At 56.2% G+C, this 56,893-nt stretch carries 54 protein-coding genes (2 of these 54 only partly in view); 16 read left to right on the top strand and 38 right to left on the bottom strand.

The genetic code is table 11. The annotated features are described in order from the left end of the window. From QRN24_RS11495 to hycA, 6 genes are all read right to left on the bottom strand, one after another. A protein-coding gene (locus tag QRN24_RS11495; protein ID WP_014171363.1) for a formate hydrogenlyase complex iron-sulfur subunit crosses the window boundary here: on the bottom strand, positions 1-60 show its beginning. Its footprint begins 483 nt before the window's first position; only the first 60 of its 543 coding nucleotides appear in the window; its start codon is at positions 58-60; the stop codon falls past the left edge of the window. A gap of 94 nt (positions 61-154) precedes the next feature. Then, entirely contained in the window at positions 155-1,864 is a 1,710-nt protein-coding gene (locus QRN24_RS11490; RefSeq protein ID WP_126488063.1) for a hydrogenase large subunit, read from the bottom strand. Positions 1,865-1,879: 15 nt separating this feature from the next. Beyond that, the gene (locus tag QRN24_RS11485; protein ID WP_284942725.1) at positions 1,880-2,803 is read right to left on the bottom strand and encodes a respiratory chain complex I subunit 1 family protein; all 924 of its coding nucleotides are present in this window, start codon (positions 2,801-2,803) and stop codon (positions 1,880-1,882) included. Between the two features lies 1 nt (position 2,804). Continuing rightward, positions 2,805-4,619 (bottom strand): formate hydrogenlyase subunit 3, encoded by a 1,815-nt coding sequence (hycC, locus tag QRN24_RS11480; protein WP_284942724.1) that lies wholly within the window; start codon positions 4,617-4,619, stop codon positions 2,805-2,807. Continuing rightward, complete coding sequence (locus QRN24_RS11475; protein ID WP_014171368.1) at positions 4,616-5,224, bottom strand: 4Fe-4S dicluster domain-containing protein; 609 nt, start codon at positions 5,222-5,224, stop codon at positions 4,616-4,618. The genes hycC and QRN24_RS11475 overlap by 4 nt, the downstream gene beginning before the upstream one ends. 70 nt (positions 5,225-5,294) lie before the next feature. Continuing rightward, positions 5,295-5,759 (bottom strand): formate hydrogenlyase regulator HycA, encoded by a 465-nt coding sequence (gene hycA, locus QRN24_RS11470; protein ID WP_032680403.1) that lies wholly within the window; start codon positions 5,757-5,759, stop codon positions 5,295-5,297. Positions 5,760-5,969: 210 nt separating this feature from the next. On the opposite strand from hycA, the gene hypA reads away from it, so the two are divergent. The 6 genes from hypA (at position 5,970) to flhA (ending at position 11,718) form a co-directional block, all read left to right on the top strand. Further along, a complete protein-coding gene (gene hypA / locus QRN24_RS11465) occupies positions 5,970-6,320 on the top strand; it encodes a hydrogenase maturation nickel metallochaperone HypA (RefSeq protein WP_014171370.1) in 351 nt (116 codons plus the stop codon). A gap of 3 nt (positions 6,321-6,323) precedes the next feature. After that, positions 6,324-7,187, top strand: coding sequence for a hydrogenase nickel incorporation protein HypB (gene hypB / locus QRN24_RS11460; protein WP_063925532.1), 864 nt, complete (start codon positions 6,324-6,326; stop codon positions 7,185-7,187). After that, on the top strand, positions 7,178-7,450 hold the full coding sequence (locus QRN24_RS11455; RefSeq protein ID WP_014171373.1) for a HypC/HybG/HupF family hydrogenase formation chaperone: 273 nt from the start codon (positions 7,178-7,180) through the stop codon (positions 7,448-7,450). The genes hypB and QRN24_RS11455 overlap by 10 nt, the downstream gene beginning before the upstream one ends. Positions 7,451-7,453: 3 nt before the next feature. After that, on the top strand, positions 7,454-8,575 hold the full coding sequence (gene hypD, locus QRN24_RS11450) for a hydrogenase formation protein HypD (RefSeq protein WP_020883829.1): 1,122 nt from the start codon (positions 7,454-7,456) through the stop codon (positions 8,573-8,575). Then, positions 8,572-9,582 (top strand): hydrogenase expression/formation protein HypE, encoded by a 1,011-nt coding sequence (hypE, locus tag QRN24_RS11445; protein ID WP_044865615.1) that lies wholly within the window; start codon positions 8,572-8,574, stop codon positions 9,580-9,582. The genes hypD and hypE overlap by 4 nt, the downstream gene beginning before the upstream one ends. A gap of 63 nt (positions 9,583-9,645) precedes the next feature. Further along, positions 9,646-11,718 carry a formate hydrogenlyase transcriptional activator FlhA gene (flhA, locus tag QRN24_RS11440; RefSeq protein WP_020883827.1) on the top strand — a complete coding sequence of 691 codons (2,073 nt, stop codon included), beginning with the start codon at positions 9,646-9,648 and terminating at the stop codon, positions 11,716-11,718. 66 nt (positions 11,719-11,784) lie between these two features. On the opposite strand, the gene QRN24_RS11435 is transcribed toward flhA, so the two are convergent. After that, the gene (locus tag QRN24_RS11435) at positions 11,785-12,129 is read right to left on the bottom strand and encodes a nitrous oxide-stimulated promoter family protein (RefSeq protein ID WP_040018915.1); all 345 of its coding nucleotides are present in this window, start codon (positions 12,127-12,129) and stop codon (positions 11,785-11,787) included. Positions 12,130-12,303: 174 nt separating this feature from the next. Here QRN24_RS11435 and QRN24_RS11430 point away from each other — a divergent pair, with 174 nt between their 5' ends. Together QRN24_RS11430 and mutS are read left to right on the top strand one after the other, a co-directional pair. Beyond that, positions 12,304-12,534, top strand: a complete 231-nt coding sequence (locus QRN24_RS11430; RefSeq protein ID WP_020883826.1) for a SymE family type I addiction module toxin — start codon at positions 12,304-12,306, stop codon at positions 12,532-12,534. 113 nt (positions 12,535-12,647) lie between these two features. After that, on the top strand, positions 12,648-15,209 hold the full coding sequence (gene mutS / locus QRN24_RS11425) for a DNA mismatch repair protein MutS (protein ID WP_121339778.1): 2,562 nt from the start codon (positions 12,648-12,650) through the stop codon (positions 15,207-15,209). A gap of 97 nt (positions 15,210-15,306) precedes the next feature. Here mutS and QRN24_RS11420 read toward each other — a convergent pair whose 3' ends face one another. Genes QRN24_RS11420 through QRN24_RS11410 form a run of 3 tightly spaced genes read right to left on the bottom strand, consistent with a single transcriptional unit; the run spans position 15,307 to position 17,573 of the window. Beyond that, complete coding sequence (locus QRN24_RS11420; protein WP_014171381.1) at positions 15,307-15,543, bottom strand: non-oxidative hydroxyarylic acid decarboxylases subunit D; 237 nt, start codon at positions 15,541-15,543, stop codon at positions 15,307-15,309. Between the two features lie 10 nt (positions 15,544-15,553). Further along, the gene (locus tag QRN24_RS11415; RefSeq protein ID WP_014171382.1) at positions 15,554-16,981 is read right to left on the bottom strand and encodes a non-oxidative hydroxyarylic acid decarboxylases subunit C; all 1,428 of its coding nucleotides are present in this window, start codon (positions 16,979-16,981) and stop codon (positions 15,554-15,556) included. After that, entirely contained in the window at positions 16,971-17,573 is a 603-nt protein-coding gene (locus QRN24_RS11410; protein ID WP_014171383.1) for a non-oxidative hydroxyarylic acid decarboxylases subunit B, read from the bottom strand. Before QRN24_RS11410 ends, QRN24_RS11415 begins: the two co-directional genes overlap by 11 nt. A gap of 171 nt (positions 17,574-17,744) precedes the next feature. On the opposite strand from QRN24_RS11410, the gene QRN24_RS11405 reads away from it, so the two are divergent. Next, positions 17,745-18,152, top strand: a complete 408-nt coding sequence (locus QRN24_RS11405) for a MarR family winged helix-turn-helix transcriptional regulator (RefSeq protein ID WP_020883824.1) — start codon at positions 17,745-17,747, stop codon at positions 18,150-18,152. Here the strand turns inward: QRN24_RS11405 and QRN24_RS11400 are convergent. Continuing rightward, positions 18,149-19,036: a LysR family transcriptional regulator gene (locus tag QRN24_RS11400; RefSeq protein WP_279257798.1), complete on the bottom strand. Its 888-nt coding sequence runs from the start codon at positions 19,034-19,036 to the stop codon at positions 18,149-18,151. The genes QRN24_RS11405 and QRN24_RS11400 overlap by 4 nt on opposite strands. A gap of 107 nt (positions 19,037-19,143) precedes the next feature. On the opposite strand from QRN24_RS11400, the gene QRN24_RS11395 reads away from it, so the two are divergent. Then, positions 19,144-20,352: an MFS transporter gene (locus QRN24_RS11395; RefSeq protein ID WP_284942723.1), complete on the top strand. Its 1,209-nt coding sequence runs from the start codon at positions 19,144-19,146 to the stop codon at positions 20,350-20,352. Continuing rightward, complete coding sequence (locus QRN24_RS11390) at positions 20,349-20,726, top strand: DUF4440 domain-containing protein (RefSeq protein WP_284942722.1); 378 nt, start codon at positions 20,349-20,351, stop codon at positions 20,724-20,726. Before QRN24_RS11395 ends, QRN24_RS11390 begins: the two co-directional genes overlap by 4 nt. A gap of 52 nt (positions 20,727-20,778) precedes the next feature. On the opposite strand, the gene rpoS is transcribed toward QRN24_RS11390, so the two are convergent. From rpoS to cysG, 13 genes are all read right to left on the bottom strand, one after another. Then, complete coding sequence (gene rpoS, locus QRN24_RS11385; protein WP_013098493.1) at positions 20,779-21,771, bottom strand: RNA polymerase sigma factor RpoS; 993 nt, start codon at positions 21,769-21,771, stop codon at positions 20,779-20,781. 59 nt (positions 21,772-21,830) lie between these two features. Then, positions 21,831-22,955 (bottom strand): murein hydrolase activator NlpD, encoded by a 1,125-nt coding sequence (gene nlpD / locus QRN24_RS11380; protein ID WP_020883821.1) that lies wholly within the window; start codon positions 22,953-22,955, stop codon positions 21,831-21,833. Between the two features lie 116 nt (positions 22,956-23,071). Beyond that, the gene (locus QRN24_RS11375; RefSeq protein ID WP_020883820.1) at positions 23,072-23,698 is read right to left on the bottom strand and encodes a protein-L-isoaspartate(D-aspartate) O-methyltransferase; all 627 of its coding nucleotides are present in this window, start codon (positions 23,696-23,698) and stop codon (positions 23,072-23,074) included. After that, complete coding sequence (gene surE / locus QRN24_RS11370; RefSeq protein WP_284942721.1) at positions 23,692-24,453, bottom strand: 5'/3'-nucleotidase SurE; 762 nt, start codon at positions 24,451-24,453, stop codon at positions 23,692-23,694. The genes QRN24_RS11375 and surE overlap by 7 nt, the downstream gene beginning before the upstream one ends. Next, positions 24,434-25,483, bottom strand: a complete 1,050-nt coding sequence (gene truD, locus QRN24_RS11365) for a tRNA pseudouridine(13) synthase TruD (protein ID WP_284942720.1) — start codon at positions 25,481-25,483, stop codon at positions 24,434-24,436. The genes surE and truD overlap by 20 nt, the downstream gene beginning before the upstream one ends. After that, entirely contained in the window at positions 25,480-25,959 is a 480-nt protein-coding gene (gene ispF, locus QRN24_RS11360) for a 2-C-methyl-D-erythritol 2,4-cyclodiphosphate synthase (protein WP_014171394.1), read from the bottom strand. The genes truD and ispF overlap by 4 nt, the downstream gene beginning before the upstream one ends. After that, positions 25,959-26,669, bottom strand: a complete 711-nt coding sequence (gene ispD, locus QRN24_RS11355; protein WP_014171395.1) for a 2-C-methyl-D-erythritol 4-phosphate cytidylyltransferase — start codon at positions 26,667-26,669, stop codon at positions 25,959-25,961. The genes ispF and ispD overlap by 1 nt, the downstream gene beginning before the upstream one ends. A gap of 19 nt (positions 26,670-26,688) precedes the next feature. Continuing rightward, positions 26,689-27,000, bottom strand: coding sequence for a cell division protein FtsB (ftsB, locus tag QRN24_RS11350; RefSeq protein WP_008499609.1), 312 nt, complete (start codon positions 26,998-27,000; stop codon positions 26,689-26,691). 166 nt (positions 27,001-27,166) lie between these two features. After that, on the bottom strand, positions 27,167-27,493 hold the full coding sequence (locus QRN24_RS11345; RefSeq protein ID WP_014171396.1) for a DUF3561 family protein: 327 nt from the start codon (positions 27,491-27,493) through the stop codon (positions 27,167-27,169). 58 nt (positions 27,494-27,551) lie between these two features. Continuing rightward, a complete protein-coding gene (cysC, locus tag QRN24_RS11340) occupies positions 27,552-28,157 on the bottom strand; it encodes an adenylyl-sulfate kinase (RefSeq protein ID WP_014171397.1) in 606 nt (201 codons plus the stop codon). Beyond that, positions 28,157-29,581: a sulfate adenylyltransferase subunit CysN gene (cysN, locus tag QRN24_RS11335; RefSeq protein WP_284942719.1), complete on the bottom strand. Its 1,425-nt coding sequence runs from the start codon at positions 29,579-29,581 to the stop codon at positions 28,157-28,159. The genes cysC and cysN overlap by 1 nt, the downstream gene beginning before the upstream one ends. Before the next feature lie 9 nt (positions 29,582-29,590). After that, positions 29,591-30,499, bottom strand: a complete 909-nt coding sequence (gene cysD, locus QRN24_RS11330; protein WP_006811770.1) for a sulfate adenylyltransferase subunit CysD — start codon at positions 30,497-30,499, stop codon at positions 29,591-29,593. Positions 30,500-30,508: 9 nt separating this feature from the next. Continuing rightward, the gene (gene cysG, locus QRN24_RS11325) at positions 30,509-31,858 is read right to left on the bottom strand and encodes a siroheme synthase CysG (protein WP_284942737.1); all 1,350 of its coding nucleotides are present in this window, start codon (positions 31,856-31,858) and stop codon (positions 30,509-30,511) included. A gap of 246 nt (positions 31,859-32,104) precedes the next feature. Here cysG and QRN24_RS11320 point away from each other — a divergent pair, with 246 nt between their 5' ends. Further along, positions 32,105-33,148, top strand: coding sequence for an aminopeptidase (locus QRN24_RS11320; RefSeq protein WP_020883813.1), 1,044 nt, complete (start codon positions 32,105-32,107; stop codon positions 33,146-33,148). A 54-nt stretch (positions 33,149-33,202) separates the two neighbouring features. Here QRN24_RS11320 and cysH read toward each other — a convergent pair whose 3' ends face one another. The 3 genes from cysH to cysJ are packed head-to-tail and all read right to left on the bottom strand — an operon-like array spanning position 33,203 to position 37,470. Continuing rightward, positions 33,203-33,937 (bottom strand): phosphoadenosine phosphosulfate reductase, encoded by a 735-nt coding sequence (gene cysH, locus QRN24_RS11315; protein WP_014171401.1) that lies wholly within the window; start codon positions 33,935-33,937, stop codon positions 33,203-33,205. Between the two features lie 15 nt (positions 33,938-33,952). Next, positions 33,953-35,665 carry an assimilatory sulfite reductase (NADPH) hemoprotein subunit gene (gene cysI, locus QRN24_RS11310; RefSeq protein ID WP_014171402.1) on the bottom strand — a complete coding sequence of 571 codons (1,713 nt, stop codon included), beginning with the start codon at positions 35,663-35,665 and terminating at the stop codon, positions 33,953-33,955. Then, complete coding sequence (gene cysJ, locus QRN24_RS11305; RefSeq protein ID WP_032678869.1) at positions 35,665-37,470, bottom strand: NADPH-dependent assimilatory sulfite reductase flavoprotein subunit; 1,806 nt, start codon at positions 37,468-37,470, stop codon at positions 35,665-35,667. The genes cysI and cysJ overlap by 1 nt, the downstream gene beginning before the upstream one ends. 306 nt (positions 37,471-37,776) lie before the next feature. On the opposite strand from cysJ, the gene queD reads away from it, so the two are divergent. Further along, positions 37,777-38,139 (top strand): 6-carboxytetrahydropterin synthase QueD, encoded by a 363-nt coding sequence (queD, locus tag QRN24_RS11300; RefSeq protein ID WP_014171404.1) that lies wholly within the window; start codon positions 37,777-37,779, stop codon positions 38,137-38,139. A gap of 28 nt (positions 38,140-38,167) precedes the next feature. Here queD and queE read toward each other — a convergent pair whose 3' ends face one another. From queE to QRN24_RS11285, 3 genes are read right to left on the bottom strand one after another with little or no spacing between them, the layout of a single operon-like run. Next, positions 38,168-38,839: a 7-carboxy-7-deazaguanine synthase QueE gene (queE, locus tag QRN24_RS11295; RefSeq protein ID WP_020883810.1), complete on the bottom strand. Its 672-nt coding sequence runs from the start codon at positions 38,837-38,839 to the stop codon at positions 38,168-38,170. Between the two features lie 54 nt (positions 38,840-38,893). Then, positions 38,894-39,601, bottom strand: a complete 708-nt coding sequence (locus QRN24_RS11290) for an N-acetylmannosamine-6-phosphate 2-epimerase (RefSeq protein ID WP_284942718.1) — start codon at positions 39,599-39,601, stop codon at positions 38,894-38,896. Continuing rightward, the gene (locus QRN24_RS11285) at positions 39,601-41,160 is read right to left on the bottom strand and encodes a maltose/glucose-specific PTS transporter subunit IIC (RefSeq protein ID WP_020883808.1); all 1,560 of its coding nucleotides are present in this window, start codon (positions 41,158-41,160) and stop codon (positions 39,601-39,603) included. The genes QRN24_RS11290 and QRN24_RS11285 overlap by 1 nt, the downstream gene beginning before the upstream one ends. 166 nt (positions 41,161-41,326) lie before the next feature. Between QRN24_RS11285 and QRN24_RS11280 the strand changes: the two genes are divergently transcribed. Both QRN24_RS11280 and QRN24_RS11275 read left to right on the top strand, forming a co-directional pair. Beyond that, the gene (locus QRN24_RS11280; protein WP_020883807.1) at positions 41,327-42,151 is read left to right on the top strand and encodes a MurR/RpiR family transcriptional regulator; all 825 of its coding nucleotides are present in this window, start codon (positions 41,327-41,329) and stop codon (positions 42,149-42,151) included. Between the two features lie 359 nt (positions 42,152-42,510). Continuing rightward, a complete protein-coding gene (locus QRN24_RS11275) occupies positions 42,511-43,620 on the top strand; it encodes an SDR family oxidoreductase (RefSeq protein ID WP_113657009.1) in 1,110 nt (369 codons plus the stop codon). 52 nt (positions 43,621-43,672) lie between these two features. On the opposite strand, the gene eno is transcribed toward QRN24_RS11275, so the two are convergent. The 5 genes from eno to rlmD form a co-directional block, all read right to left on the bottom strand. After that, on the bottom strand, positions 43,673-44,971 hold the full coding sequence (gene eno, locus QRN24_RS11270) for a phosphopyruvate hydratase (RefSeq protein WP_014885045.1): 1,299 nt from the start codon (positions 44,969-44,971) through the stop codon (positions 43,673-43,675). 82 nt (positions 44,972-45,053) lie between these two features. Then, positions 45,054-46,691 carry a glutamine hydrolyzing CTP synthase gene (pyrG, locus tag QRN24_RS11265; RefSeq protein WP_014171412.1) on the bottom strand — a complete coding sequence of 546 codons (1,638 nt, stop codon included), beginning with the start codon at positions 46,689-46,691 and terminating at the stop codon, positions 45,054-45,056. Between the two features lie 223 nt (positions 46,692-46,914). Next, the gene (mazG, locus tag QRN24_RS11260) at positions 46,915-47,706 is read right to left on the bottom strand and encodes a nucleoside triphosphate pyrophosphohydrolase (protein ID WP_032680388.1); all 792 of its coding nucleotides are present in this window, start codon (positions 47,704-47,706) and stop codon (positions 46,915-46,917) included. A gap of 69 nt (positions 47,707-47,775) precedes the next feature. After that, positions 47,776-50,007, bottom strand: coding sequence for a GTP diphosphokinase (relA, locus tag QRN24_RS11255; protein ID WP_014171414.1), 2,232 nt, complete (start codon positions 50,005-50,007; stop codon positions 47,776-47,778). A 51-nt stretch (positions 50,008-50,058) separates the two neighbouring features. Beyond that, positions 50,059-51,357, bottom strand: a complete 1,299-nt coding sequence (gene rlmD / locus QRN24_RS11250; RefSeq protein ID WP_284942717.1) for a 23S rRNA (uracil(1939)-C(5))-methyltransferase RlmD — start codon at positions 51,355-51,357, stop codon at positions 50,059-50,061. 57 nt (positions 51,358-51,414) lie between these two features. On the opposite strand from rlmD, the gene barA reads away from it, so the two are divergent. Then, positions 51,415-54,174: a two-component sensor histidine kinase BarA gene (gene barA, locus QRN24_RS11245; protein ID WP_032678874.1), complete on the top strand. Its 2,760-nt coding sequence runs from the start codon at positions 51,415-51,417 to the stop codon at positions 54,172-54,174. A 46-nt stretch (positions 54,175-54,220) separates the two neighbouring features. Here the strand turns inward: barA and QRN24_RS11240 are convergent, their stop codons facing one another. The 3 genes from QRN24_RS11240 to QRN24_RS11230 form a co-directional block, all read right to left on the bottom strand. Next, positions 54,221-55,366, bottom strand: coding sequence for a glycerate kinase (locus tag QRN24_RS11240; RefSeq protein WP_284942716.1), 1,146 nt, complete (start codon positions 55,364-55,366; stop codon positions 54,221-54,223). Positions 55,367-55,443: 77 nt separating this feature from the next. Continuing rightward, the gene (gudD, locus tag QRN24_RS11235; protein ID WP_284942715.1) at positions 55,444-56,781 is read right to left on the bottom strand and encodes a glucarate dehydratase; all 1,338 of its coding nucleotides are present in this window, start codon (positions 56,779-56,781) and stop codon (positions 55,444-55,446) included. A gap of 15 nt (positions 56,782-56,796) precedes the next feature. Next, positions 56,797-56,893 carry the final stretch of an enolase C-terminal domain-like protein gene (locus tag QRN24_RS11230; protein ID WP_284942714.1) on the bottom strand. 1,244 nt of this gene lie beyond the right edge of the window, so the window shows 97 of its 1,341 coding nt (coding positions 1,245-1,341); its start codon lies off the right edge, out of view; its stop codon occupies positions 56,797-56,799.

Raw genomic sequence — 56,893 nt, 5'->3', positions numbered from 1 at the left:
CAGCGGATAGCGACTGGTCACCGTCCCGGTTTTGATCACTTTTTTGATGAAGGTAAACATGTTGACTCCTGCTTATGTGCTGCCTGTGCTCCGCACCCCGGATCTCTCGTCAAAAAGAGGGTCAGGGTGAGGGCATCAGCCTGCACAAAATCCCCTATTTCAGCGGCGAGTTCTTACGCTCGATGCTGTAGCGCTCCAGCTCTTTGTACGGCACCACCTGGCTTTTCTTCTTGCGCACATCCACCACCGTCATGCGGTCGGTGCAGGAGTAGCACGGATCGAGGCTGCCAATGATCAGCGGCGCATCGGATACCGTATTGCCGCGCAGCATGTAGCGCAGGGTTGGCCAGTTGGCGTAGGTTGCCGCACGGCAGCGCCAGCGGTAGAGCTTCTGGTTGTCACCGGTCATGCTCCAGTGGATATCGTCTCCACGCGGGGCTTCGGCAAACCCCAGCGCGAAGCGGTTTGGAATGTAGGTGAAGCCCTCAACCATCAGCGGACCGCCTGGCAGATTATCCAGACCGAAGTCGATCATGTTCAGCGCGGTGAATACCTCGTTGATACGCACCTTCAGACGCGAAATAACGTCGCAGCCCTGCTCGCTGTGCACGGTCATAGGCAGCAGGCCGTAGCCGACGAACGGATGATCGGCGCGGGTATCGCGGGCGTGGCCGCTGGCACGAACCATGGGGCCAACGTTACTGAAATCGCGGGCGATTTGCGGATCCAGCTGGCCAATACCGACGGTACGCTGCTCAATGTTCGGCGTGCTGAGCAGCATATCCACCAGCTCCTGAACGTCGCGACGCATCTGCTGCGCCAGCTGGCGGGTCTGGATCATGTCATCTTTCAGCAGATCGCGACGAATCCCGCCGATCAGGTTCAGACCGTACGTTTTACGCGCCCCGGTCAGGATTTCCGCCATCTTCATGGAGGCTTCACGTACGCGGAAAAACTGCATAAAGCCGGAGTCAAAACCGACAAAGTGACAGGCCAGACCGAGGTTCAGCAGGTGCGAGTGCAGACGCTCCACTTCCAGCAGGATGGCGCGGATCATCTGCGCGCGTTCCGGCACCACAATCCCCATGCCGTTCTCCACCGAGGTGGTGTAGGCGGTACTGTGGGCAAACCCGCAGATGCCGCACACGCGGTCAGAGAGGAACGTCACTTCGTTATATCCCATCCGGGTTTCCGCCAGTTTTTCCATCCCGCGATGGACGTAGAACAGGCGGTAGTCGGCATCAATAATATTCTCGCCGTCGACAAACAGGCGGAAGTGGCCCGGCTCGTCAGACGTGACGTGCAGCGGGCCTATCGGCACCACGTTGTTCTTTTTGCTGCCAAGCTCATTGATGAACGCGTAAGTCTCACTGTCGGTGGTCGGGGCCGGACGCTGACGGTAATCCATGCTGTCTTTGCGCAGGGGATAGAGTTCGTCTGGCCAGTCGTCCGGCAGCACCAGACGGCGCTCATCCGGAAGCCCAACCGGGACCAGACCATACATATCGCGCACTTCGCGCTCGCCCCAGACGGCGGCGGGCACGCGCGGGGTGACAGACGGGTATTCCGGTTTGTTGGGATCCACTTCGACACGCACGGTGAGCCAGCACTTCTCGCCCTGCTCCATCGACATCACGTAGTAAACCGCATAGTTTCCGCACAGCTGACGCTCGTCGTTGCCGAACAACACCGACAGCCAGCCACCCTGCTGGTAGTAAAGAAACTCCACCACTTCCGGCAGGTAGTTCACTTTCACGGTCACCGTTATCTGGTCTTTGGTTTGCCAGGACTCCTCCAGCACCACGCCCGGGAAGGCCTGGTGCAACGCGGCGAGATACTGCTGACCTTTCTTTTCTTCAGACATAAAAACTCTCTTTAATCACGCCACCAGCATGGAGACGAACGCTAAAAATGCAAAACCAAAACCGGCCCAGGTGATGCGCGACGTCGCCACAAAACGCAGACGCGCCATGCTGTTCTCAAACAGGGCAATCACCAGCACGCCGACAAGTAGCTTGAGCGCGGCAACGACCACCGCCAGCACCAGACCGGCCGCGGAAAAGTGCGTCATCTGCCCCCACGGGAAGAAGACACCGACAAACATCTGCAGCACTACCAGCTGTTTGAGGCTGATGCCCCATTTCAGCACCGCAAAGCCGTAACCGCTGTACTCGGTCAACGGACCTTCCTGCAGCTCCTGCTCCGCTTCCGCGAGGTCGAACGGCAGTTTGCCCATCTCGATAAACGTCGCGAATGCGCAGGCGCAGAGCGCCAAAAGCAACGGAAGGGAACGGTCCACGGGCCAGTGATACACGGTATGAGTGATAAAGCTGATATGGGTTGACCCCGCGACCTGCGCGGCGCCCCACAGGCCGAGCAGCAGGATCGGCTCAACCAGCACGCCGAGCATGGCCTCGCGGCTGGCACCAATCCCGGTAAACGGGCTGCCGGTATCGAGGCCGGCAATCGCGAAGAAGAAGCGCGCGATGGCGAAGAGGTAGATAAGCGTAATGAGATCGCCCAGCACCGGCAGCGGCGATCCGACGGTGACGACCGGTAACGCCGTGGCGATGGTGAGCATGACGCCAGCCAGCACAAACGGTGTCAGGCGAAAGACCCATCCTGCCGCGTCCGGGGAAACGCTCTGACGTCCCATCAGCTTGAACAAATCACGGTACTCCTGGAGTACACCAGGCCCGCGACGGTTATGCATCCGGGCACGCGCCACGCGGCTCACCCCGGAGAGCAACGGCGCCATGGCAAATAGCACCAGCGCCTGAAGTATTGCCAGTAACAGACTCATGTCAGGCTCCTCGTGAAATCACAATCACAACCAGTACCGCCAGCTCGATCAACGCCAGTCGGCGGAACAGCACGGGCACGGCAGCGCTCTGCCAGCCCGGCACCCACCCCACCGGGTTAAGCCAGTCCCGCAGTTTCAGCACCGCGGCAAAGTTCTCTTTGACCGGCATGGCAAAGCCGTGCGCTGTGATCACCATGGATTGCTCGTGTGCGTAACCGCAAGCCCAGGCGGTACCGCGTGCTCGAGAGGAGAGGCGGTCGCGTCTGAAGAACAGCATCAGCACGAACGGCAGCAGCGGCGCGGCAATCAGCAGCAGCGCAATCATCGGCTGGGACACCGTGGTATGCGCCGTGGTGAGCGGCAGAGGAATGGCGTTACCCAACAGCGGAAGAAGCCACGGGGCAGCTACCCCGCCCGCGATGCAGCACAGCGCCAGCGCGACAACGCTCGCCCCCATCAATGCCGGTGCACAGCAGGCGTTTTCGGCCTCACGCGTGCGCGGTGCACCCAGAAAGGTCACGCCGTAGACTTTAGCCATACACATCACCGCCAGCGCACCGGTTATCGCCAGCCCAACCGCCAGCAGCGGGCCGAGCAACCGGGCGATAAACACCTCGCTCTGACCGAGTGCGAAGAAGGACTGATAGATAACCCACTCGCCGGCAAAGCCGTTCAGCGGTGGCAGCGCAGCCATTGCCATCAGCCCCACCAGCATGCACAGAGAGATAACGGGCATTTTTTTGCCGATGCCGCCGAGTTTTTCGATATCGCGATGACCGGTGCGGAACCAGACGCTACCTGCCCCGAGGAACAGGGCGCTTTTAAACAGGCTGTGGTTGATCAGGTGATACAGGCCGCCGATAAAGCCGGCCGCAATCAGCGCCGGTTGATTGAGCGCCAGCCCGGTAACGCCTGCGCCAATACCCAGCAGGATAATGCCGATGTTCTCAAGGGTGTGGTACGCCAGCAGACGCTGAATATTGTGCTCCATCAGGGCGTACAGGCCGCCGATGAAGGCGGTGATCATCCCGGCGACCAGCAGCACAACGCCCCACCACAGCGGCGGCTGCCCACCGGTGAGCGTTATCGTCAGAATGCCGAACAGACCAACCTTCATGACAACCGTCGAGAAGAGCGCTGCGGCAGGCGCGGAGGCATGTGCATGTGCCTGTGGCACCCAGCCGTGCAGCGGGATAATCCCGGCCAGCAGGCCAAAGCCGATCACGCCAAGGAGCCAGACATCATTCCCCAGCGACTGACCGTTAAGGACGGAGAAGTCCAGCGTGCCGAAGCGCTGCCACACCAGCCAGCAGGCCAGTGCCAGCAGCAACGTGCCAAGACGCCCCAGCGCAAACCACAGTTTGCCGGAGGTGCTACAGCCCGTAAGGAATACGCCGCACAGCGCCATGATCTCGGCCATCACCACCAGCGCGCCGAGGTTGCTGGCAGTCACGGTACAGACCGCCGCGGCCATCAGCAGATTGACCAGCAGACCGTTGGGCTGAGTGTGCTGATGGCGGTGCCAGTCAATATTAAACAGGCTGATAAACACGCCGCACAGACCAAAGGTCACCAGCCAAATGGCATTCAGCGGCGTAATTTCAACGGTGTGCCGTATCAGCGGCATCACCGCTTCGACGGATTGTCCGCCTGTTAACACGAGGCCACCGGCCACCAGCGTCATCACGCTGCCAACCGCCCCGCCGATACCGGCTATCCAGCCGCTCAGGGTTTTATGGAAAGAGAAGATCAAGGCCAACACAGCGGCGGCGGCAAAATAGGCCACCGCGCTGGTAATCATCATCACCGCGTTCATTTCGCCCCCTCGTTCAGCGCCTGAAGCAGAGAAAGATCGCCGAAATCACTGTTAATGGTCAGCTCACGCTTACGTTTACTGGTGCGAACGATGTCGCGAATATTGACCAGAATCAGCGCCTTCGTCGGGCAGGTGCGCACACAGGCTGGCCCTTGTTCATCAAAGCTGCACAGGTCGCATTTGACCGCAACGGCACGCACGCCGGGAACCCAGTCAAGCAGCGTGCTCACCTTCGCCGGCGCAGGTGGCGCTGGCGGCGCTTTCGGGGAGTTGGCATTCGCCGGGATATGCAGCGGACGGCTGCCGGAAAATTCAATCGCGCCGAACGGACAGGCAATGCCGCACAGTTTGCAGCTCACGCACAGACTTTCATTCAGCTGCACTGCACCCTCGACACGGGTGATGGCATTAACAGGACAGACTCCCGCGCAGGGGGCATCTTCACAGTGGTGGCAGAGCTGCGGCGCAGACTCTTTTTCATTACGCATGACGCGCAGGCGCGGCATGGACTGTAGCCCGTGCTGACGGTGCGTTTCCGAACAGGCCGCCTCACAGGTTCGACAGCCAATACAGACCGTCGAGTCAGCAATTACAAAACGGTTCACCGGGTCATCCTCTGGTGATAGTCATTTTTGACGAAAAACTGTCTTGTCGACACTTCTCGACACGCAATGGTCAGGCCACGTTCGCTGAGGGATTTCCATCCATCAGCTGTTTCAGGTTGACCGGGAGATCGTGTTCAACAGCGGCGTACAGGCCGTTATAAACCGGCGCGATTTTTTCCAGATAGTGCTCCAGCACCTGCTGGCGATCGCGGTTACTGACGTGACCATCGACCATCCCGTCGGCCATCAACTGCGCCTTCGCAATACACTGTTTTTCACCTTCTTTTGTTTCGACGTAGTACTCGATGGTGTGGCTGTTGAAGGTGTCTGCCAGGGTGACGTTTATCGTGAAATGGCCGAAGAGCACAAAGCGCATATCCCCCTGCGCTGCACAGCTCATGGCGTGGTGAAGACGGGCTTTTGACAGGGTGATGCCCTGAACCAGAGAGTTGCAGTAAAGGTGCCACTGCTCCTGTAACTGCTGATGGCGCTGCGCAATGTAATCCGCTTTTTCGCTAATTTCCCAAATAGTCATAAAAGGTATCCGGTTAATGGAGATAGCGGCTGTTAAGCAGATTCCATGCCAGTTTTTAATATATTGATTTTTAACTATTTTAATCAAAGGAAGCGTGTCAATCACGCCGTGTCGACGTGTCATTTCGACAGCATTGACATCGTCACGCCTTAACAAAAATCAAGCTGGCACCGTTATTGCATTATCGGGGCAATTCATTGAGGAGGCGTCATGCACGAAATCACCCTCTGCCAGCGGGCCGTCGAGTTAATTGAACAGCAGGCGCGGGCAAACAATGCGAAACGCGTCACCGGCGTCTGGCTACAGGTCGGGGCCTTTTCCTGCGTTGAAACCAGCGCCCTGACCTTCTGCTTTGAGCTGGTGTGCCGCGGCACGCTGGCGGAAGGCTGTGAACTGCATATTGAAGAACAGCAGGCGGAGTGCTGGTGCGCGCAGTGTCAGCAATACGTCACTCTGCTTTCATCGAAGGTTCAGCGCTGTCCGCAGTGCCAGAGCAGCGAGCTTCGCATCGTGGCGGATGACGGCATGCAGATCCAACGTCTCGAAATCGAGAAGGAGTAAAATATGTGTAGTACCTGCGGTTGCGCTGAAGGCAACCTGTATATAGAAGGGGATGAACACCGTCCTCACGCCGCGTTTCGCTCCGCACCCTTTTCACCTGCCCCTCGTCCTGCAGCGGCATTAACCGGTATCACCTTCGCCCCCCGACACTCCGCTGCGGGCGACCTGCATTACGGGCATGGCGTCGCCGGTACCCACGCGCCGGGGCTCAGCCAGCGTCAGATGCTGGAGGTGGAAATCAACGTTCTGGATAAAAACAACCAGATTGCAGCACGCAACCGCGCCCGCTTTGCCACGCGTAAACAGCTGGTCCTGAACCTGGTCTCCAGCCCCGGCTCCGGCAAAACCACGCTGCTGACACAAACGCTCCACCGCCTGAACGGGCGCATCTCCTGCGCGGTCATCGAAGGCGATCAGCAGACGGTGAACGACGCCGCGCGTATTCGCGAAACCGGCACGCCCGCCATTCAGGTTAATACGGGTAAAGGCTGCCATCTGGATGCACAAATGATTGCCGACGCCACGCCGCGCTTGCCGCTGGCGGACAACGGCATCCTGTTTATTGAGAACGTGGGCAACCTGGTCTGTCCAGCCAGCTTCGATCTCGGTGAGCGACATAAGGTCGCGGTGCTCTCGGTGACCGAAGGTGAAGACAAGCCGCTTAAATATCCGCATATGTTTGCCGCCGCTTCGCTGATGTTGCTGAACAAAGTTGACCTGCTGCCGTACCTGAATTTCGACGTGGACAAATGCATGGCCTATGCCCGTGAAGTGAACCCGGATATTGACATCATGCTGGTGTCCGCAACCCGCGGTGACGGGATGGACGCCTGGCTGAACTGGCTGGAGAGCGAACGATGTGCATAGGCGTCCCCGGACAAATTCACGCCATTGACGGGAATCAGGCCCGCGTTGAGGTGTGTGGCATATTGCGCGACGTCGACCTGACGCTCGTCGGCAGCACCGACGAAACCGGCGCCTCACGCCTCGGTCAGTGGGTGCTGGTGCACGTGGGGTTTGCCATGAGCATCATCAACGAAGCGGAGGCCCGCGACACGCTCGATGCCCTTCAGAATATGTTCGACGTGGAGCCGGACGTCGGGGCATTGCTGTACGGCGAGGAGCGGTAAACCATGCGCTACGTTGATGAATATCGCGCGCCTGAGCAGGTGATGCAGCTGATTGAACATCTGAAAACACGGGCGGCACGGCTGAGCTATACCGCCGAAAAGCCGCTGCGTATTATGGAAGTCTGTGGCGGGCATACGCATGCCATCTTTAAATTTGGCCTCGACCAGCTTCTGCCGGAAAACATCGAGTTTATCCATGGCCCCGGCTGCCCGGTGTGCGTCCTGCCGATGGGACGCATCGACGCCTGCCTTGAGATAGCCCACCAGCCTGACGTGATTTTCTGTACCTTTGGCGATGCGATGCGCGTGCCGGGCAAAAACGGCTCGCTGCTGCAGGCAAAAGCCCGGGGCGCAGATATCAGGATCGTGTACTCGCCGATGGATGCCCTGACGCTGGCCACCCATAACCCCGGCCGCAAGGTCGTCTTTTTCGGGCTTGGTTTTGAAACCACCATGCCCGCCACGGCCATCACGCTGCAGCAGGCCAAAGCCCGCAACATTGATAACTTTTTCTTTTTTTGCCAGCACATTACGCTCATCCCGACGTTACGCAGCCTGCTTGAAGAGCCGGACAACGGAATTGACGCTTTTCTGGCGCCGGGCCATGTCAGCATGGTTATCGGGACGGCGGCCTACGGCTTTATCGCTGAACAGTTCGAACGGCCTTTAGTGGTGGCTGGTTTCGAACCTCTTGATCTACTGCAAGGCGTGACCATGCTGGTTGAGCAGAAAATAGCAGCCCAGAGTGCAGTAGAAAATCAGTACCGCCGTGTCGTCCCCGACAGTGGAAATGTGGTGGCCCAGCAGGCGATAGCCGAGGTATTTAGCGTCGAGGGCGACAGCGAATGGCGTGGTCTGGGGCTGATTGCAGAGTCCGGCGTGCGCCTGACGCCAGCCTACCGGTCGTTCGACGCCGAAGCCCACTTCCGCCCGCAGCCGCAACAGGTGTGTGACGACCCGCGGGCCCGCTGTGGCGAAGTGCTCACCGGCAAATGCAAACCCCATCACTGCCCGTTATTTGGCAACACCTGTAACCCGCAAACGGCTTTTGGCGCGCTGATGGTCTCTTCCGAAGGGGCGTGTGCCGCGTGGTATCAGTATCGCAATCAGGAGTCTGAAGCATGAATACGGTTGAAATGGCACACGGCAGCGGCGGCCTGGCGATGCAGCAGCTGATTAACCGTCTGTTTATGGACGCGTTTGATAACCCCTGGCTGGCGGAGCAGGAGGATCAGGCCCGCATTGACCTCTCCACCCTGACCGCGCAGGGCGACAGGCTGGCCTTTTCCACCGACAGCTACGTGATTGACCCGCTGTTCTTCCCGGGCGGCGATATCGGCAAGCTCGCGGTCTGCGGTACGGCAAACGACGTGGCCGTCAGCGGTGCTGTTCCGCGCTTTCTCTCCTGCGGCTTTATCCTTGAAGAGGGGCTGCCGATGGAGACGCTCTCTGCGGTCGTCAGCAGCATGGCGCACACGGCACGCGAGGCGGGTATCGCCATCGTCACCGGCGACACCAAAGTGGTCCAGCGTGGCGCAGCCGACAAACTGTTCATCAATACCGCCGGCATGGGGGCGATCCCTGCCGACATTCACTGGGGCGCGCAGCAGCTTGCCGTCGGCGACGTGCTGATCGTCAGCGGATCGCTGGGCTGCCACGGGGCGACGATCCTGAACCTGCGTGAAGGCCTGGGGCTGGACGGAGAATTACGCAGTGATTGCGCGGTACTGACTCCGCTTATCCAGACCCTGCGTTCCCTTCCAGGCGTGAAAGCCCTGCGCGATGCGACCCGCGGCGGGGTTAACGCCGTGGTACATGAGTTCGCGGCGCGCTGCGGTCTGGGTATCGAACTCACTGAACGCGCGCTGCCCGTTAAGCCTGCCGTTCGCGGCTTGTGCGAACTCCTCGGGCTCGACCCGCTAAACTTTGCAAATGAAGGCAAGCTGGTCATTGGCGTGGAGCGCGCGGCGGCCGAATCCGTACTTGAACAGCTGCGGGCACATCCTTTCGGGAAAGAGGCCGCGCTGATTGGTGAAGTGGTTGAGCGCAAAGGGGTGCGCCTGACCGGGTTGTATGGCGTCAAGCGGACGCTGGATCTGCCGCACGCGGAACCTTTACCCCGCATTTGCTAGAACCGCGCCAAAAGCGGTCAGCACTGACTTTCTCTTTTTTGCCAGTTTCTATTGGAAAGCAATATGCCGTATACACCGATGAGCGATCTTGGACAGCAGGGCCTGTTTGACATTACGCGCACACTTTTACAGCAGCCCGATCTTGGCGCGCTGAGCGATGCCCTGACGCGGCTGGTCAGGCAATCAGCGCTGGCAGACAGCGCCGCAATTGTGCTCTGGCATAGCGCAAGCCATCGCGCGAGCTACTATTCAACGCGCGACAATGGCAAAGCGTTTGAGTACGAGGATGAAACCTACCTCGCTCATGGTCCTGTCCGGCGTATTCTTTCCCGCCCGGAGGCGCTGCACTGCAATTTTGAGGAATTCCGCGAAGCGTGGCCGATGCTGGCGCAGAGTCAGTTATACCCGCCTTTCGGCCACTACAGCCTGCTGCCACTGGCGGTGGAAGGGCATATCTTCGGCGGCTGCGAGTTTATTCGTCACACCGACCAGCCGTGGAGCGAGGCGGAATACGAGCGTCTGCACACCTTCACCCAGATTGTGGCCGTGGTCGCAGAGCAAATTCAAAGCCGCGTCACCAATAATGTGGATTACGACCTGCTGAGCCGCGAACGTGACAATTTCCGGATCCTGGTGGCCATCACCAACGCGGTGCTTTCGCGCCTCGATATGGATGAGCTGGTCAGCGAAGTCTCAAAAGAGATCCACCACTATTTCAAAATCGACGCCATCAGTATTGCGCTCCGGGGGCACCGGAAAGGCAAGCTGAACATCTACTCCACCCACTATCTTGATGAGGCAAACCCCGCCCACGAACAGAGTGAAGTGGATGAGGCGGGCACGCTCTCTGAGCGGGTATTTAAAAGCAAAGAGATCCTGCTGCTCAACCTCAACGAGCAGGATGCGCTCGCGCCTTATGAGCGGATGCTGTTTAACACCTGGGGGAATAAAATCCAGACGCTGTGCCTGCTGCCGCTGATGTCCGGCAATACTATGCTTGGTGTCCTGAAGCTGGCGCAGTGTGAAGAGGGCGTCTTTACCACCGCCAACCTGAAACTGTTGCGCCAGATTGCCGAGCGTATCTCCATCGCACTGGATAACGCGCTGGCCTATCAGGAGATCCACCGTCTGAAAGAACGGCTGGTGGATGAAAACCTGGCGCTGACGGAACAGCTTAACAACGTGGACAGCGAGTTTGGCGAAATCATCGGCCGCAGCGATGCCATGTACAGCGTGCTGAAACAGGTGGAGATGGTGGCGCAAAGTGACAGTACGGTGCTGATCCTCGGTGAAACCGGCACCGGTAAAGAGCTGATTGCCCGTGCGATCCACAACCTCAGCAACCGTAACAGCCGCCGCATGGTGAAGATGAACTGCGCCGCTATGCCCGCAGGCCTGCTGGAAAGCGATCTCTTTGGCCACGAACGCGGCGCGTTTACCGGTGCCAGCAGCCAGCGCCTGGGCCGTTTCGAGCTGGCGGACAAAAGCTCGTTGTTCCTTGATGAAGTGGGCGACATGCCTCTGGAGCTGCAGCCCAAACTGCTTCGCGTCCTGCAGGAGCAGGAGTTTGAACGTCTTGGCAGTAACAAACTTATCCAGACTGACGTCCGACTCATTGCCGCCACCAACCGCGATCTGAAAAAAATGGTCGCCGACCGCGAGTTTCGAAGCGACCTCTATTATCGCCTGAACGTCTTCCCAATCTGCCTGCCGCCCCTGCGTGAACGGCCGGAAGATATCCCTCTGCTGGTCAAAGCGTTTACCGCCAAAATAGCCCGCCGGATGGGCCGCAACATCGACAGTATCCCCGCCGAGACGCTACGTACCCTCTCCTCGATGGAGTGGCCGGGTAACGTCCGTGAACTGGAAAACGTCATTGAACGTGCGGTATTGCTGACGCGCGGTAACGTACTGCAACTCTCCCTGCCCGAAGTTTCCCTGCCCGAAACCCCGGTTACAGCCACCGACGTGGCGCAGGAAGGTGAAGACGAATATCAGCTGATCATGCGCGTGCTGAAAGAGACTAACGGTGTCGTGGCCGGGCCGAAAGGTGCAGCCCAACGTCTGGGACTAAAACGCACCACGCTGCTCTCGCGCATGAAACGTCTCGGGATTGATAAAGAGAGCCTGGTGTAGCGTCATTCTGGCTGAGATCCCGCATGCAGGCGTTGGGATACGGTTGTCAGCGAAGCGCCTGAACGGTTACTTTTTCGGGCGATACTTTTCCGGTAATTCCGGCACCGGGCGACGGTCATCCATCAGGTGGCGTACCGTCAGGATGGGATGACGCCATAACATACGTGGGCCAGCCCAGCGCATCACCTGCTTCATCTCTTCGCGCCTGGCAGGCTGATAGCAGTGAACGGGGCACTGTTTACAGGCGGGTTTTTCCTCACCAAAAACGCATTTATCCAGGCGCTTATTGGCATACGCTTTCAGCGCCTGATAATGCCCCTCTTCCTGCGAAGCCTGGGGACACTGTGTTTCATACAGCGCGATCATTTTCGCGATCGTCTCTTTCTCACGTGTAATGCGTTTTCCGGACATAACGGCTCACCAGATAATAAAGTGCATTTATAATACGCCTTTCAGCTACTGATTTCAGGTGTTGCATTCTGTTTTCTGAAGGCTGATTCCAGTATTAAGCCCACACCTGCAGTAAATCACTGGTATTTTATACAGCATCAGGAATGACCCTTGTCCACGTTGTCCGGAGGCCGTATGCACGAGATCGCTATCACCAAATCCTATCGTCATTTGAAAGTGGGGTATTTCAGAAAGCGTCATGAAGACCGTAACACCAAGATACCCAAACGCTACAGCGTGCATGCGGCGCTGAGCTTAAAGGGCGACTGGCTTGAAAAAGCGGGGTTTACCACCCATTCGCAGGTCAGAGTGGGGGTTGAGCATGGAAAAATTGTCATTGAGTTAGTGCAGGAAGGCACCTCGTAATGCCGCGACATTTTTCTGCGCCGTACCTTTTTTTCATGCGACAATAGAAGGAACTAACGGCCACTGAGCCGCCCAAAGCGTATTATTTTCAAAGAAATGGACATCATAACTCCATGAGCACAATCGACAATTTCGACGCACATACGCCGATGATGCAGCAGTACCTGAAGCTGAAAGCACAGCATCCGGAAATCTTGCTGTTCTACCGTATGGGCGATTTTTACGAGCTATTTTATGACGATGCCAGACGTGCGTCGCAGCTGCTCGACATCTCGCTGACCCGGCGTGGCGCATCTGCAGGCGAGCCCATTCCCATGGCCGGTATTCCGCATCACGCGGTAGAAAACTACCTTGCGAAACTGGTGAATCAGGGTGAGTCAGTCGCCATCTGCGAACAGATCGGCGATCCGGCAACCTCAAAAGGGCCGGTTGAGCGCAAAGTCGTGCGCATCGTCACGCCTGGTACGATCAGCGACGAAGCCCTGCTGCAGGAGCGCCAGGATAACCTGCTGGCGGCACTGTGGCAGGACGGCAAAGGTTTCGGTTATGCGACGCTGGATATCAGCTCCGGACGTTTTCGTCTGAGTGAACCGGCAGATCGTGAAACGATGGCGGCTGAATTACAGCGCACGAACCCGGCAGAACTGCTCTATGCCGAAGATTTTGCCGAGATGGCGCTGATTGAAGGCCGCCGCGGTCTGCGCCGTCGTCCGCTGTGGGAGTTCGAAATTGATACCGCGCGCCAGCAGTTGAATCTGCAGTTTGGCACCCGCGATCTGATTGGCTTTGGTGTGGAAAATGCCCCGCGCGGACTGTGTGCCGCGGGTTGCCTGCTGCAGTACGTCAAAGATACCCAGCGCACCACCCTGCCGCATATCCGCTCGATCACGATGGAGCGGCAGCAGGACAGCATCATTATGGATGCCGCGACGCGTCGTAATCTGGAGATCACCCAGAATCTGGCCGGAGGCGTGGAAAACACCCTCGCTTCTGTCCTCGACAGCACGGTGACGCCGATGGGTAGCCGTATGTTAAAACGCTGGCTGCATATGCCCATTCGCGATACCGGGACGCTTACCTGTCGTCAGCAGACGATTGCCGCGTTGCAGGATCGCTACAGTGAACTGCAGCCCGTGCTGCGCCAGGTTGGCGATCTGGAGCGTATTCTTGCGCGTCTGGCGCTGCGTACGGCGCGTCCGCGCGACCTCGCCCGCATGCGTCATGCCTTCCAGCAGTTGCCGGAATTGCGCAGCCTGCTCGCCGATGTGGATAGCGCGCCGGTGCAGAAACTGCGTGAAACCATGGGTGAATTTAGCGAGCTGCGCGAGCTGCTTGAACGCGCCATTATTGACGCACCTCCGGTTCTGGTGCGTGACGGCGGCGTAATTGCCCCGGGCTACAACGAAGAGCTGGATGAATGGCGTGCGCTGGCCGACGGTGCCACGGACTACCTGGATAAGCTGGAAATTCGCGAGCGCGAACGCCTTGGGCTCGATACCCTCAAAGTGGGCTATAACGCGGTTCATGGTTACTACATTCAGATCAGCCGTGGACAAAGCCATCTGGCCCCCATCCACTACGTGCGCCGCCAGACGCTGAAAAACGCTGAGCGTTACATTATCCCTGAACTGAAAGAGTACGAGGACAAAGTTCTCACCTCGAAAGGCAAGGCGCTGGCGCTGGAGAAACAGCTGTATGAAGAGCTGTTCGACATGCTGATGCCGCACCTTGCAGACCTGCAGTCAAGCGCCAGTGCGCTGGCAGAGCTGGACGTGCTGGTCAACCTGGCAGAACGCGCTGAAACGCTGAACTACACCTGCCCGACCTTTACCGATAAACCCGGTATTCGCATCACCGAAGGCCGTCATCCGGTTGTGGAACGGGTGCTGAACGAGCCGTTCATCGCCAACCCGCTAAGCCTGTCGCCACAGAGAAGAATGCTGATCATTACCGGTCCAAACATGGGCGGTAAAAGTACCTATATGCGCCAGACAGCGCTTATCGCTCTGCTCGCCTATATCGGCAGCTACGTTCCTGCGCAAAAAGTGGAGATTGGCCCTATCGACCGTATCTTTACTCGTGTCGGGGCAGCGGACGATCTGGCCAGCGGTCGCTCAACCTTTATGGTGGAGATGACCGAAACCGCCAATATTCTGCATAATGCGACCGAATACAGCCTGGTGTTGATGGACGAAGTCGGGCGCGGAACATCAACCTATGATGGTCTGTCACTGGCATGGGCCTGCGCTGAAAACCTTGCCAATAAGATCAAGGCAATGACGCTGTTCGCAACCCACTATTTCGAGCTGACACAGTTGCCAGAAAAGATGGAAGGCGTGGCAAACGTCCACCTTGATGCGCTGGAACACGGCGATACCATCGCCTTTATGCACACCGTACAGGATGGTGCCGCAAGCAAGAGCTATGGCCTGGCCGTGGCCGCGCTGGCGGGGGTTCCAAAAGAGGTGATCAAACGTGCGCGCCAGAAATTGCGTGAGCTGGAGAGCCTGTCACCGAATGCCGCGGCCACGCAGATTGATGGCACGCAAATGTCGTTGCTAGCCCCGGCAGAAGAGACGTCACCGGCCGTTGAGGCGCTGGAAAATCTCGATCCGGACTCGCTCACGCCGCGTCAGGCGCTGGAGTGGATTTATCGCCTGAAAAGCCTGGTGTAATCTGCACCCGGTGGCGCAATGCTTACCGGGCCTGCCGGGAAGTAGCGGTATCTGAAATAAACAGGCCGGGTAAGGCGAAACCGCCTCCCGGCTTTTTTTAGCGCTTATCGTCGGCCAGTAACGGCGGGATCGTCGGCACCTGTGGTGCGTCATCGATATCCTTCTGCGTCATGCGAAACGCTTGCGGATAATGATCGCGGTGGGTCCGGCGTAGCGGCTCTGTGTCACGCCAGGTATACAGACAATGCTGGCACTGATAGACAGTCCAGACCCCTTTCACCGGTGATGTTGCCATCACCTCAATATGCTCATCAGCACAACGTGGACATATCATCTTTTCCTCCTTATTGGCGTGCAGCCAGCATCGCAGTCAGTTTTTCGGCCCAGGCCTTGGTTTCAGGTAAATCCTGTACCGGCTGGCTGAAGTGGCCCCGGTTGTCGGGTGCAACAGGCGTGGTGGCATCAATAATCAGTTTGTCGGTAATGCCTGCCGGGCTGGAGCCCGGGTCCAGTTCAAGCACCGACATATTCGACAACTGCACCAGATCGCCCGCCGGGTTCACCTTCGAGGACAGCGCCCACATCACCTGCGGCAGGTTGAACGGGTCAACGTCTTCATCCACCATAATCACCATCTTCACGTAGCCCAGGCCGTGCGGCGTGGTCATAGCACGTAAGCCGACTGCGCGGGCAAAGCCACCGTAGCGTTTTTTGGTGGAGATAATCGCCAGCAAACCGTGGGTATACATGGCATTGACCGCCTGCACTTCCGGAAATTCTGCTTTCAGCTGCTGGTAGAGCGGTACACAGGTAGCCGGGCCCATCAGGTAGTCAATTTCGGTCCACGGCATGCCGAGGTAGAGGGATTCAAAAATGGGTTTTGTGCGGTAAGACACTTTATCTATACGCACCACCGTCATGTTACGGCCACCAGAGTAGTGCCCGGTAAACTCACCAAAGGGTCCTTCGATTTCGCGCTTGCGGCCTTCAATCACCCCTTCCAGAATGACTTCAGATCCCCACGGTACATCAAAGCCGGTCAGCGGTGCCGTCGCAATGGGATAGGGGCTTTCGCGCAGCGCACCGGCCATCTCATACTCAGATTGATCGTATTTCAGCGGCGTCGCGCCCATAAGTGTAATAATCGGATCATTGCCAAGCGTAATCGCGACCGGCAGATCTTCACCGCGCTCTTCCGCTTTATGCAAATGCAGGGCGATATCGTGCATCGGAACCGGTTGCAGACCCAGCTTGCGTTTTCCCTTCACTTCCATGCGATAGATACCGACGTTCTGCTTGCCGAAGTTATCCGCATCAAGCGGATCGCGTGAAACCACGCACGCTTTGTCGAGATAAAAACCGCCGTCACCGTCGTTCAGACGGAACAGCGGCAGGATGTCGAAAAGGTTAATGCCTTCACCCTCCACCGTATTTTGAGCCCAGGCGGGATCTGCACGGCGCTCTGGCGTGACGGGGAATTTATCCCAGCGGCGAATAAACTCATCAATCTGTTTTTTGACGGGGGTGTTCGCGGGCAGTCCCATAGAAATGGCGTGATTCTGCCAGGAACCAATGGTGTTCATTACCACCCGGGCATCGGTAAACCCGCGAATATTATCGAACCACAGCGCCGGTGCGCCGTCACCAATACGGCCTGTGGCGTTGGCTGCCGCGGCCAGGTCCGGTTCTGCATTCACCTCTTCTTCAATTTTCAGCAGTTGCCCTTGCTCATCGAGCGCCTGCAGGAAGCTTCTCAAATCATCAAATGCCATCTTTATTCTCCTGTGAAAAATGTTTTGCTTCCCGCAACCCGTTCCAGCGGCGCGCTTTTTTGTGCTCCAGACCAAACTGGTCGAGCACGCGGGTCACAATGTGATGGGTGATATCGTCGGCGGTCTGCGGGTGGTTGTAATACGCGGGCATCGGCGGCACCATTGCCACGCCCATACGGGACAGTGCGAGCATATTCTCAAGATGAATGGTGCTGAGTGGGGTTTCACGAGGAACCAGCACCAGTTTGCGCCCCTCTTTCAGCACCACATCTGCCGCACGGCCCACCAGTCCTTCGGCGTAGCCTGCGCGAATGCCTGCCAGCGTTTTCATACTGCAGGGAATGACGATCATGCCGTCGGTGCGAAACGAGCCGGATGAGATAGTGGCAGCCTGATCGGCCGGGCTGTGGACAACATCGGCCAGCGCAGCCACATCCTGTGCGGTGTAGGGCGTCTCCAGCTCAATGGTGGTTTTTGCCCATTTCGACATGACCAGATGGGTCTCCACCTCCGGCATGTCACGTAATGCCTGCAGCAACGCTACGCCCAGCGGCGCGCCCGTTGCGCCCGTCATTCCAACTATCAATCTCATTCAGCACCTCAATTAATTCGTTCGCATACGAACATGTTAAGTACGTTACTCCCGGATCCTGTTTCTGACAATATTGTTCGTACACGATCACATTAATTGCTAAAAATTGCCGCGTTAAAATCCTGGGCAAGAGCGGCTATCATAGGGAGAGAATTTTTCGTCGGAGTGTTCATGGAACTGAGACAAGAGGCGTTTCACCTGTTACGCCAGCTTTTTCAACAGCATACTGCCCGTTGGCAACATGCATTGCCGGAACTGACCAAACCGCAGTACGCGGTATTGCGGTCTATTGCCGAAAATCCGGGGATTGAGCAAGTTGCTCTGACAGAAGTGGCGGTCAGCACAAAGGCGACGCTCGCGGAGATGCTGAGCCGCATGGAGGCGCGTGGACTGGTAAAACGCGAGCACGATCCGGCGGACAAGCGCCGTCGTTTCGTCTTTCTGACGCCGGAAGGTGAAGCGCTGCTTGCCAGCTGTAAACCGCTCGGCAATGACGTGGATGAGGCGTTTTTAGGGCGGCTGAGCAACGACGAGCGGGCGCAATTCTCCGCACTCGTCAAAAAAATGATGCGCGACTAGTTAACCCGGGTGCGCATAAAGTCGATAAAGGTGCGCACTTTCGCAGGCACATGCGGGGCATCGGGATAAACCGCATAGATGCCCTGCCGCGCAAAGGTATATTCCGGTAAAACCGACACCAGCGTGCCGTCATCAAGCGCATGGCGCACCAGCCACGCCGGCAACAGCGCCACGCCACATCCCGCGAGCGCAAAGGCCATCAGCGCCTGAGCACTGTCCGCAAACAAACGCGGTGCTTTTTTAATTTCCAGCGTGGCGGGCTCACCGCAGGCATCGTTCACCTGCCAGCGCAGCGGCGAGGCTAAGCGCTCATGAATAATCCAGTCAGCTTTCGCCAGCTGTTCAAGCGATTCTACAGGATGGTTACGCAGCCAGCCGGGCGTCGCTACGGGGAAAATAGTGAACTGCGTTATCAGTGCCGCGTGGTAGCGTGAATCGGCAAGGGTTCCCAGCCGGATGGCGACATCGAAGCGCTCTGAAATCAAATCGGCATGCAGTGAAGACGAAACGTGACGCACGCGAAGGTCCGGGTGTTGCTGGCTAAACTCAGCCAGTAACGGGACCACAACCTGCGAGCCATACTCCGGTGTGGTGGTGATCCGCAACTCCCCCGTGAGACCTGCGTGGTTTGCACGGACGTCGTCCTTCAGGCGTTCCGCGTCCTTTAAAAGCGCGACGCTCCGTTGATGGAAAAGCCTCCCTGCCTCGGTTAACGTCAGTCGGCGGGTGGAACGCAGCAACAGGGTGACACCCAGTTCATCTTCCAGCTGGCGGATATTGAAGCTGACCACCGCTTTTGTCAGCCCCATTGCCTCTGCTGCGGCGGTGAAACTGCCGGTATCTGCGACGGCGACAAACATCGCGGTACGCTGCAAATTAATCATGGTCAGCCCTATTACTGTCAAAAATTTTTTGACAGTATATCGCGCTTTATAACGTTTATCCGTACCTCCCTGCCCGATACGATACGCCCCTCACTGGAGGTGCCGCCATGTCGTATCGCAGCAAAGTCGCCGTTGTCTATCTGCTGGGCTTTTTTCTTGATTTAATTAATATGTTTATCGCCAGCGTCGCTTTCCCGGCAATGGCTCAGGCGTTCAACACCACGCCCTCATCGCTTGCCTGGGTCAGTAACGGCTATATTGCCGGTCTGACACTCGTCATCCCCTTCAGCACCCTGCTGACGTGCAGGCTCGGGCCGAAGCATGTCATTCTGCTTTCGCTTTTTCTCTTTAGCGCCGCCTCCGTTGCGGCAGGTTTGTCGTCCTCACTTGAGAGCCTGATTGCCTGGCGAGTGCTGCAGGGCATGGGAGGGGGTTTACTGATCCCGGTCGGACAGGCGCTGACCTGGCAACAGTTTAAACCCCATGAGCGTGCCAGGCTCTCCTCAGCGGTCATGCTGGTTGCATTGCTTGCGCCTGCATGCTCACCCGCCGTGGGGGGAGTGCTGGTTCAGGCACTCAGCTGGCGATGGATATTTTTTGCCACAACGCCTGTCACCGCCGTGACGTTTTTCCTGGCCTGCGTGTGGCTTAAGAATGAGAGGCCCCCCGTGAAAGCGAGCAGGCTGTTAAACCTGCCCCTGCTGGCCGACCCGCTGCTGCGTTTTTCCATGCTTGTCTATTTGTGCGTACCCGGCATGTTTATTGGGGTGAACGTCACGGGGATGTATTATCTTCAGAGCGAGGCGCACATGACACCTGCCGCAACGGGGATGCTGATGCTGCCATGGTCTCTGGCCTCGTTTATAGCGATCACCGCGACCGGACGTTATTTTAACCGCGTGGGTCCCCGGCCTCTCATTGTCGTGGGTTGCCTGTTACAGGCGCTGGGCGTTTTACTGCTGCTTAACGTCAGCCCGACTACCACAGTGTTGTTACCTGGCGTCGCGTTTACGTTAATGGGCGCGGGCGGCAGTCTTTGCAGCAGTACGGCGCAAAGCAGCGCATTTTTAACGACGGCGCGCGACGATATGCCTGACGCCAGCGCGCTATGGAATCTTAATCGTCAGATCAGTTTTTTTGCCGGGACATTCCTGCTCTCGCAAGTGCTGAACCTGACACTGGCGTTTTTGACGCCGCTCGCCGCATGGCACTGGATGTTTAGTGTTGCTGCGGCCATCACATTACTGCCCGTCGTGTACGTCTTTCGTCTTAACAACACGCAGGTGCTTTCAGAGGTGCAACAGGAGAAACCATGACCCATTTCGAACAGGACATTATCGACGTTCACGTTAAGCTGGAGAACTGGTTGGGTAAGGGCGAAGGGGATGTTGATGCCCTGCTTGCCCACTTTCAGCCGGATTTTATGATGCTCACCCCAGGTGGCGTCCATTTTGACTATAACGCGCTTGTCGGTTTCCTGGACCTTCAGCGCGGCAGCCGTCCTGGTCTGGAGATTGTTCTTGATGAGATAACGACGTTACAGACGTGGACCAACGGCGCGGTGCTTCACTACCGGGAAACGCAAACTCGCCCGGATCAGCCCGTCAATGTGCGCTGGTCAACCGCCGTGCTCAATCAGAAGGATGGCAAGATAACGTGGCGTTTGCTGCACGAAACGGCACAACCGTAACGCAAAAGAAAAAGGCCCGTCTCATGACGGGCCTTTTTTGATGAAAGATTGCTTATTCGCGGAACAGCGCTTCGATATTCAGACCTTGCCCCTGCAGGATTTCACGCAGGCGGCGCAGACCTTCAACCTGAATCTGACGAACACGTTCACGGGTCAGGCCAATTTCGCGGCCGACGTCTTCCAGTGTTGCAGCTTCATACCCCAGTAAACCGAAACGACGTGCCAGCACTTCACGCTGTTTGGCGTTCAGTTCGAACAGCCATTTGACGATGCTCTGTTTCATGTCATCGTCCTGCGTGGTGTCTTCCGGACCGTTGTCTTTTTCATCGGCCAGGATGTCCAGCAGCGCTTTTTCGGAGTCGCCACCCAACGGGGTGTCAACGGAGGTAATGCGCTCGTTGAGACGCAGCATACGGCTTACGTCATCAACCGGTTTATCAAGTTGTTCGGCGATCTCTTCCGCGCTTGGCTCGTGGTCCAGTTTATGGGACAACTCGCGCGCAGTACGCAGATAGACGTTCAACTCTTTGACGATGTGAATCGGCAGGCGAATCGTACGGGTTTGGTTCATAATCGCCCGTTCGATGGTCTGACGAATCCACCAGGTCGCGTAGGTTGAGAAACGGAACCCGCGTTCCGGGTCAAACTTCTCAACTGCGCGGATGAGACCTAAGTTGCCCTCTTCAATCAGGTCCAGCAGAGCCAGACCTCGATTGCCGTAACGACGGGCAATTTTCACGACCAGACGCAAGTTACTTTCAATCATGCGACGGCGCGAGGCAACATCACCACGCAAAGCACGACGTGCGAAATAGACTTCTTCTTCGGCCGTTAACAGTGGGGAGTAACCAATCTCCCCAAGGTAAAGCTGAGTCGCGTCCAGTACACGCTGTGTGGCGCCCTGCGATAACAGCTCTTCTTCAGCCAAATCGTTATCACTGGGTTCCTCTTCTACTAAGGCTTTTTCATCAAAAGCCTCTGCTCCGTTCTCATCAAATTCCGCATCTTCATTTAAATCATGAACTTTCAGCGTATTCTGACTCATAAGGTGGCTCCTACCCGTGATCCCTGAACGAGACACCCTGGCTGGCATGCCCCGTCAACTTATCGCTGCGGCAAATACTGCAGCGGGTTTACGGATTTCCCCTTGTAACGAATTTCAAAATGCAAGCGTGTAGAACTGGTGCCGGTGCTACCCATGGTAGCGATTTTTTGCCCCGCCTTAACTTCTTGTTGTTCCCGGACCAGCATTGTGTCGTTATGGGCGTAGGCACTCAGGTAATCATCGTTATGTTTGATGATAATAAGATTACCGTAACCGCGCAGAGCGTTACCGGCATATACCACACGACCGTCTGCGGTCGCGATAATAGCCTGTCCCTTATTCCCTGCGATATCGATCCCTTTATTTCCTCCCTCGGAGGAAGAGAAGTTTTCGATAACCTTGCCGTCAGTTGGCCAGCGCCATGCAGAAATTGGCGAACTGGAGGTCATACTGCTGGCAGTCGGTTCAGTAGAGCTAACCACAGGTGCCGTAGTCGGTGCTGTGACAACAGTCGCAGTCCCTTTATTATTCGGCAACATTTTGTTAGCAGTCTGATCACCTGAATCCTCAGAATACGTAATTACCGGTTGTGAAGCAACCACCGTGGTGGATTTTTGTGCAGGCTTAACGCTGTTATTTTGCGCAGTGACATCGGCCGCTGAAACGGTGTTGCCAGGCGTGAGCGGCGTACCCGTCGCATTGCCCACCTGGAGCGTCTGGCCGACTTCCAGACCATACGGGGCCTGGACGTTATTACGCTGCGCCAGGTCACGGAAATCGTTCCCGGTGATCCACGCAATATAGAACAGCGTGTCGCCGCGTTTTACGGTATAGGTGCTCCCACCGGTATAGCTACCTTTCGGAATGTTCCCATACTGGCGGTTATACACTATGCGGCCATTTTGAGTCTGCACAGGGTGTTCCACTGGCTGAACCTGTGTTGGCTGCGTAACAGGAGGCTGCATTGGCTGAATGGGCGGATTTTGTTGTGCCGCAGCAGTGCCCATTTTAGGCGGAGGGGTGATCAACATTCCGCTGGACGTGTTACCCGAGCTGCTGGATCCCCCCACGGAACTGACGGGCGCAGGTGCATTATTAGAACTTGTACAGCCTGCCAGCCAGAGCGAAACCAGTGATAATGCCGCAACACGGCTGATGGTGAATTTAGGGCTTCCCGCGCTCATTTATCCCCCAGGAATGTGTTAACTACCAGTGACTTAAAATTTACCGTGATGACACGAATCTTTCGCGCCACACCATACGCTGAATTTGCCTTAATAACCCTGGATAATTCTGAGTCTCAGGCCAACTCCCCCTTTACCAGAGGAACAAAGCGCACAGCTTCCACGGTATCGATAATAAACTCGCCGCCACGCCGACGAACGCGCTTCAGGAGCTGTTGCTCGTCCCCGACAGGCAGAACAAGAATGCCGCCTTCATCCAGCTGCGATAACAGAGCAGCGGGAATTTCAGGTGGAGCAGCCGTCACGATGATCGCGTCAAACGGGGCGCGTGCCTGCCAACCCTGCCATCCATCACCGTGTCGTGTCGAAACGTTATGTAAATCAAGTTGTTTCAGGCGACGACGCGCCTGCCACTGCAAACCTTTAATACGCTCAACGGAGCAAACATGGTGCACCAGATGCGCCAGGATCGCGGTTTGGTACCCCGACCCGGTGCCAATTTCCAGCACGCGCGAATGGGGCGTGAGCTCCAGCAGCTCCGTCATACGCGCCACCATGTAAGGCTGTGAAATCGTCTGGCCCTGCCCGATAGGCAGCGCCACGTTTTCCCACGCTTTGTGTTCAAACGCCTCGTCTACAAATTTCTCACGCGGCACCTGGGCGAGCGCGTCGAGCACATGCTCGTCGCGGATCCCCTGAGCGCGTAGCTGTTCCAGAAGAGTTTGTACACGTTTGCTTACCATTGCGCGTTCACTCCTGCGCGATCCAGCCAACCCGACACCACATCATGCGCACTATACGCGGTTAAATCTACATGCAGCGGCGTAACCGAGACATATCCTTCATCAACAGCGGCAAAGTCGGTATCCGGTCCGGCGTCACACTTGTCGCCAGGAGGACCAATCCAGTAAAGCGTATTGCCACGCGGATCCTGCTGCGGGATCACCTGGTCAGCCGGGTGTCGGCTTCCGCAACGCGTTACGCGAATGCCTTTGATTTCACTCAGCGGCAGATCCGGCACGTTAATATTGAGGATGCGCCCGGTACGCAGCGGCTCGCGATTGAGCGCCCGCAGGAGAGAACAGGTCACCGCTGCCGCCGTGTCGTAGTGCGTGTGGCCGTTTAACGAAACGGCCAACGCAGGGAGCCCCAGATGGCGCCCTTCCATGGCGGCGGCCACGGTTCCGGAGTAAATCACATCGTCGCCAAGATTGGGCCCGGCGTTAATACCGGAGACGACGATGTCCGGGCGCGGGCGCATCAGCGCGTTCACACCCAGAAAAACGCAGTCGGTCGGCGTGCCCATCTGGACGGCGATATCACCATTTTCAAAGGTGAAGGTGCGAAGCGACGACTCCAGCGTCAGAGAGTTAGACGCTCCACTGCGGTTACGATCGGGTGCCACGACCTGCACTTCCGCAAATTCGCGAAGGTGTTTCGCCAGGGTCTGTATACCCGGCGCATGGATCCCGTCATCGTTACTCAGCAATATTCGCATAATCACCCGACGTGTTGATAAGTTCCCTGACAACACTGGTGGCAAAGCTACCTGCCGGCAGCCAGAAGCGTAACTCGACGGTTACGTCGTCCCACCAGTTCCAGCTCAACTGTTGCGGATAGAGCAGCATCGCACGGCGTGCCGCCTCGACTTTTTCCCGCACCAGCAATGTTTGTAATGCCTGCATATCAGCGACAGCAGACTGCTCAGCAGCCAGCGCATCGCCCTGCGTACCCCAGTCGCCCGTGCCGGGCAAAGCTGCGGTAATCATCAGCGTTTGAGTATCCACGCGCGACTGCACATCGGCCATTTCTTCAGCCGTTGCCACAAACCAACTCCCGCGTCCCGCTAATTGTAGCGCATCGCCGACAACAACTTGATTCGCGTCCGGTTTTTTCAGCCGTTCGCTCACAATCTGATTAAACAACGCACTGCGGGCCGCCGACAACCAAAAACTGCGTTTATTCCTGTCGCGGACCGGGGCATCGCTTTGCGCCCAGCGCAGTGCGCCGAGCAGGTTGCTGCCGCCGATACCAAAGCGCTGTGCGCCAAAATAGTTTGGTACGCCGCATGCGTTGATAGCGTTCAGGCGTTTTTCCACATCGTCACGGTCCGAAATCTCACGCAGTACCAGCGTAAAATGATTGCCCTTCAACGCGCCCAGACGCAGTTTGCGCTTATGGCGCGCGTATTCCAGTACCTTACAGCCCTCAAGCTCAAATTTGCTTAAATCAGGCATCGTATTACCCGGCACGCGCGCGCAGAGCCACTGTTCGGTGACGGCGTGTTTATCTTTCTGCCCGGCAAAGCTCACTTCGCGGGCATGAATTTTGAGGAATTTTGCCAGCGCATCGGCCACAAAACGGGTATTGCAGCCATTTTTCAGAATGCGTAGCAGGATATGTTCGCCTTCGCCATCCGGTGCGAATCCCAGGTCTTCCACCACAACAAAATCTTCAGGGCTGGCTTTCAGCAGCCCGTTCCCCTGCGGTTTACCGTGCAGCCAGGTCAGGTTATCGAAGTCCGTCATTGGCTTGCCTTCACCAGCAGCGCCACGGCCTCACAGGCAATCCCTTCACCACGACCGGTAAAGCCCAGTTTCTCTGTCGTCGTCGCTTTGACGTTAACATCATCCATGTGGCAACCGAGATCTTCTGCAATGAACACGCGCATCTGCGGGATATGCGGCAGCATTTTGGGGGCCTGAGCGATGATCGTCACATCCACGTTGCCGAGGGTGTAGCCTTTCGCCTGAATACGACGCCAGGCTTCACGCAGCAGCGCACGGCTGTCCGCGCCTTTGAAGGCCGGGTCAGTGTCCGGGAACAGCTTACCGATATCGCCCAGTGCCGCAGCACCCAGCAATGCATCGGTCAGGGCATGTAATGCTACGTCGCCATCAGAATGCGCAAGCAGCCCTTTTTCATAAGGAATGCGTACGCCGCCAATGATAATTGGGCCTTCTCCGCCAAAGGCGTGTACATCAAAACCGTGTCCAATTCGCATTATGCCTTCTCCTGATGGGTCGAACGGGTAAGATAAAATTCCGCGAGCTGTAAATCTTCCGGACGCGTCACTTTTATATTATCAGCGCGTCCTTCAACCAGCTCAGGATGGAAACCGCAATACTCCAGCGCCGAGGCTTCGTCCGTGATGGTCGCACCTTCTTTAAGCGCACGCGTTAAGCAGTCGTGGAGTAATTCGCGGGGGAAAAATTGGGGGGTCAGCGCGTGCCATAAATCGACGCGCTCAACGGTGTGCGCGATAGCCTGCTTGCCCGGCTCAGCGCGCTTCATGGTGTCGCGTACCGGGGCGGCAAGAATACCGCCTACCCGGCTGGTTTCGCTAAGCGCCAGCAGGCGCGCAAGGTCATCCTGATGCAGGCACGGACGGGCAGCGTCATGGACCAGAACCCATGATGCGTCACCGGCGGCCTGAATGCCCGCCAGCACGGAATCGGCACGCTCGGCGCCGCCGTCAACAACGGTAATCTGCGGATGATTTGCCAGCGGTAACTGTGCGAAACGCGCATCACCCGGGCTGATAGCGATAATCACGCGCGTCACCCGCGGATGCGCCAGCAGCGCCGCCACGGAGTGTTCGAGGATCGTTTTATCGCCAATAGAGAGGTATTGCTTGGGACATTCTGTCTGCATGCGCCGGCCAAAACCCGCAGCCGGCACCACGGCGCATACGTCCGAAAAAGTTACTGCCATGTCGTAATCCTGGGCCTGATTATCGATTGTTTTGTGCTGAGCCCTGATTGCGTTTAGACGCATCCGGAACCAGACGATAAAAAGTTTCGCCCGGCTTAGTCATACTGAGTTCATTGCGTGCGCGTTCCTCAATCGCCTCTTGCCCGCCATTGAGGTCATCAATTTCAGCAAAGAGTTGATCGTTTCGCGCCTTAAGTTTGGCGTTTGTTGCCTGCTGAGCCGCGACGTCATCGCTTACCCGGCTATAGTCGTGCAGTCCGTTTTTACCGAACCACAGCGAATATTGCAGCCAGATCAGCAAAGCCAGCAACAGCAGCGTTAGTTTACCCATCCTGCCCCCTGAAAAACGGCATCATCATCCCAAAACGCCCCCAGATCTCTTTGCCGGGGTAACAGAGATGCCGCAACATCGCGGGCAAATGTACCACATTTTTTCCGCAGAATCGCCTTGCTCAATATCGTCACACAGTTGTTTACGGTTTGAATTATGGCTGAAGTTAGCCCATGAGCCACAAAAATAACAGACCAAACATCAGAACCACCGTCACAATCGTGACCACGGTACTGTAAAGGAGTTTGCCATTAAGCAGCGAGTGCAGCGCAATACCGACGACAACCGCCACAGGCATCAGCGCCAGGAAGAAAGGCCAGGTATAGAGAAAGAAGAACAGCGTATTACCGCCGTAGATAAGAAAAGGGATACCCAGGGCCAGCAACCACGAGACGAAGCCGACTATGGCCCCAGGAAAGGACCAGGTCGTCTCGTCGTCGGTCGCTAACGGCTCCGACCCGGTGGTAATAATGTAGTTCTCACTGTTGCGCATAGCTGATCCTGTGACCGTGACTCATCGTTCGGGAAGACAGCTCCCGAACGATACCGTCTCAGGATCTGATAATATCGTCCCGTCTGAGCAGGTCTAATAATTGGCTTACTAAATTTGTTACCAATTGTTGACCTTCCAGGTGAATTTCAGGCGATTCAGGCGCTTCGTACACCGAGTCAATGCCGGTGAAGTTTCGCAGCTCTCCCGCACGCGCTTTCTTATATAGCCCTTTGGGATCGCGCGCTTCGCAAATTTCCAGCGGCGTATCAACAAACACTTCGATAAAGCGATCCTGCCCGACGCGCTCGCGCACCATCTGGCGTTCGGCACGATGCGGTGAGATAAACGCGGTCAGTACCACTAACCCGGCATCCGCCATCAGGCTGGCCACTTCCCCCACCCTGCGAATATTCTCTTTACGATCGTCGTCGCTGAAGCCCAAATCGCTGCACAGGCCGTGGCGCACATTGTCGCCATCCAGCAGGTAGGTACTGACCCCCTGCTGGTGTAGCGCCTCTTCCAGCGCGCCCGCTACCGTGGATTTACCAGAGCCGGATAGCCCGGTAAACCACAGTACCACGCCACGATGGCCGTGAAGTTTCTCGCGCTGCGCGACGGTGACCGGATGAGGATGCCAGACGACGTTCTCATCATGGGCGGCCATTACTTGCCTCCCAGCAGATCGCGCGCACCCCAGTGCGGGAAGTACTTACGCACCAGCGCATTCAGCTCCAGCTCAAAGGCGCTGAACTCAGAGGCTACCGTAGCCTGTTCATTTGGCTCACGCACCATACCGGCACCCACGGTCACGTTGGAGAGGCGATCGATAAAGATCAGCCCACCCGTTACCGGGTTCTGCTGGTAGGGATCCAGCACCAGCGGCTCGTCAAAGGTCACGTCGACCAGACCAATGCCGTTCAGCGGCAGCTCGGTGACATCGCGCTGGGTCAGGTTATTGATGTCCACCTGGAACTGGATACCGTCCACGCGGGCACGGGTTTTCTTACCCGCGATTTTAATGTCGTAGCTCTGACCGGCGCTCAGCGGTTGTTCAGCCATCCACACCACATCAACGGAAGCCCCCTGCACCGCTGCCAGCGTCTCCTGAGCGTCCACCAGCAGATCGCCGCGGCTGATATCAATTTCATCTTTCAATACCAGCGTGACCGCTTCACCCGCACCGGCTTGCGGCAGATCGCCATCAAAGGTGACGATACGGCTGATGGTGGATTCCACACCAGACGGCAGAACTTTAACGCGCTGACCGACCGCCACGGTGCCCGACGCGATAGTGCCGGAGAAACCGCGGAAATCAAGGTTAGGACGGTTAACGTACTGAACCGGGAAGCGCATCGGCTGGGTGTCGACCACGCGCTGGATCTCCACGGTTTCCAGCACTTCGAGCAGCGTCGGGCCGCTATACCACGGCATGTTCGCGCTCTGGGAAGCCACGTTGTCGCCTTCCAGCGCAGAGAGCGGCACAAAGCGAATATCCAGGTTACCCGGCAGCTGTTCAGCAAACGTCAGGTAACTCTGGCGGATCTCATCAAACTTCTCTTCGCTGAAGTTCACCAGATCCATTTTGTTGACCGCCACCACCAGGTGTTTGATCCCCAGCAACGTGGAGATAAAGCTGTGGCGACGAGTCTGATCCAGTACCCCTTTACGGGCGTCAATCAGCAGGATCGCCAGTTCACAGGTAGACGCACCGGTCGCCATGTTACGGGTGTACTGCTCATGCCCCGGGGTGTCGGCAATAATAAATTTGCGCTTCTCGGTGGAGAAATAGCGATACGCCACATCAATGGTGATGCCCTGCTCGCGCTCGGCCTGCAGGCCGTCCACCAGCAGCGCCAGGTCGAGTTTTTCGCCCTGGGTACCATGACGTTTACTGTCGTTGTGCAGGGAAGAGAGCTGATCTTCGTAAATCTGACGCGTATCGTGCAGCAGACGGCCGATCAGCGTGCTTTTCCCGTCATCGACGCTGCCGCAGGTCAGAAAGCGCAGCAAGCTTTTGTGTTGTTGCGCGTGCAGATAAGCTTCTACGCCGCCTTCATTGGCAATTTGTTGAGCAATGGTCGTGTTCATGGCGGCTCCTTAGAAATAACCCTGACGTTTCTTCAGCTCCATGGAGCCTGCCTGGTCGCGGTCAATCACGCGGCCCTGTCGCTCACTGGTGGTCGACACCAGCATCTCTTCAATGATCTCCGGCAGCGTCTGCGCACTGGACTCCACGGCACCGGTCAATGGCCAGCAGCCGAGGGTACGGAAACGCACCATCTGTTTTTTGATCACTTCGCCTGGCTGCAGGTCGATGCGATCGTCATCGATCATCATCAGCATGCCGTCACGCTCCAGCACCGGACGTTCAGCGGCCAGGTACAGCGGCACGATCTCGATATTTTCCAGATAGATGTACTGCCAGATATCCAGCTCGGTCCAGTTGGAGAGCGGGAACACGCGAATGCTTTCGCCCTTGTTGATCTGGCCGTTGTAGTTATGCCACAGCTCCGGACGCTGGTTTTTTGGATCCCAGCGGTGGAAGCGGTCGCGGAAAGAGTAGATACGCTCTTTCGCACGGGATTTTTCTTCATCACGGCGTGCGCCGCCGAAGGCCGCGTCAAAACCGTATTTGTTCAGCGCCTGCTTCAGCCCTTCGGTTTTCATGATGTCCGTGTGTTTGGCACTACCGTGCACGAACGGGTTAATGCCCATCGCCACCCCTTCCGGGTTTTTATGCACCAGCAGTTCGCAGCCGTAGGCTTTTGCCGTACGGTCGCGGAATTCATACATTTCACGGAACTTCCAGCCGGTATCAACGTGCAGCAGCGGGAACGGCAGCGTACCCGGGTAAAACGCTTTACGCGCCAGGTGTAGCATCACGCTGGAATCTTTACCGATGGAATACATCATCACCGGGTTAGAGAATTCGGCTGCCACTTCGCGGATAATATGGATACTTTCCGCTTCGAGCTGCCGCAGGTGAGTAAGTCGTTTTTGGTCCATAACCGTTCCTTAAGCCAGATTCACCACAGAGGAGCCAAACCCCTCTGAGTCTGTTGTATGTTGAAACCAGGCGAGTGTGCTGTGCAGGTGCACCACTTCCCCTACCACGATAAGCGCGGGCATAGGGGCCTCTTTCGCCAGGGTGGCAAGATCCTGTAGCGTACCGATAGCCACATGCTGATCGAGGCGTGTGCCGCGAGAAATCACGGCGACCGGCGTGGTTGCCTCTCGACCGTGTTGAATAAGTTGTTCACTGATGTCCGCCGCCTTCATCGTGCCCATATAGATAGCCAGCGTCTGACGACTCTGGGCAAGATGCGACCAGTCAAACGGGGCGCTGTCCGCCTTGTAATGGCCCGTGACAAAGGTCACGCTCTGGGCGTAATCGCGGTGAGTAAGCGGTATACCGGCGTAGGCCGTCACTGCGGAAGCCGCCGTGATACCCGGAACGACCTGGAACGGCACGCCCGCTTCAGCCGCCGCCTGCAGCTCTTCCCCGCCGCGACCAAAGATAAACGGGTCGCCACCTTTAAGCCGCACCACCGTTTTGCCCGCTTTTGCCGCCGCCACCAGCATCTGGTTGGTGTCATGCTGCGGTACAGAGTGCTCGCCCGCCCGTTTGCCAACGCAGATTTGTTCTGCGTCACGGCGAATCAATTCGCGCACCCCGTCGGTGACCAGATGGTCATAGAACACCACATCGGCATCCTGAAGCACCTGCAGGCCGCGCAGGGTCAGCAGCCCGGCATCACCCGGCCCCGCACCGACCAGAATGATCTCGCCGCCGCTACTGCCAGGGTTATCCAGCTCATCTTCGAGGATCTGCTGCGCCGCCGTTTCATTCCCGGCATGCATCAGGCTGGCAAAACGACCGCGGAACACGCGCTCCCAAAAGCGACGGCGTTCCGTCACGCTGGTCAGGCGCGTTTTCAGATGGTTACGCCAGAAGCTCGCTTTCTCCGCCATTCGCCCAAGGCTGGTAGGCAAAAGCGCTTCGATTTTTTCCCGCAGCACGCGTGCCAGCACCGGCGCGGTCCCGCCGGAGGAGATGGCCACCAGCAATGGCGAACGGTCAACAATCGACGGGAAGATAAACGAACACAGCGGCCGATCGTCCACTACGTTCACCAGACGGTGACGGGCCTGAGCCGCCTCTGAAATACGGCGGTTGAGCTCACGGTTATCGGTTGCCGCAATCACCAGCACCACGCTGTCGATTTGCGACTCGTCGAAATCCGCCTCGTCGACTATCCGTACCTGCGCCCCCGCTCGCTGCAGAAACGCGATTTTGCGATCGGCAACCTCACCGGTGCCGACTACCAGCACAGGTCTGTCTTTTATCGCGGCAAAAAGGGGCAGATAGTCCACAAGCTACAACTCACTAACAACAAGGAATAGTGGGACTATAGGGGGCGGCTTAGATCGAATGAAATTACGAATTGGAATGAGTAGTTACTCAATGGAATAACGCCGTGGAAAAGCAAAGATCAAAAAGTGCTTAACACGCGAATTTTCGGGCATTTAAGAGCAATTCAAATTGTGTATGGTCGATCACAGTTTCATACTAGGCGGGTTAAAATTTTGCTCTGTTTTTAAGGACTCACTATGTTTTCCGCAACGCGCCACCGTATCGCTGCCCTGGCGCTCGGCGTTTGCTTTATCCTTCCGGCCCAGGCAAAAAATCAGCCCTATGGTGAAATCGCGAATATGCAGGCGCGGCATATTGCGACCGTCTTTCCGGGTCGTATGACCGGCACGCCAGCGGAAATGCTTTCCGCCGATTATATTCGCCAGCAATTTGCTGACATGGGTTACCAGAGCGATATCCGATCGTTTCACAGCCGCTACGTCTATACCTCGCGCAATAAAACAAAAAACTGGCATAACGTGACCGGTAGTACGGTCATTGCGGCGCATGAAGGTAGCGCGGCGGAACAGATCATTATCATGGCGCACCTGGACACCTACGCGCCAATGAGCGACGCCGATACCGACAATAATCTCGGCGGGCTGACGTTACAGGGGCTGGACGATAACGCGGCGGGTCTGGGCGTGATGCTCGAACTGGCAGAGCGAATGAAAGACATTCCAACACAATACGGGATCCGTTTCGTTGCTACCAGCGGTGAAGAAGAGGGAAAACTTGGCGCGGAGAATCTCCTGAAACGCATGAGTGCCGAGGAGAGGAAAAATACGCTGCTGGTGATTAACCTCGATAACCTGATCGTCGGCGATAAGCTCTATTTCAACAGCGGACAGAGTACGCCGGGTACCGTGCGTAAACTGACGCGCGACCGCGCGCTGGCGATTGCCCGCAGCCATGGGGTGTATGCCACCAGCAACCCGGGCGGGAATCCCGATTATCCTCGCGGAACCGGCTGCTGTAATGATGGTGAAGTGTTCGATAAAGCGGGCATTCCTGTTCTGTACGTGGAAGCCACTAACTGGATGCTGGGTAAGAAAGACGGTTATCAGCAGCGGGTGAAATCGAAGGCTTTCCCGGACGGGACGAGCTGGCATAACGTGCTGCTGGATAATCAGCAGCATATTGATAGCGCACTGCCGCAGCGAGTTGAACACCGCAGTCGGGATGTGGTTAAAGTGATGCTGCCGCTGGTGAAAGAGCTGGCAAAAGCTGGGAAAGCGTAGAACAGAACATTTCCCTCACCCTTTGTTAGAGGGTGAGGGAAAAGGGAACAGAATTTACCCTTCGTGCAATCCGCACTCGCGCTTGAGTCCAAAGAATCGCGTCTCTTCTTCCGCCATGCCCGGTTCCCATTTACGCGTGGTATGGGTATCGCCAACGGACAGATAACCCTGGTCCCAGAGCGGGTGGTATTTCAGTCCGTGTTTTTGCAGGTACTGGTAAACCGTACGGTTATCCCAGTCGATGATCGGCAGCACTTTAAACACCCCGCGCTGAACCGCTAGCACCGGGAGCGTGGCGCGACTTCCGGACTGCTCGCGGCGTAACCCCGCAAACCAGGTCTGCGCGTTAAGCTCTTTCAGTGCCCGGTTCATCGGCTCGACCTTGTTGATCTCATTGTATTTCTCAATGCCCTCAACACCCTGTTCCCACAGCTTGCCATACCGCGCCTCCTGCCAGGCCGCGCTTTGCTCCGCGCGGTAGACTTTCAGGTTCAGCCCGAGCTTGTCCGTCAGCTCATCGATAAACTGGTAGGTTTCCGGAAACAGGTAGCCGGTATCGGTCAGGATCACCGGAATGTCCGGACGAATCTGGTTCACCAGATGCAAACTCACCGCTGCCTGAATACCAAAACTCGACGAGAGCACATAATCACCCGGCAGGTTTTCCAGGGCCCATGCCACGCGGCCTTCGGCGTCGAGCTTTTCAAGCTGCGCATTGGTTTCTGCCAGCGCCAGAATGCGATCGACTTTTGGCAGTTCATTTAGGGCGTTTAGATCGAGTACGGACATAATTACCTCTCGTGTTTACTCCCAGAAATCCCTTGCGGGATCGAGCACCGGGCGAATAATGCCCGCACGCACCGTAAAGTCGCCGAAGCCTTCACCCGCTTCGCGCTCTTTCGCCCAGCGCCCGACAAGCTCGTCGATAGAATCAAGAATTTCCGGCTCGGTGATGTTCTCACGGAACATGCGCGGAATACGCGTTCCGATACGGTTGCCGCCGAGGTGCAGGTTATAGCGACCCGGCGCTTTACCCACCAGACCCAGCTCGGCCAGCATCGCACGGCCACAGCCGTTCGGGCAGCCGGTGACACGCATAACAATATGCTCGTCCGGAATACCGTGTTTTTCCAGAATCGCTTCCACCTTATCGGTGAATGACGGCAGGAAACGTTCTGCTTCCGCCATCGCCAGTGGGCAGGTCGGGAACGACACGCAGGCCATTGAGTTTTCACGCTGCGGCTTCACCGCGTCCATCAACCCATGGTCGCGCGCCAGTTTCTCAATCTTCGCTTTCTGGCTTTCCGGCACGCCGGCAACGATCAGGTTCTGGTTAGCGGTGATACGGAATTCACCTTTATGGATCTTCGCAATTTCCAGCAGACCGGTTTTCAGCGGGCGGCCCGGATAATCAAGAATACGGCCGTTTTCAATAAACAGCGTCAGGTGCCATTTATTGTCGATGCCTTTAACCCAGCCAATACGATCGCCACGTCCCGTAAATTCATACGGACGGATCGGCTCAAACTTAATCCCCGCGCGACGCTCCACTTCCGCTTTGAACGTCTCTACGCCCACGCGCTCCAGGGTGTATTTGGTTTTCGCGTTTTTACGGTCCGTACGGTTACCCCAGTCGCGCTGCGTGGTGACAACCGCTTCAGCCACGGCCAGCGTGTGCTCCAGCGGCAGGAAACCAAACTCGCTTGCGGTGCGGGCATAGGTTTTCTTGTTACCGTGTTCGATGGAGAGACCGCCGCCCACCAGCAGGTTAAAGCCCACCAGCTTGCCATTTTCGGCAATCGCCACGAAGTTCATGTCGTTGGCGTGCAGATCGATATCGTTCTGCGGCGGGATCACCACGGTGGTTTTGAACTTACGCGGCAGATAGGTCTGGCCGAGGATCGGTTCTTCGTCGGTGGTGGCCACTTTTTCCTGATCGAGCCAGATCTCCGCATAGGCGCGGGTGCGTGGCAGCAGGTGCTCAGAGATCTTCTTCGCCCACTCATAGGCTTCGGCATGCAGCTCGGACTCGTACGGGTTCGAGGTGCAGAGCACGTTACGGTTCATGTCGTTGGCCGTGGCCAGCGCGTCCAGCCCGACAGAGTGCAGCATCTGGTGTACCGGCTTCACGTTCTTCTTCAGAATGCCGTGGAACTGGAAGGTCTGACGGTTGGTCAGACGGATGCTGCCATAAAGGGTATTTTCACCCGCAAACTTATCGATCGCCTGCCACTGTTTCGTGGTGATCACCCCGCCCGGAAGACGGCAGCGCAGCAGCATCGCATGACGCGGCTCCAGCTTCTGTTCTGCACGTTCGGCGCGGATATCACGGTCGTCCTGCTGATACATACCGTGGAAACGGATCAGCAGAAAGTTGTCGCCTTTAAAGCCGCCGGTGAGACCGTCATTCAGATCTTCAGCAATGGTGCCGCGCAGATAGTTGCTTTCCAGCTTCATGCGCTCGGCGTCTGTCAGTTTACCTTCGACCACCAGTGGCCCTGGATGTTTTTCGCTCATTAGTAGACATCTCGCTGATAACGGCGCTCAACGCGCAGCTCACTTAAAAATTCATCCGCCGTTTCGGCATCCATACCGCCGAATTCGGCAATCACTTCCAGCAATGCCTGCTCAACGTCTTTCGCCATGCGATTGGCGTCGCCGCAGACATAAATGTGGGCACCGTCATTGATCCAGCGCCACAGCTCTGCGCCCTGTTCGCGCAGTTTGTCTTGTACGTATACTTTTTCTTGCTGATCGCGGGACCAGGCCAGGTCGATGCGCGTCAGGACACCTTCTTTGACGTAACGCTGCCACTCAACCTGATAGAGGAAATCTTCCGTAAAGTGCGGGTTGCCGAAGAACAACCAGTTTTTACCTGGCGCCTCATCTGCAGCGCGCTGCTGCATAAAGGCGCGGAATGGTGCAATACCGGTACCCGGCCCAATCATGATGACCGGTGTTTCCGGGTTCGCAGGCAGACGGAAGTTGTCGTTGTGCTCGATAAACACGCGCACTTCACCGTCTTCCTCCACGCGATCGGCCAGGAAGCTTGATGCCCCGCCCGCACGGGCACGCCCTTCGATGTCATAACGCACCACGCCCACGGTGATATGCACTTCGCTTTCCACTTCTGCCTGCGAAGAGGCAATGGAGTAGAGGCGCGGCGTCAGCGGACGCAGCAGGCCGATTAGCGCATCCGCATCCAGCTGTGCCGGAGAGAAACGCACCATATCGACAATCGGCGTCGTCGCGGCGTAATGCTGCAGCTTCGCCTTATCCCCCACCAGGGGCAGCAGCGATTCACTGCGCGTTAAGGTGGCGTAATTTTCAACGATGTTTGGCGTGTTGACCGTCAGCTCGAAATGCCACTGCAGCGCCTCAGAGAGCGGCTGCGTTTTACCGTCGACGGTGACAGGCTCATCGCCTTTCAGCCACAGCAGTTCGACCAGCTCTTTAACCAGCGTCGGATCGTTCTGGTACCAGATCCCAAGTGCATCGCCCGGCTGGTAACGCAGACCGGAATCACCGAGATCGATTTCAATATGCCGCACGTCTTTCTCAGAGTCGCGGCCGGTAATTTTCTGATTAACCGCCAGGCTCGCTGCCAGCGGTGCCTCTTTGGTATACGGGCTGGTGTGAATATCATTGACTGCGCCCGCCGCGGTGACGGCAGCCTGCGCTGGCGTCTCTTTCGGCACGCGCGCTTTCAGCACGTCAACGATGCGCGCACGCCATTCAGCGGCTGCGGTCTGGTATTCCACATCCGCATCAACGCGGTCCAGCAGGCGCTCAGCGCCCAGTTCCGCCAGTTTGCTGTCGAAATCTTTACCGGACTGGCAGAAAAATTCGTAGGAGGTGTCGCCCAGGCCAAACACGGCGAACGCCGTCCCGTTCAGTTTTGGGGCTTTTTTCGAGAACAGGAATTTATGCAGGGCCACCGCTTCTTCAGCCGGCTCACCCTCACCCTGGGTTGAAGCCACTACCACCAGCAGTTTTTCGGACGCGATCTGTTTGAATTTATAGTCCCCGGCGTTCACCAGGTTCACGTTCAGTTTGGCGGCCAGCAGGTCGTCGCGCAGCGCTTCGGCCACACGGCGAGCATTGCCCGTCTGCGAGGCAGAAATCAGCGTAATCGCCGGAATTTCTACCGCAGTTGCCGGTGCAGCAGCCACAGCGCCCGGTTGCTGGTTAAGCATTCCCCAGAAATAGCCGGAGACCCAGGCAAGCTGGGTGGGAGAAAAATCAGAGGTGGCAGCCTGAAGGCGCGCCAGTTGCTCCGGGTTCAGGGGAAGCAAATTTGAAGGTGGGGCCTGTGTTGTCATGCGTCGTTATGTTCCAGTAGCCAAGCGGACTTTAAGCGAATAAATCCAAACTGAAGATAAGGTTAACGGCGAGGATAATAACAATTAAAGAAGGGATGGAAATAATAAATAACCAAATGGACTAACCTGTTTTAGTTATCGTTCTTAGCGATAAAAACGATTAACTAACCCATTGAAATTTAATCATAAAACAGTAGTCCTTTCTCGTATGCACTACGTTGCGGCAACAGAGCCGTTTTAGTTAATGATAAAAATTGTGCTTTCCGGTACTATGCGGCGGTTTTTTCCGCATTACTGAGAGCAATAATGTCCACCACACTGTTTAAAGATTTCACCTTCGAAGCCGCCCACCACCTTCCGCATGTTCCTGAAGGGCATAAATGTGGCCGTCTGCACGGGCACTCGTTTATGGTGCGTCTTGAGATAACCGGTGACGTCGATCCGCATACCGGTTGGATCATGGACTTTGCCGAGCTGAAGGCGGCATTCAAGCCGACCTACGATCGTCTGGATCACTACTATCTGAATGATATCCCGGGCCTTGAAAACCCGACCAGTGAAGTGCTGGCTAAATGGATTTGGGATCAGATGAAACCGCAGGTGCCTCTGCTGAGCGCGGTGATGATCAAAGAGACCTGCACCGCGGGCTGTATCTATCGCGGTGAGTAAAAAAAGCCCGGAATATCCGGGCTTTTTTTTAGGCGATGTTCAGGTACTTGTGCGTCTGCATCGACAGCCGCCAGTTGCGGGCAATACAGGTTTCAATACACAGGCGCGTGGCATCCTCTTTCTGGCTGATAGGCTGCAGCGCGATGATCCGCTGCTTTTCATCCGTCAGCGTGGCGAGCAGTTCATCCAGCGCTTCGATATCACGCACGCGGCCAACTGGGTGTTTAATCTCATCAGCACGCTCCAGCGCCTGAGAGAGTACATCGTAGCCGCCGCGCATGTTAACTTTCGGCGAAACCGTCACCCAGGTGGTGTGAGAACAGCGCACTTCATGCGTGCCGCTGGTTTCAATCTGACAGCTGTAGCCGTTCTTTTCGAGCAGCTCGGTCAGCGGCGTCAGGTCGTGGATGCAGGGTTCACCCCCGGTAATCACCACGTGGCGCGCCGTCCAGCCCTGACGGCCAATGATCGCCAGCAGATCTTCTGCACTTCCCGCGCCCCACTTATCGCTCTCTTTGGTTTTAGCCAGAATGCTAAACAGCGACACTTCCCGATCTGCGAGTTTATCCCACGTATGTTTGGTATCACACCAGGCACAGCCAACCGGGCATCCCTGTAATCGAATAAAGATGGCGGGAACGCCGGTAAAGTAACCCTCGCCTTGCAGGGTCTGGAACATCTCGTTAATCGGGTACTGCATAGTCATCTCAGTTAAGGGGATAAACGATAAGTATCGCAGATCCCCGTCAGATGGTCATGCTCCATCGGTGCTTTGAGCGCCAATCGCTGCCATAAACCGCGCAGTAATTTGCTGTGGACGGGTGATGGCCCCGCCGACAACGACCATAAAGGCACCAAGTTCCAGGCACCTCGCCGCCCGTTCAGGTGTATCAACGTTGCCTTCGGCCACCACGGGAATGTCGACGGCAGCCAGCACCTCTTTCAGAAACGCGCAGTCATTGTCCGGTAGCGCATGGCCTGCGGTTTCTGCCGTATAACCGTAAAGCGTGGTCCCCACACAATCAAAACCCAGCGCCTGCGCCGTCACGGCCTCTTCTGTTGTGGAAATATCCGCCATCAGGCGTACCGACGGATACCGCGTGCGGATATGCGCGACCAGCGTCGCCAGGTCTTCGCCGCCAGGGCGCTGTCGCGCAGTCGCATCCAGGGCAATGATTTCCGGAGAAACCGTCATCAGCTCATCCACCTCTTTCATCGTGGCGGTGATAAACACCTCACTATCCGGATAATCGCGTTTGATGATGCCGATAACCGGCAGAGCCACCTGCTGCCTGATGGCTTCGATATCCACCACGCTATTGGCACGGATCGCTGCCGCCCCACCCTGCGCGGCGGCCAGCGCCATTCGTGACATAATAAACGCGCTATGCAGCGGTTCATTCTCCAGCGCCTGGCAGGAGACGACCAGTTTTCCCTTCAGGTTATCCAGTACAGTTTTCATTACGATAAGATCTCTTCCACTTCGTTTTTAATAATCGTGACATGCGGCCCATAAATGACCTGAACACCGTTGCCGCGGACGATAACGCCGCGCGCGCCGGTCGCTTTCAGCGCCGATTCGTTCACTTTGCTGCCATCCTTCACCGTGACGCGAAGACGCGTCGCGCAGCAGTCCACCTCTTCGAGATTGTCTTTGCCACCTAACCCGGCGATCACCGCAACGGCACGCTCGCTCTGCGAAAAGGTCACTTCATCCGCCATCGCCTCTTTCTCACGCCCCGGCGTGGCAAAATCAAAGCGATTAATCAGATAACGGAACGTAAAGTAATAAAGGAAGAACCACGGCACCCCTACCAGCGGTACGAACATCCAGTGGGTTTTGGCCTCGCCCTGGAGAATGCCGAACAGCACGAAGTCGATAAAACCGCCTGAGAAGGTTTGCCCGATAGTGATGTGTAAAATATGGGCGAGCATAAACGCCAGCCCGTCAAACAGGGCGTGAATGACGTACAGCACCGGTGCAACAAAAAGGAATGAGAACTCAATAGGTTCAGTAATCCCCGTCAGGAACGAGGTCAATGCCGCCGAAAGTAACAGCCCCGCGACGCGTTTTTTGTTCTCCGGCTTTGCCGTGTGGTACATCGCGAGGCAGGCACCCAGCAGACCAAACATCATCGTGATGAAGCGTCCGGACATGAAGCGCGACGTGCCTTCATAAAACTGGCGTGTTGTCGGGTCAGCAAGCTGGGCGAAGAAGATCCGCTGTGTACCTTCGACAAGCTGACCGTTAACGATCTCGCTGCCGCCAAGCGCTGTCGTCCAGAAGGGAAGATAGAAGATGTGGTGTAAACCAAACGGCCCGAGCATGCGCAAAATGAAACCGTACAGCATCGTCCCCAGATAACCGGTGGCATCCACAAGCCCGCCCAGACCGAAGATCAGCTTCTGGAAATGCGGCCAGATGACGGTCATTAATGCCCCGACAAGTATTGCCGCCAGCGAGCTGACGATCGGTACAAAACGTGAACCGCCAAAAAAACCCAGGAACTGCGGAAGCGCGATCTTATTGAACCGATGATGTAACGCGCAGGTCACAAGCCCGATGACGACGCCACCAAATACGCCGGTTTCCAGCGTCTGGATCCCCAGCGTCATTCCCTGCCCTACGGCACCCGGGTTCTCAAGCGCCAGTTTTCCGGTCAGGATCAGCAGCGCATTGATGGTGGCATTCATCACCAGAAAAGCGAGCAATGCCGCCAGCCCTGCGGTTCCTTTATCATTTTTTGCCAGCCCGACGGCGACCCCGACAGCAAACAGCACCGAGAGGTTGGCGAACACAATCGAACCGGCACTGCTCATAATGGTAAAGATGGCCTGCAGCCACGCAACATCTAAAAACGGGTAGGCCGTGAGGGTATTGGGATTTGATAACGCGCCTCCAATCCCCAGCAACAAACCCGCCGCGGGCAAGACGGCGATGGGCAACATAAATGATTTGCCAAAGCGCTGCGCTTTCTCAAACCATCCGCCAGAAGAAGCCCCACTGAACATTTGCATCATTTTTTCATCCCCTCGTGTATAGATGAAAATTTTTACCACATTAATTATTAATAGTGAAAATTATCATCAATAACCAGGATGACGATCATACTTTTTCGAAATGACTGGCATCTTTCCCCCGCTTTCCGCCACACTAGTCGACAGAAGAATGCATTAAGGATCTCGCATGTCAGACCATGAAAACCTGCTGCTGAAGCTACGCCAGGAGGCTTCCGGGTACAGCCCAACGCAACGAAAACTGGGAGAGTTTGTCCTCAACGATCCTGCCCGGGTGCTTTACCTGACGATCACTGAGCTGGCGCGCGAAAGTCATACCAGCGAAGCCAGCGTGACGCGTCTTTGCCGTACGCTGGGCTGTAAGGGGTACACGGAATTCAAAATGGCACTTGCGCTGGACATTCAGCAGGGTCAGCCAGAGCGTCAGGCCGGGGATGAAATTGATAGTGTGGTGGAAGAGTCTGTACAGGCTCTGCAGGATACCGCCAGACTGCTCGACAGAGCGCTGCTGGAAAAGGCGGCGCAGGCACTGCATCAGGCGCAGTCAGTCCAGATTTATGGGGTCGCTGCCAGTGCGATCCTCGGCGAGTATCTGCATTATAAGCTGTTGCGCCTGGGCAAACCTGTGCAGCTCTTCAGCGATATGCACCGTGCAGCCATGAATGCGACCACCCTCTCTAAAGCGTCGCTGGTGGTAGCCATCTCCAGTTCAGGCTCAACGCGGGATTTACTTCACGTCGTAAAACTTGCCCGCAAACGTGGCGTCCCCGTGCTGGCGCTCAGCAATACGCCGCGTAGCCCGCTGGCGTCCCTTAGCGATATGCTTCTGGTTGCAGCCAAACCCGAGGGGCCGCTTAGCGCAGGCGCACTCAATGCCAAAGTGGGCGTTATGTTGCTGGTCGAGTTGCTTACCCACTCCCTTATTGCAATAGACGGTCATTACGGCGAGGTCAGCCAACAAACCGCCAGCGCAACGCTTCCGCTGTTGCTGTAAAAAACCTTCGCAGGCTATATATCAATAGCCTGCGAGTTCGTTATTTTAAGTGTACTTAAGCATCCGTTAAATTATTTACCGCATCAATGAATGATGTTACAAAGTATTTTTATAATTACATTTTGACTTAATATTCCCACGACACAGGAAGCACATTAATAATATATAAATCAGTAATTTAAAATAAATATCTTTATAAATTGAATTTTCTTCCCTCCTGCAATGTCCAATCTCACCCCCTGAATTCCTTACCTTAAAATAAGCTTAAGAAACGGTAAGGCTGGCCATTTTTTTATTTAAACGCCGTTTACTTTCGCCCGCCTACAATCCGCCTCATCAATCATAATGAGACGGTATCAATGAAAACCTTACTGATTACAGGCGTGACCGGATTTCTGGGTGGTGCAGTACTTGAAAAAATCCTGACCGGCGAGAGCGCCGTAAATTTACTTCTGCTTGCGCGCGCCAGCGACCCGCAAGGTGGGCTGGCGCGAGTGCAGGAGAATATGCGTAAGTTCAACGTGCCTGAGCATGCACTGGCCTCGCTGAGCGTGGAGAATATCCTCATTGGCGATCTCAGCCAGCCGGAAGCCTTCCTGAACGATCCGCGTCTTGAACAGGTGACGCATGTCGTTAACTGCGCGGCCGTCGCGTCATTTGGCAACAATCCGCTTATCTGGAAGGTGAACGTCGAGGGAACCCTGGCGCTGGCGCGCCGCATGGAACGGGTGTCGACCCTACAGCGCTTCCTGCACGTTGGCACGGCGATGTCCTGCACGCCGGAGCAGGATTCGCTGGTCGCCGAAAGTGCAGAATTCAGAGAGAACGCCGAGCATCTGGTGGAATATACCTATTCGAAATCCACCATTGAACAGCTGATGCGCCAGCACTGTCCTGACCTGCCGCTGCTCATCGCCCGCCCGTCTATCGTCGTCGGCCATACCCGTCACGGCTGCACGCCTTCAAGCAGTATTTTCTGGGTCTTTAGCATGGGGTTAATGCTGCAAAAATTCATGTGTTCGATGGAAGACAAAATCGATGTCGTTCCGGTGGATTATTGTGCCGACGCGCTGTTAATGCTGCTTACCAGTGATGCATGTTCAGGGGAGGTGGTACATATTTCTGCCGGGGAAGAGAACAGCGTTCGCTTTGCTGATATTGATAAGGCAATGGCGCAGGCGCTGGAGAAAGCCCCTGTCGGAGATCGATACGCTCAGGTGAGTTACGAAACGCTGGTCAGAATGCGCCGCGAACTGAAGGATATTTTTGGGCCGTGCAACGAGCGCCTGATGCTGAAAGCAATGCGTTTATACGGTGCTTTTGCCACACTCAACGTGCGCTTCAGCAATGATAAGCTGCTTAGCATGGGCATGCCTAAGCCACCCCGCTTTACGGACTATATTGCCCGCTGCGTGCAAACCACTCAGGGGCTGACCATTCCGGAACAAATGGCGGTCGATTTTAAATAGCCAAAAAAAATGCCAGTCTTGCGACTGGCATTTTCATTTTAAGGCTTAGCGATTATGCCTGGCCTTTGATCTCTTTACGACCGTTGTATGGTGCTTTTTCGCCCAGTGCTTCTTCGATACGAATCAGCTGGTTGTATTTAGCAACACGGTCAGAACGGCTCATAGAACCGGTCTTGATCTGGCCAGCCGCGGTACCAACAGCCAGGTCAGCGATGGTAGCGTCTTCAGTTTCGCCAGAACGGTGAGAGATAACAGCGGTGTAGCCAGCGTCTTTCGCCATTTTGATCGCAGCCAGCGTTTCGGTCAGAGAACCGATCTGGTTGAATTTGATCAGGATGGAGTTAACGATGCCTTTCTCGATGCCTTCTTTCAGGATCTTGGTGTTAGTTACGAACAGGTCGTCACCCACCAGCTGGATTTTGTCGCCCAGTACTTTAGTCTGGTATGCGAAGCCATCCCAGTCAGACTCGTCCAGACCGTCTTCGATAGAAACGATTGGGTACTGTTTGGTCAGGTCTTCCAGGAAGTGAGTGAACTCTTCAGAGGTGAACGCTTTGTTGCCTTCGCCAGCCAGAACGTATTTACCGTCTTTGTAGAATTCAGACGCTGCACAGTCCATTGCCAGAGTGATGTCTTTGCCCAGCTCGTAGCCTGCTGCTTTAACCGCTTCAGCGATAACAGCCAGTGCTTCTGCGTTAGAACCCAGGTTTGGCGCATAGCCACCTTCGTCACCAACAGCCGTGTTCATACCTTTAGCTTTCAGAACTTTAGCCAGGTTGTGGAACACTTCAGAACCCATACGTACTGCTTCTTTCAGGGATTTCGCGCCAACTGGCTGAATCATAAATTCCTGAATATCAACGTTGTTGTCTGCGTGCTCACCACCGTTGATGATGTTCATCATCGGTACAGGCATGGAGTATTTGCCTGGAGTGCCGTTCAGTTCAGCGATGTGTTCGAACAGTGGCATACCTTTAGCAGCCGCTGCAGCTTTGGCGTTCGCCAGGGAAACGGCCAGGATTGCGTTAGCACCGAAGTTAGATTTGTTTTCAGTACCGTCCAGATCGATCATGATCTTGTCGATGCCAGCCTGGTCTTTAGCGTCTTTGCCAATGATTGCCTGAGCAATAGGGCCGTTTACGGCGCCAACAGCTTTCAGTACGCCTTTGCCCATGAAACGGGATTTGTCGCCATCGCGCAGTTCCAGCGCTTCGCGGGAACCAGTAGAAGCACCTGACGGAGCAGCTGCCATACCGACGAAACCACCTTCCAGGTGAACTTCGGCTTCAACGGTCGGGTTACCACGGGAGTCGATGATTTCACGACCGATGACTTTAACGATTTTGGACATTAGATTTTCCTCAGTACAAGTTAAACTAAAACTCCAGACAAACAACGCGTACCAGGGGTACGCGTTGCCGTTCTAACTTTTTTTACTTCGCCTGACGCTTCTGGTAATCGCTGGCGGCTTTCACAAAGCCTGCAAACAGCGGATGCCCGTCACGTGGCGTTGAAGTAAATTCCGGGTGGAACTGGCAGGCGACAAACCACGGATGGTTTGGCACTTCGATGATCTCGACTAACTGATCATCCCCGGAGCGGCCCGCAACACGCAGACCCGCAGCTTCAATTTGTTTCAACAACATGTTGTTGACTTCATAGCGGTGACGATGACGTTCGGTGATAACCGGCTCGCCATACAGCTTGCGAACGACGCTATCGTCGGACAGCTGGCAGGCCTGTGCGCCAAGACGCATCGTGCCACCCAGGTCGCTCTTCTCGGTACGGACTTCGACGTTACCTTCTTCGTCGCGCCATTCAGTGATAAGCGCCACGACAGGGTACTTACAGTCTGGCACAAATTCCGTAGAGTTCGCGTTTTCCATTCCCGCTACGTTGCGCGCAAATTCGATCAGCGCAACCTGCATACCCAGGCAGATACCGAGGTATGGAATATTGTTTTCACGCGCATAGCGTGCGGTGGCGATCTTGCCTTCTACACCACGGTAGCCGAAGCCGCCAGGGATAAGGATCGCATCCAGATCTTTCAGAATTTCAACGCCACGCGTTTCAACATCCTGCGAATCAATCAGCTTGATGTTAACGGAGACGCGGTTCTTCAGACCACCGTGTTTCAGCGCTTCGATAACTGACTTATAGGCATCTGGCAGTTCAATGTACTTGCCAACCATGCCGATAGTCACTTCGCCAGCCGGATTCGCTTCTTCATAAATAACCTGTTCCCATTCAGACAGGTTAGCTTCCGGACAGTTCAAGCTGAATCGTTTACAAATATAATCGTCCAGGCCCTGTGATTTCAACAGGCCCGGGATTTTATAAATGGAATCGACATCTTTCATTGAAATAACGGCTTTTTCCGGCACGTTACAGAACAATGCAATTTTCGCGCGTTCGTTCGCCGGAACCGCGCGATCGGAACGGCAAACCAGGATGTCTGGCTGAATACCGATGGAGAGCAACTCTTTAACGGAGTGCTGAGTAGGTTTGGTTTTCACTTCACCTGCGGCTGCCATGTAAGGCACCAGCGTCAGGTGCATGAACAGCGCGTTTTCACGGCCAATATCAACCGCCAGCTGACGAATCGCTTCCAGGAATGGCAGGGATTCGATATCACCCACAGTACCGCCGATTTCAACCAGCACCACGTCGTGGCCTTCGCCGCCCGCAATAATGCGTTCTTTGATAGCGTTAGTGATGTGTGGGATAACCTGAACGGTAGCACCAAGATAATCACCACGGCGCTCTTTACGCAGAACGTCGGAGTAGATACGGCCTGTCGTGAAGTTGTTACGACGGGTCATTTTAGTGCGGATGAAACGCTCGTAGTGGCCAAGATCCAGATCGGTTTCAGCGCCGTCTTCAGTAACGAACACTTCCCCGTGTTGGATTGGACTCATGGTACCCGGATCGACGTTGATGTACGGATCCAGTTTCATCATGGTCACATTGAGGCCACGGGCTTCAAGAATGGCTGCGAGGGAGGCTGCGGCAATGCCTTTACCCAGAGAGGATACGACCCCGCCGGTCACAAAAATATAGTTCGTTGTCATGCTGAACCTGAGAAGTTAGGGTGAAACGATGGAATAACCAGGACGGGAAAGTAGTATACCCGAACACGGCGAGCGCCACAAACTTTCATTCTCCGTCTCCTGTCCAGCCAATGACAAACATAAGGAGTGAGAAAATAGCCCCTTTTGGGTAAATGTTTTTGACGCAAATCAAGCGCTTGTCATTTAAAAAATCACACAAATTGCGCTTGATCGCAAAATTTCGTTAGAGATCAGTTTCCTGGCGTTTTACTTCTTGCCAGACTTCTTCCATCGCATCGAGGTCAATTCCGCTCATTTCCAGGCCGCGCGAGGCCACAATCCGCTCAACTTCGCGAAAACGTCGTTCGAACTTAATGTTGGCTTTTTGCAGGGCGGTTTCCGCTTTTACACCCAGATGGCGAGAAAGGTTGACGGTCGCGAACAGCAAATCACCCATCTCTTCTTCAAGCTTTGCTTCATCTACCACGGCCTGTTGCGCTTCGTGCATCACTTCGTCGATCTCTTCATGCACTTTTTCCAGCACCGGACCGAGAGACGTCCAGTCAAAGCCAACCGCGGAGCAGCGTTTCTGAATTTTATGCGCCCGCATCAGCGCAGGCAGGTTCAGGGGAATGTCATCCAGTGCCGAGTGCTGGGATTTCTCCGCGCGCTCGGCGCTTTTAATCTGTTCCCAGCGCGCCAGCACTTCCGCGCTATCGCCTGCGGTGGCATCGCTAAAGATATGCGGATGACGGCGTTCCAGTTTGTCGCTGATGGCAGCGCAGATGTCGTCGAAGTTAAAACGCCCCTCTTCCTGCGCCATTTGCGCATAGAACACCACCTGGAACAGCAGGTCACCCAGTTCGCCACGCAGGTCGTCAAAATCCTCGCGTGAAATGGCGTCCAGCACTTCATAGGTCTCTTCGAGGGTGTACGGGGCGATGGTGGCGAAAGTCTGCTCTTTGTCCCACGGGCAGCCGTTTTCCGGATCGCGCAGGCGTTTCATGATGCCAAGCAGGCGGTCAATTTGGGTCATAATTCTGTCCTGATTAAAAATAAATGCCGGGTAAAGGCTACGCCTTACCCGGCTTACAGAAAGGTGGGCTTACCCGCCGTGCAGACGACGTGCGTCAATCACATCCGGGACCTGGTTCAGTTTGCCAAGCACGCGGCCCAGCACCTGCAGGTTGTAGATTTCGATGGTCATATCGATGGTGGCAAGCTGCTCGCGCGTATCGCTGCGGCTGGCCACGCCCAGCACGTTAACCTTCTCGTTCGCGAGAATGGTTGTAATATCACGCAGCAGGCCGCTGCGGTCGTTTGCGGTGACGCGAACCACCAGCGAGTACCCCGCCGAGTAGCTCTCGCCCCAGACCGCTTCCACAATACGTTCCGGTGCATGCGACTGCAGCTCGGCAAGCTGGTCGCAGTCTGAACGGTGAATGGAAATCCCGCGTCCCTGAGTGATAAAGCCAACGATATCATCACCCGGGATTGGCTGGCAGCAGCGGGCAATGTGGTGCATCAGATTACCCACCCCTTCCACCACAACGCGGCCATTGTCTTTGCTGCGCTGTTGTGGCGCATAGGTTTTCTGCTGCAGCTGCTTCAGCGCCGCCGCATCCTGCTCCGCCGCGCTTGGCTTGTTGAACTGCGCCTGCAGGAAGTTCACCATCTGATTAAGACGGATATCACCGCCGCCAATCGCCGCCAGCAGTTCATCCAGCTCGTTGAAGTTGTAGCGCGGCAGCAGGAATTTCTCGGCCTCTTTCAGGCTTATGCCGATATGTTCCAGCTCGTCGTCGAGGATCTGGCGACCGGCAAGAATGTTCTTGTCACGATCCTGCTTACGGAACCAGGCGTGAATTTTTGAGCGCCCGCGGCTGGTGGTGACATAACCCAGGTTCGGGTTAAGCCAGTCACGGCTCGGGTTAGGCTGCTTCTGCGTGATGATTTCAATCTGGTCGCCCATCTGCAGCTGATAGGTAAACGGTACGATACGCCCGCCGATTTTCGCCCCGATACAGCGGTGCCCCACATCACTGTGGATGTGATAGGCAAAGTCCAGCGGCGTGGAGCCTGCTGGCAGGTCGACCACGTCACCTTTCGGCGTAAAGACGTAGACCCGGTCGTCAAAGACCTGGCTTCGCACTTCATCCAGCATTTCGCCGGAATCCGCCATCTCTTCCTGCCACGCAATCAGCTTACGCAGCCAGGCAATGCGGTCTTCATGACCAGAGCGCACACCACCTGACGTCCCTTCTTTGTATTTCCAGTGCGCCGCGACGCCAAGCTCAGCGTCCTCGTGCATCTGTTTGGTACGAATTTGAATCTCGACCGTTTTGCCGCCAGGCCCCAGCACCACGGTATGAATAGACTGATAGCCGTTAGGTTTCGGGTTCGCGACATAGTCATCAAACTCATCCGGTAGATGGCGGAAGTGAGTATGTACTATCCCTAACGCGGCGTAGCAATCCTGCAGACGCTCCGCAACGATGCGCACAGCGCGCACGTCAAACAGCTCATCAAAGGCGAGATGTTTCTTCTGCATTTTGCGCCAGATGCTATAGATGTGCTTGGGTCGACCATAGACTTCGGCCCGCACATTCTCTTCTTTCATCGACTGGCGCAATCCGCTGACGAACTCCTCAATATAGTGCTCGCGGTCAATGCGGCGCTCGTGCAGGAGTTTTGCAATCCGCTTATATTCTGCCGGGTGCAGGTAACGGAAGCAGTAATCCTCCAGCTCCCATTTCAGTTGACCAATCCCTAAGCGGTTCGCCAGCGGTGCATAGATGTTCGTACACTCTTTCGCGGCCAGTACGCGCTCGTCTTCGGGCGCATCTTTTACTTCGCGCAGGTGGGCAACGCGTTCAGCGAGCTTGATGACCACGCAGCGGAAATCGTCCACCATGGCCAGCAGCATCCGGCGAACGTTATCAACTTGCTCAGAGGAAACGGAATCGGTATGTGCGGCTTTGAGCTGGCGGATTGCCGCCATATCCCGTACGCCGTGGATCAACGCCACGACGGATTGCCCGACGCTGTCGCGCAGCACGTCTTCAGTGACGACATCCGCATCGGCAAGAGGGAACAAAAGCGCGGCCTGCAGCGTTTCGATATCCATGTTCAGCATGGATAAGATTTCAACCATCTCCACGCCGCGCCACAATAACAGTTCGGCGTCAGGATGCCCCAGAGTGGTGCGCTGACAGTAGGCCCAGGTTTCGGTTAAGCGTTCACACGACTGCTGGCTGGAAATCCCCAGACTTGCTATCCATTTTTGTGGGTCAAACTCCCCAGCTTTATTAAGATGTGCACTTCTTACCGCAACCATTGTCCTCTCCTTTAGGGACCAGGGCCTGTCGAAGTCGACAAGCCAAACTAATTAGATGTGCTCAAACAACACCATCGATTCCAGATGCCCAGTGTGCGGGAACATGTCCAGCATTGCCAGACGCTGAATCTGGTAACCCGCACGGATTAATGCCTCACTGTCTCGGGCAAGCGTTGCCGGGTTACAGGAAACATAGACCACGCGCCTGGGCGCGAGTTTAATTATATGTTGCATTACACCCGGTGCACCTGCGCGCGCCGGGTCGAGAAGAATTTTGTCAAACCCCTGCATCGCCCACGGCTGCTGCGTCACATCTTCCTCAAGATTTTGGTGAAAGAATGTCACATTTTGCAAGCCGTTCTGTCGTGCGTTCTCCTGCCCTTTAGCCACCAGCGCCTCAACGCCTTCGACACCCACAACGCTTGCCGCCTGCCGGGCCAAAGGCAGCGTGAAATTGCCCATTCCGCAGAACAGGTCAAGTACCCGATCGCTCTTCTGCACATCGAGCCACATCAGCGCTTTTTCAATCATTTGCTGATTGACGCCATCATTTACCTGAATGAAATCGCGCGGACTGAACGTTAAGCGTAGCCCGTTTGACGCATACCAGGGCGCTTCACCTGTCAGTTGCTCAAGTATCTCGCTTTGGGGGGCAAGGAAAAGCGCCAGCTCGTGGGAATGCGAAAAGCGTTCCAGTTTTTCCCGATCTTTTGTCGACAGCGGCGCGGTGTGGCGCAGCACCATCAGCGGGCCATTGTTGGCCATGACCAGTTCGACGTGCCCGAGGTGGCGAACGCCGTCCAGTCCGCAGAGGCAGGCATGCACGTCAGGAAGCAATGCCTCAAGACGGGGCACCAAAATGGGGCACTGCCTGATATTGACGATATCGCTGGAGCTGGCTTTGCGAAACCCCATCTCCAGCCGCTTAGTTTTTGGCTGATAGTTCAGGCTCAATCGCGCGCGACGACGATAGCCCCAGGGCTGGTCGGCGATGATCTCGTTGACGTCGTGCTTAAGCAGGCGGGCCAGGGCGCTGCTTTTACTTTTTTGCTGTAATTCTGTGCTGACATGCTGTTGCTGGCAGCCACCGCAGACGCCAAAATGCGGGCAGCGAGGCTTCACGCGGTCCGGGCTATCGTTATGACGCTGCTTAACCTGCCCGCGTGCAAACTGGCGTTTATCTTCCGTCAGCGTAATTTCTGCTCGTTCTGTTGGCAGTAAACCTGTTATAAACAGTGTCTTACCATTATGACGCGCAACCCCCTGGCCAAAGGGATCGAGGTCAGTGGCTTCAACAGTTATGATCTGACGCGTCGTCACGCGTCGCTTTGCAGAGTAGAATTGCGCCATCGCCGAGATTTTTCTCACATAAACATAATTATCCTAATTGTCCCATAACGGAACGCCATGACCAACTACAGCCTGCGCGCGCGCATGATGATTTTGATCCTCGCCCCCACCGTTCTCATCGGTTTGCTGCTGAGTATCTTTTTTGTGGTGCACCGCTATAACGATTTGCAGCGGCAACTGGAAGATGCCGGTGCCAGCATTATCGAACCGCTGGCCGTCTCCAGTGAGTATGGGATGAACCTGCAAAACCGCGAATCGATAGGTCAGTTAATCAGCGTGCTGCACCGCCGTCATTCGGATATCGTGCGTGCCATCTCCGTTTACGACGAGCATAACCGCCTCTTTGTCACCTCAAATTTTCATCTGGATCCAGCGGCCCTGAAAATTCCTGACGGTACGCCCTTCCCGCGCCACCTCACCGTGCTGCGCCGCGGCGATATCATGATCCTGCGCACCCCGATTATTTCGGAAAGCTATTCACCCGATGAATCCGCCCAGTCTGACGCCAAATCCAGCGACAATATGCTCGGATATGTGGCGCTGGAGCTGGATCTCAAGTCGGTGCGTCTGCAGCAGTACAAAGAAATTTTCATCTCCGGCGTTATGATGCTGTTCTGTATCGGGATAGCACTTATCTTCGGCTGGCGCCTGATGCGTGACGTGACGGGGCCCATTCGCAACATGGTTAACACCGTCGACCGCATTCGCCGGGGCCAGCTCGACAGCCGGGTGGAAGGGTTTATGCTGGGCGAGCTCGATATGCTCAAAAACGGCATTAACTCGATGGCGATGTCGCTGGCGGCGTATCACGAAGAGATGCAGCACAACGTCGACCAGGCGACCTCTGACCTGCGCGAAACCCTGGAGCAGATGGAGATTCAGAACGTTGAGCTGGATCTGGCGAAAAAACGCGCGCAGGAAGCCGCACGTATCAAATCCGAGTTCCTCGCGAATATGTCCCACGAGCTGCGTACGCCGCTCAATGGCGTGATTGGCTTTACCCGTCTGACGCTAAAAAGCGAGCTGAACCCAACCCAGCGCGATCATCTGCACACCATTGAGCGCTCGGCCAACAACCTGCTGGCGATCATTAACGACGTGCTGGACTTCTCCAAGCTGGAAGCCGGCAAGCTGATCCTGGAGAGCATCCCGTTCCCGCTGCGTAGCACGCTCGATGAAGTAGTGACGCTGCTCGCACACTCGTCGCACGATAAAGGCCTGGAGCTGACGCTCAACATTAAAAATGACGTGCCGGATAACGTCATTGGCGACCCGCTGCGCCTGCAGCAGGTGATTACAAACCTTGTCGGTAATGCCATCAAATTCACCGAAAGCGGCAACATTGATATTCTGGTGGAAAAGCGCTCCATCAGTAATAACAAGGTTCAGATTGAAGTTCAGATCCGCGATACCGGCATCGGTATTCCGGAGCGGGATCAGTCCCGTCTGTTCCAGGCGTTTCGTCAGGCCGATGCAAGTATTTCCAGACGTCATGGCGGCACGGGGCTGGGTCTGGTTATCACACAGAAACTGGTTAAGGAGATGGGGGGAGATATCTCTTTCCACAGCCAGCCAAACCGGGGCTCCACGTTCTGGTTCCATATCAATCTGGACCTTAACCCGAACGTGCTGACCGACGGTCCGGTAACCAATTGCCTGAAAGGAATGCGTCTTGCCTACGTTGAGCCGAACGCCGCAGCGGCGCAGTGTACGCTTGATATCTTAAGCACCACGCCGCTGGAGGTGATCTACAGTCCTACCTTCTCAGCGCTTGCCGTGGAGCATTACGACATCCTGCTGTTGGGGGTCCCGGTCACCTTTACCGGCGAGCTCACCATGCAACAGGAACGGCTGGCGAAAGCCGCATCGATGACCGACTACCTGCTGCTGGCACTGCCGTGTCATGCCCAGATCAATGCAGAAGAGTTAAAAAATGACGGGGCCGCCGCCTGCCTGCTTAAGCCACTTACCGCGACCCGCCTGCTGCCAGCACTGACGGAATACTGTCGTCTGAGCCAGCACGCCCTGCCGCTGATTGACGATGAACAAAAATTGCCGATGAGCGTAATGGCGGTGGATGATAATCCGGCCAACCTGAAGCTGATTGGCGTGTTGCTTGAAGATCAGGTTCAGCACGTAGAGCTGTGTACCAGCGGTGCGCAGGCGGTTGAGCATGCGAAACAGATGCAGTTCGATTTAATTCTGATGGATATTCAGATGCCCGGCATGGATGGCATTCGTGCCTGCGAGCTGATCCGTCAGCTCCCGCATCAGCAGCAAACGCCAGTGATTGCGGTCACCGCCCACGCGATGGCCGGTCAGAAAGAGAAGCTGCTGAGCGCCGGAATGAATGATTATCTGGCCAAACCTATCGACGAAGAGAAGCTGCATAGCCTGCTGTTACGCTATAAGCCGGGGCATATCGGCGGAACGTACACGGTATCGTCCGAACCGGTGGAAATCAGCGTCAATCAAAACGCCACCTTTGACTGGCAGCTTGCACTGCGCCAGGCGGCGGGTAAGCCTGATTTGGCCCGCGACATGCTGCAAATGCTGGTCGCGTTTCTGCCGGAAATTCGTAATAAGGTCGAAGAGCAGCTGGTGGGTGAAAACCCGGAAGATCTGCTGGAAGCCATTCATAAGCTGCACGGTAGCTGCGGCTACAGCGGTGTGCCGCGGCTGAAGAATCTCTGCCAGCTGCTGGAGCAACAGCTTCGCGCGGGCACGCCGGAAACAGATCTTGAACCGGAATTTCTGGAGCTGCTGGACGAGATGGATAATGTGACGCGGGAAGCCATGAAGGTGTTAGGTAACTAGCGTTGCCCTCTCCCGCCGGGAGAGGGCAAACAGGATTGCCCGCCGTTCAGAGCCTGAACGCCTGCCCCACTTTCAGTACTGCAGCGATATTGCGAGCGGCCATCCGCACATTGTCGCTGGCATTTTCCAGCGCGTCCTCCAGCGAACAGATGGTATAAATCACGCTGAATACCGCGTCGATGCCGTGATTATGTACCACCCCGACATCCGCCGTCAGGCTACCCGCAATACCGATGACCGGTTTATTAAAGCGTTTAGCCACCTTCGCGACGCCCACCGGCACTTTGCCGTGGATCGTCTGACTGTCGATGCGCCCTTCTCCCGTAATCACCAGATCGGCGTTAGCCACCTGTTCTGCCAGATGCAGCGCATCGGTGACAATCTCAATCCCCTGACGAAGCTGCGCACCGCAGAAAGCGTAGAGAGCCGCCCCCATCCCACCCGCCGCACCGCCGCCGGCAAGGTTGATGACGTCGATATCCAGATCCCGGGCAATGACCTGCGCGTAATGCGCCAGGGCGTTATCCAGGGTCACAATCATCTCCGGCGTGGCGCCTTTTTGCGGGCCAAAGACCGCGGATGCCCCTTCGTCTCCGGTGAGCGGATTAGTGACGTCACAGGCGACTTCAATCCGGCACTCCGCCAGACGTTTATCCAGCCCGCTCAGGTCGATACGGGCCAGTTTTGCCAGCTCGCCGCCCCCCTGTCCAAGGGGCTGCTCGTTGGTATCCAGCAGCTTTACCCCCAGCGCCTGCACCATGCCGGCACCGCCGTCATTGGTGGCACTGCCGCCAATACCAATAATAATATGCTTAACGCCCGCATCCAGCGCGTGCCGGATAAGCTCGCCGGTCCCCCAGGAGGTGGTAAGAAGGGGATTGCGTTGCGAAGGCGCGACCAGCTCCAGACCGCTTGCCGCCGCCATTTCAATAAACGCGCTCTGTTCGTCACCGGAGATGCCATAGAACCCGTCCACAGGCTCACCCAGCGGGCCTGAGACAGAGGCATGGACAATGTGCCCCTGCGTCGCCGCCACCATAGCTTCTACGGTACCTTCTCCACCATCGGCGACCGGCAATTTCACAAAGTCAGCCGCGGGGAAAATCTCGCGAAAACCCTGCTCAATCGCGGTGGCTACCTCAAGGGCGCTCAGGCTTTCCTTATACGAATCCGGTGCGATAACAATCTTCATAAGCCATCCTTACGCATAGTCATTACGTTAAGCATACACCACGTAAACGACCGCTCATGGGAGCGGTCCCAATGCGTTTATCGTACCATGCACGGACGTTTATTGTCGAATTTCCAGTCAGGTATCAAATATTGCATGGCCATCGCATCGTCGCGGGCCCCCAGGCCATGTTTTTGATACAGCTCGTGGGCTTTCATCACCTGATCCATATCCAGCTCAATGCCCAGACCCGGCGTGGTTGGCACCTGCACCATGCCTCCTTTGATCTCAAACGGCTCTCTGGTCAGACGCTGATTACCTTCCTGCCAGATCCAGTGGGTATCGATAGCAGTGATCGTGCCCGGTGCAGCAGCGGCCACGTGGGTGAACATCGCCAGCGAGACATCAAAGTGGTTATTGGAGTGCGAGCCCCAGGTCAGGCCAAATTCATGACACATCTGTGCCACACGCACCGACCCCTGCATCGTCCAGAAGTGGGGGTCTGCCAGCGGAATATCGACAGACTGTAACGACAGGGTGTGCCCCATCTGACGCCAGTCGGTGGCAATCATATTGGTCGCGGTGGGTAAACCGGTGGCGCGACGGAATTCCGCCATCACTTCACGGCCCGAGAAGCCCTGCTCAGCCCCGCACGGATCTTCCGCGTACGCCAGCACGCCTTTCAGTTGTTTACCAATGCGGATAGCTTCATCCAGAGACCAGGCACCGTTCGGGTCGAGCGTGACGCGTGCCTGCGGGAAACGTTTTGCCAGTGCGGTAATGGCTTCCGCCTCCTGTTCACCCACAAGCACGCCGCCCTTCAGTTTGAAATCGTTGAAGCCATATTTTTCGTACGCGGCTTCCGCCAGGCGCACCACCGCATCCGGTGTCATCGCGTCTTCGTGGCGGAGTCGGTACCAGTCACATTTTTCATCCGCCTGGTTCTGGTACGGCAGCGGCGTCAGCGTGCGGTCGCCAACGAAGAACAGATAGCCCAGCATTTCCACTTCACTGCGCTGCTGACCTTCGCCCAGCAGCGACGCAACGTTAACGCCCAGGTGTTGGCCCAGCAGATCCAGCATCGCGGCTTCGATACCGGTGACCACGTGAATGGTGGTTCGCAGGTCGAAGGTTTGCAGACCACGACCGCCGGCATCACGGTCAGCGAAGGTGCTTCGCACGGTATTGAGGATATTTTTATATTCGCCCAGCGTTTTTCCCACCACCAGCGGAGCGGCCTCTTCCAGCGTTTTGCGGATCTTCTCACCACCGGGGATTTCGCCCACGCCGGTATGCCCGGAGTTATCTTTGATAATGACAATATTGCGGGTGAAAAACGGCGCATGCGCTCCGCTCAGGTTCATCAACATGCTGTCATGGCCGGCGACCGGAATGATCTGCATGGCAGTGACTACAGGGGTAGTAAAAGTACTCATCGTTCAATCCTTTTATCAGTGACGTCCAAAAACAGGGCGCTTACGATCAAATGTCCAGCCGGGGATCAGGTACTGCATCGGCCCCGCGTCGTTACGCGCGCCGCCTGGCAGT

Origin of the sequence: Enterobacter sp. MEB024 (assembly GCF_030209635.1) — a bacterium.
In the GTDB taxonomy this organism is placed as follows: domain Bacteria; phylum Pseudomonadota; class Gammaproteobacteria; order Enterobacterales; family Enterobacteriaceae; genus Enterobacter; species Enterobacter ludwigii.
The sequence above is the reverse complement of the archived record's forward strand: the minus strand, read 5'-3'. Positions and strand labels throughout refer to the sequence as shown.

What these genes read in the sequence shown, in the direction of transcription:
- QRN24_RS11485 (WP_284942725.1), bottom strand. Translation starts at nt 2,803, where the DNA reads ATGAGTCTGTTACTGGCAATACTTCAGGCGCTGGTGCTATTTGCCATG.
- ispD (WP_014171395.1), bottom strand. Translation starts at nt 26,669, where the DNA reads ATGGCAGTAACTTTTTCGGACGTATGCGCCGTGGTGCCGGCTGCGGGT.
- eno (WP_014885045.1), bottom strand. Translation starts at nt 44,971, where the DNA reads ATGTCCAAAATCGTTAAAGTCATCGGTCGTGAAATCATCGACTCCCGT.
- ftsB (WP_008499609.1), bottom strand. Translation starts at nt 27,000, where the DNA reads ATGGGTAAACTAACGCTGCTGTTGCTGGCTTTGCTGATCTGGCTGCAA.
- ispF (WP_014171394.1), bottom strand. Translation starts at nt 25,959, where the DNA reads ATGCGAATTGGACACGGTTTTGATGTACACGCCTTTGGCGGAGAAGGC.
- QRN24_RS11285 (WP_020883808.1), bottom strand. Translation starts at nt 41,160, where the DNA reads ATGATGCAAATGTTCAGTGGGGCTTCTTCTGGCGGATGGTTTGAGAAA.
- surE (WP_284942721.1), bottom strand. Translation starts at nt 24,453, where the DNA reads ATGCGAATATTGCTGAGTAACGATGACGGGATCCATGCGCCGGGTATA.
- nlpD (WP_020883821.1), bottom strand. Translation starts at nt 22,955, where the DNA reads ATGAGCGCGGGAAGCCCTAAATTCACCATCAGCCGTGTTGCGGCATTA.
- gudD (WP_284942715.1), bottom strand. Translation starts at nt 56,781, where the DNA reads ATGAGTACTTTTACTACCCCTGTAGTCACTGCCATGCAGATCATTCCG.
- barA (WP_032678874.1), top strand. Translation starts at nt 51,415, where the DNA reads ATGACCAACTACAGCCTGCGCGCGCGCATGATGATTTTGATCCTCGCC.
- relA (WP_014171414.1), bottom strand. Translation starts at nt 50,007, where the DNA reads ATGGTTGCGGTAAGAAGTGCACATCTTAATAAAGCTGGGGAGTTTGAC.
- flhA (WP_020883827.1), top strand. Translation starts at nt 9,646, where the DNA reads ATGCCGTATACACCGATGAGCGATCTTGGACAGCAGGGCCTGTTTGAC.
- hypB (WP_063925532.1), top strand. Translation starts at nt 6,324, where the DNA reads ATGTGTAGTACCTGCGGTTGCGCTGAAGGCAACCTGTATATAGAAGGG.
- QRN24_RS11455 (WP_014171373.1), top strand. Translation starts at nt 7,178, where the DNA reads ATGTGCATAGGCGTCCCCGGACAAATTCACGCCATTGACGGGAATCAG.
- QRN24_RS11375 (WP_020883820.1), bottom strand. Translation starts at nt 23,698, where the DNA reads ATGGTAAGCAAACGTGTACAAACTCTTCTGGAACAGCTACGCGCTCAG.
- QRN24_RS11435 (WP_040018915.1), bottom strand. Translation starts at nt 12,129, where the DNA reads ATGTCCGGAAAACGCATTACACGTGAGAAAGAGACGATCGCGAAAATG.
- pyrG (WP_014171412.1), bottom strand. Translation starts at nt 46,691, where the DNA reads ATGACAACGAACTATATTTTTGTGACCGGCGGGGTCGTATCCTCTCTG.
- queD (WP_014171404.1), top strand. Translation starts at nt 37,777, where the DNA reads ATGTCCACCACACTGTTTAAAGATTTCACCTTCGAAGCCGCCCACCAC.
- QRN24_RS11420 (WP_014171381.1), bottom strand. Translation starts at nt 15,543, where the DNA reads ATGATATGTCCACGTTGTGCTGATGAGCATATTGAGGTGATGGCAACA.
- queE (WP_020883810.1), bottom strand. Translation starts at nt 38,839, where the DNA reads ATGCAGTACCCGATTAACGAGATGTTCCAGACCCTGCAAGGCGAGGGT.
- QRN24_RS11290 (WP_284942718.1), bottom strand. Translation starts at nt 39,601, where the DNA reads ATGAAAACTGTACTGGATAACCTGAAGGGAAAACTGGTCGTCTCCTGC.
- cysJ (WP_032678869.1), bottom strand. Translation starts at nt 37,470, where the DNA reads ATGACAACACAGGCCCCACCTTCAAATTTGCTTCCCCTGAACCCGGAG.
- hycC (WP_284942724.1), bottom strand. Translation starts at nt 4,619, where the DNA reads ATGAACGCGGTGATGATGATTACCAGCGCGGTGGCCTATTTTGCCGCC.
- mutS (WP_121339778.1), top strand. Translation starts at nt 12,648, where the DNA reads ATGAGCACAATCGACAATTTCGACGCACATACGCCGATGATGCAGCAG.
- QRN24_RS11405 (WP_020883824.1), top strand. Translation starts at nt 17,745, where the DNA reads ATGGAACTGAGACAAGAGGCGTTTCACCTGTTACGCCAGCTTTTTCAA.
- cysI (WP_014171402.1), bottom strand. Translation starts at nt 35,665, where the DNA reads ATGAGCGAAAAACATCCAGGGCCACTGGTGGTCGAAGGTAAACTGACA.
- truD (WP_284942720.1), bottom strand. Translation starts at nt 25,483, where the DNA reads ATGACGGACTTCGATAACCTGACCTGGCTGCACGGTAAACCGCAGGGG.
- cysN (WP_284942719.1), bottom strand. Translation starts at nt 29,581, where the DNA reads ATGAACACGACCATTGCTCAACAAATTGCCAATGAAGGCGGCGTAGAA.
- QRN24_RS11400 (WP_279257798.1), bottom strand. Translation starts at nt 19,036, where the DNA reads ATGATTAATTTGCAGCGTACCGCGATGTTTGTCGCCGTCGCAGATACC.
- rlmD (WP_284942717.1), bottom strand. Translation starts at nt 51,357, where the DNA reads ATGGCGCAATTCTACTCTGCAAAGCGACGCGTGACGACGCGTCAGATC.
- QRN24_RS11240 (WP_284942716.1), bottom strand. Translation starts at nt 55,366, where the DNA reads ATGAAGATTGTTATCGCACCGGATTCGTATAAGGAAAGCCTGAGCGCC.
- QRN24_RS11275 (WP_113657009.1), top strand. Translation starts at nt 42,511, where the DNA reads ATGAAAACCTTACTGATTACAGGCGTGACCGGATTTCTGGGTGGTGCA.
- QRN24_RS11320 (WP_020883813.1), top strand. Translation starts at nt 32,105, where the DNA reads ATGTTTTCCGCAACGCGCCACCGTATCGCTGCCCTGGCGCTCGGCGTT.
- hypA (WP_014171370.1), top strand. Translation starts at nt 5,970, where the DNA reads ATGCACGAAATCACCCTCTGCCAGCGGGCCGTCGAGTTAATTGAACAG.
- QRN24_RS11430 (WP_020883826.1), top strand. Translation starts at nt 12,304, where the DNA reads ATGCACGAGATCGCTATCACCAAATCCTATCGTCATTTGAAAGTGGGG.
- QRN24_RS11490 (WP_126488063.1), bottom strand. Translation starts at nt 1,864, where the DNA reads ATGTCTGAAGAAAAGAAAGGTCAGCAGTATCTCGCCGCGTTGCACCAG.
- QRN24_RS11415 (WP_014171382.1), bottom strand. Translation starts at nt 16,981, where the DNA reads ATGGCATTTGATGATTTGAGAAGCTTCCTGCAGGCGCTCGATGAGCAA.
- hycA (WP_032680403.1), bottom strand. Translation starts at nt 5,759, where the DNA reads ATGACTATTTGGGAAATTAGCGAAAAAGCGGATTACATTGCGCAGCGC.
- hypD (WP_020883829.1), top strand. Translation starts at nt 7,454, where the DNA reads ATGCGCTACGTTGATGAATATCGCGCGCCTGAGCAGGTGATGCAGCTG.
- QRN24_RS11280 (WP_020883807.1), top strand. Translation starts at nt 41,327, where the DNA reads ATGTCAGACCATGAAAACCTGCTGCTGAAGCTACGCCAGGAGGCTTCC.
- mazG (WP_032680388.1), bottom strand. Translation starts at nt 47,706, where the DNA reads ATGACCCAAATTGACCGCCTGCTTGGCATCATGAAACGCCTGCGCGAT.
- rpoS (WP_013098493.1), bottom strand. Translation starts at nt 21,771, where the DNA reads ATGAGTCAGAATACGCTGAAAGTTCATGATTTAAATGAAGATGCGGAA.
- QRN24_RS11345 (WP_014171396.1), bottom strand. Translation starts at nt 27,493, where the DNA reads ATGCGCAACAGTGAGAACTACATTATTACCACCGGGTCGGAGCCGTTA.
- cysH (WP_014171401.1), bottom strand. Translation starts at nt 33,937, where the DNA reads ATGTCCGTACTCGATCTAAACGCCCTAAATGAACTGCCAAAAGTCGAT.
- cysC (WP_014171397.1), bottom strand. Translation starts at nt 28,157, where the DNA reads ATGGCCGCCCATGATGAGAACGTCGTCTGGCATCCTCATCCGGTCACC.
- QRN24_RS11390 (WP_284942722.1), top strand. Translation starts at nt 20,349, where the DNA reads ATGACCCATTTCGAACAGGACATTATCGACGTTCACGTTAAGCTGGAG.
- cysD (WP_006811770.1), bottom strand. Translation starts at nt 30,499, where the DNA reads ATGGACCAAAAACGACTTACTCACCTGCGGCAGCTCGAAGCGGAAAGT.
- hypE (WP_044865615.1), top strand. Translation starts at nt 8,572, where the DNA reads ATGAATACGGTTGAAATGGCACACGGCAGCGGCGGCCTGGCGATGCAG.
- QRN24_RS11410 (WP_014171383.1), bottom strand. Translation starts at nt 17,573, where the DNA reads ATGAGATTGATAGTTGGAATGACGGGCGCAACGGGCGCGCCGCTGGGC.
- QRN24_RS11395 (WP_284942723.1), top strand. Translation starts at nt 19,144, where the DNA reads ATGTCGTATCGCAGCAAAGTCGCCGTTGTCTATCTGCTGGGCTTTTTT.